At 57.4% G+C, this 57296-nt stretch carries 49 protein-coding genes and 13 pseudogenes (1 of these 62 cut by a window edge); 31 read left to right on the top strand and 31 right to left on the bottom strand.

The window, feature by feature from the left end; translation table 11 throughout:
* Positions 1-960 precede the first annotated feature (960 nt).
* The 3 genes and pseudogenes from AC1DE4_RS14105 to AC1DE4_RS14095 form a co-directional block, all read right to left on the bottom strand.
* Positions 961-3279 carry an autotransporter family protein gene (locus AC1DE4_RS14105; RefSeq protein ID WP_477881790.1) on the bottom strand — a complete coding sequence of 773 codons (2319 nt, stop codon included), beginning with the start codon at positions 3277-3279 and terminating at the stop codon, positions 961-963.
* A 1221-nt stretch (positions 3280-4500) separates the two neighbouring features.
* Positions 4501-4865, bottom strand: a pseudogene (locus tag AC1DE4_RS14100) (type II toxin-antitoxin system RelE/ParE family toxin).
* On the bottom strand, positions 4852-5127 hold the full coding sequence (locus AC1DE4_RS14095) for a ribbon-helix-helix domain-containing protein (RefSeq protein ID WP_477881788.1): 276 nt from the start codon (positions 5125-5127) through the stop codon (positions 4852-4854). The pseudogene AC1DE4_RS14100 and the gene AC1DE4_RS14095 overlap by 14 nt, the downstream one beginning before the upstream one ends.
* Positions 5128-5257: 130 nt before the next feature.
* Here AC1DE4_RS14095 and AC1DE4_RS14090 point away from each other — a divergent pair.
* From AC1DE4_RS14090 to repC, 9 genes and pseudogenes are all read left to right on the top strand, one after another.
* Positions 5258-5595: pseudogene (locus tag AC1DE4_RS14090) on the top strand (type II toxin-antitoxin system Phd/YefM family antitoxin).
* Positions 5576-5650 (top strand): annotated as a pseudogene (locus AC1DE4_RS14085) (type II toxin-antitoxin system VapC family toxin); the annotation flags it as partial. The pseudogenes AC1DE4_RS14090 and AC1DE4_RS14085, both read left to right, overlap by 20 nt.
* A gap of 45 nt (positions 5651-5695) precedes the next feature.
* Complete coding sequence (locus tag AC1DE4_RS14080) at positions 5696-5944, top strand: type II toxin-antitoxin system Phd/YefM family antitoxin (RefSeq protein ID WP_477881786.1); 249 nt, start codon at positions 5696-5698, stop codon at positions 5942-5944.
* Positions 5941-7062 (top strand): annotated as a pseudogene (locus AC1DE4_RS14075) (site-specific integrase). Before AC1DE4_RS14080 ends, AC1DE4_RS14075 begins: the two are co-directional and overlap by 4 nt.
* Positions 7063-7384: 322 nt before the next feature.
* A complete protein-coding gene (locus AC1DE4_RS14070; RefSeq protein WP_018859811.1) occupies positions 7385-7627 on the top strand; it encodes a hypothetical protein in 243 nt (80 codons plus the stop codon).
* Between the two features lie 193 nt (positions 7628-7820).
* Positions 7821-8117, top strand: coding sequence for a hypothetical protein (locus AC1DE4_RS14065; protein ID WP_113557412.1), 297 nt, complete (start codon positions 7821-7823; stop codon positions 8115-8117).
* 464 nt (positions 8118-8581) lie between these two features.
* Complete coding sequence (repA, locus tag AC1DE4_RS14060; protein WP_018116749.1) at positions 8582-9787, top strand: plasmid partitioning protein RepA; 1206 nt, start codon at positions 8582-8584, stop codon at positions 9785-9787.
* 75 nt (positions 9788-9862) lie between these two features.
* The gene (repB, locus tag AC1DE4_RS14055) at positions 9863-10876 is read left to right on the top strand and encodes a plasmid partitioning protein RepB (RefSeq protein ID WP_018859808.1); all 1014 of its coding nucleotides are present in this window, start codon (positions 9863-9865) and stop codon (positions 10874-10876) included.
* A gap of 155 nt (positions 10877-11031) precedes the next feature.
* Entirely contained in the window at positions 11032-12252 is a 1221-nt protein-coding gene (repC, locus tag AC1DE4_RS14050; RefSeq protein WP_477881784.1) for a plasmid replication protein RepC, read from the top strand.
* Between the two features lie 343 nt (positions 12253-12595).
* On the opposite strand, the pseudogene AC1DE4_RS14045 reads toward repC, so the two are convergent.
* The 3 genes and pseudogenes from AC1DE4_RS14045 to AC1DE4_RS14035 form a co-directional block, all read right to left on the bottom strand.
* Positions 12596-13566 (bottom strand): annotated as a pseudogene (locus tag AC1DE4_RS14045) (tyrosine-type recombinase/integrase).
* Positions 13563-13960: pseudogene (locus AC1DE4_RS14040) on the bottom strand (PIN domain-containing protein). The pseudogenes AC1DE4_RS14045 and AC1DE4_RS14040 overlap by 4 nt, the downstream one beginning before the upstream one ends.
* Complete coding sequence (locus tag AC1DE4_RS14035) at positions 13960-14214, bottom strand: type II toxin-antitoxin system Phd/YefM family antitoxin (RefSeq protein WP_477881782.1); 255 nt, start codon at positions 14212-14214, stop codon at positions 13960-13962. The pseudogene AC1DE4_RS14040 and the gene AC1DE4_RS14035 overlap by 1 nt, the downstream one beginning before the upstream one ends.
* 497 nt (positions 14215-14711) lie before the next feature.
* Between AC1DE4_RS14035 and AC1DE4_RS14030 the strand changes: the two genes are divergently transcribed.
* The 4 genes from AC1DE4_RS14030 (at position 14712) to AC1DE4_RS14015 (ending at position 18546) form a co-directional block, all read left to right on the top strand.
* The gene (locus tag AC1DE4_RS14030; protein ID WP_477881801.1) at positions 14712-15512 is read left to right on the top strand and encodes a class I SAM-dependent methyltransferase; all 801 of its coding nucleotides are present in this window, start codon (positions 14712-14714) and stop codon (positions 15510-15512) included.
* Positions 15513-16031: 519 nt separating this feature from the next.
* Positions 16032-16496 (top strand): SDR family NAD(P)-dependent oxidoreductase, encoded by a 465-nt coding sequence (locus tag AC1DE4_RS14025; RefSeq protein WP_477881780.1) that lies wholly within the window; start codon positions 16032-16034, stop codon positions 16494-16496.
* A 57-nt stretch (positions 16497-16553) separates the two neighbouring features.
* Positions 16554-17588, top strand: coding sequence for an AraC family transcriptional regulator (locus tag AC1DE4_RS14020; RefSeq protein ID WP_477881778.1), 1035 nt, complete (start codon positions 16554-16556; stop codon positions 17586-17588).
* A gap of 193 nt (positions 17589-17781) precedes the next feature.
* On the top strand, positions 17782-18546 hold the full coding sequence (locus AC1DE4_RS14015) for an SDR family NAD(P)-dependent oxidoreductase (RefSeq protein ID WP_477881775.1): 765 nt from the start codon (positions 17782-17784) through the stop codon (positions 18544-18546).
* Here the strand turns inward: AC1DE4_RS14015 and AC1DE4_RS14010 are convergent.
* The 8 genes and pseudogenes from AC1DE4_RS14010 to AC1DE4_RS13975 form a co-directional block, all read right to left on the bottom strand.
* Positions 18435-19448, bottom strand: a complete 1014-nt coding sequence (locus AC1DE4_RS14010; RefSeq protein ID WP_477881773.1) for a methyltransferase — start codon at positions 19446-19448, stop codon at positions 18435-18437. The genes AC1DE4_RS14015 and AC1DE4_RS14010 overlap by 112 nt on opposite strands.
* A 158-nt stretch (positions 19449-19606) precedes the next feature.
* Positions 19607-19702: pseudogene (locus AC1DE4_RS14005) on the bottom strand (GNAT family N-acetyltransferase); the annotation flags it as partial.
* Between the two features lie 133 nt (positions 19703-19835).
* Complete coding sequence (locus AC1DE4_RS14000) at positions 19836-20294, bottom strand: ProQ/FINO family protein (RefSeq protein ID WP_169683811.1); 459 nt, start codon at positions 20292-20294, stop codon at positions 19836-19838.
* A 189-nt stretch (positions 20295-20483) separates the two neighbouring features.
* Positions 20484-20936 carry a response regulator gene (locus AC1DE4_RS13995; RefSeq protein WP_477881771.1) on the bottom strand — a complete coding sequence of 151 codons (453 nt, stop codon included), beginning with the start codon at positions 20934-20936 and terminating at the stop codon, positions 20484-20486.
* A 505-nt stretch (positions 20937-21441) separates the two neighbouring features.
* Complete coding sequence (locus AC1DE4_RS13990; RefSeq protein WP_477881769.1) at positions 21442-24087, bottom strand: autotransporter family protein; 2646 nt, start codon at positions 24085-24087, stop codon at positions 21442-21444.
* Between the two features lie 595 nt (positions 24088-24682).
* Positions 24683-25678, bottom strand: a complete 996-nt coding sequence (locus AC1DE4_RS13985) for a transglutaminase family protein (protein WP_477881767.1) — start codon at positions 25676-25678, stop codon at positions 24683-24685.
* 73 nt (positions 25679-25751) lie between these two features.
* The gene (locus AC1DE4_RS13980; protein WP_192305411.1) at positions 25752-26306 is read right to left on the bottom strand and encodes an OmpA family protein; all 555 of its coding nucleotides are present in this window, start codon (positions 26304-26306) and stop codon (positions 25752-25754) included.
* The gene (locus AC1DE4_RS13975; protein ID WP_169683824.1) at positions 26303-26980 is read right to left on the bottom strand and encodes a L,D-transpeptidase; all 678 of its coding nucleotides are present in this window, start codon (positions 26978-26980) and stop codon (positions 26303-26305) included. Before AC1DE4_RS13975 ends, AC1DE4_RS13980 begins: the two co-directional genes overlap by 4 nt.
* Before the next feature lie 382 nt (positions 26981-27362).
* Between AC1DE4_RS13975 and AC1DE4_RS13970 the strand changes: the two genes are divergently transcribed.
* The 3 genes from AC1DE4_RS13970 (at position 27363) to AC1DE4_RS13960 (ending at position 33681) form a co-directional block, all read left to right on the top strand.
* The gene (locus AC1DE4_RS13970; protein WP_477881764.1) at positions 27363-28583 is read left to right on the top strand and encodes a porin; all 1221 of its coding nucleotides are present in this window, start codon (positions 27363-27365) and stop codon (positions 28581-28583) included.
* Positions 28584-29207: 624 nt separating this feature from the next.
* Positions 29208-31805 carry a bifunctional diguanylate cyclase/phosphodiesterase gene (locus AC1DE4_RS13965; protein ID WP_477881762.1) on the top strand — a complete coding sequence of 866 codons (2598 nt, stop codon included), beginning with the start codon at positions 29208-29210 and terminating at the stop codon, positions 31803-31805.
* Positions 31806-32514: 709 nt separating this feature from the next.
* Complete coding sequence (locus AC1DE4_RS13960; RefSeq protein WP_477881760.1) at positions 32515-33681, top strand: amidohydrolase; 1167 nt, start codon at positions 32515-32517, stop codon at positions 33679-33681.
* Positions 33682-33883: 202 nt separating this feature from the next.
* On the opposite strand, the pseudogene AC1DE4_RS13955 reads toward AC1DE4_RS13960, so the two are convergent.
* The 6 genes and pseudogenes from AC1DE4_RS13955 to AC1DE4_RS13930 form a co-directional block, all read right to left on the bottom strand.
* Positions 33884-34095: pseudogene (locus tag AC1DE4_RS13955) on the bottom strand (hypothetical protein).
* Between the two features lie 15 nt (positions 34096-34110).
* Entirely contained in the window at positions 34111-34365 is a 255-nt protein-coding gene (locus AC1DE4_RS13950; RefSeq protein WP_477881758.1) for a hypothetical protein, read from the bottom strand.
* A complete protein-coding gene (locus tag AC1DE4_RS13945) occupies positions 34365-34550 on the bottom strand; it encodes a hypothetical protein (RefSeq protein ID WP_477881756.1) in 186 nt (61 codons plus the stop codon). Before AC1DE4_RS13945 ends, AC1DE4_RS13950 begins: the two co-directional genes overlap by 1 nt.
* 746 nt (positions 34551-35296) lie before the next feature.
* Positions 35297-35731 carry a pyridoxamine 5'-phosphate oxidase family protein gene (locus AC1DE4_RS13940; RefSeq protein ID WP_029792536.1) on the bottom strand — a complete coding sequence of 145 codons (435 nt, stop codon included), beginning with the start codon at positions 35729-35731 and terminating at the stop codon, positions 35297-35299.
* A 378-nt stretch (positions 35732-36109) separates the two neighbouring features.
* Positions 36110-37336 (bottom strand): HlyD family secretion protein, encoded by a 1227-nt coding sequence (locus AC1DE4_RS13935; protein ID WP_029792538.1) that lies wholly within the window; start codon positions 37334-37336, stop codon positions 36110-36112.
* 3 nt (positions 37337-37339) lie between these two features.
* Positions 37340-37771, bottom strand: a complete 432-nt coding sequence (locus AC1DE4_RS13930; protein WP_029792539.1) for a hypothetical protein — start codon at positions 37769-37771, stop codon at positions 37340-37342.
* 217 nt (positions 37772-37988) lie between these two features.
* Between AC1DE4_RS13930 and AC1DE4_RS13925 the strand changes: the two genes are divergently transcribed.
* From AC1DE4_RS13925 to AC1DE4_RS13905, 5 genes are all read left to right on the top strand, one after another.
* Positions 37989-38312: a hypothetical protein gene (locus AC1DE4_RS13925; protein ID WP_477881754.1), complete on the top strand. Its 324-nt coding sequence runs from the start codon at positions 37989-37991 to the stop codon at positions 38310-38312.
* Positions 38313-39161: 849 nt separating this feature from the next.
* Positions 39162-39371 (top strand): cold-shock protein, encoded by a 210-nt coding sequence (locus tag AC1DE4_RS13920; protein ID WP_018116770.1) that lies wholly within the window; start codon positions 39162-39164, stop codon positions 39369-39371.
* A 307-nt stretch (positions 39372-39678) separates the two neighbouring features.
* Positions 39679-39870: a hypothetical protein gene (locus AC1DE4_RS13915; protein WP_192305407.1), complete on the top strand. Its 192-nt coding sequence runs from the start codon at positions 39679-39681 to the stop codon at positions 39868-39870.
* A gap of 220 nt (positions 39871-40090) precedes the next feature.
* Entirely contained in the window at positions 40091-40375 is a 285-nt protein-coding gene (locus AC1DE4_RS13910; protein ID WP_029792542.1) for a hypothetical protein, read from the top strand.
* A 35-nt stretch (positions 40376-40410) separates the two neighbouring features.
* On the top strand, positions 40411-40704 hold the full coding sequence (locus AC1DE4_RS13905) for a YkgJ family cysteine cluster protein (protein WP_477881751.1): 294 nt from the start codon (positions 40411-40413) through the stop codon (positions 40702-40704).
* A gap of 439 nt (positions 40705-41143) precedes the next feature.
* Here the strand turns inward: AC1DE4_RS13905 and AC1DE4_RS13900 are convergent, their stop codons facing one another.
* The gene (locus AC1DE4_RS13900) at positions 41144-42184 is read right to left on the bottom strand and encodes a fatty acid desaturase (RefSeq protein WP_477881749.1); all 1041 of its coding nucleotides are present in this window, start codon (positions 42182-42184) and stop codon (positions 41144-41146) included.
* 750 nt (positions 42185-42934) lie between these two features.
* Here AC1DE4_RS13900 and AC1DE4_RS13895 point away from each other — a divergent pair.
* Positions 42935-43168, top strand: a complete 234-nt coding sequence (locus tag AC1DE4_RS13895; protein ID WP_029792545.1) for a hypothetical protein — start codon at positions 42935-42937, stop codon at positions 43166-43168.
* Positions 43169-43231: 63 nt separating this feature from the next.
* Here the strand turns inward: AC1DE4_RS13895 and AC1DE4_RS13890 are convergent.
* The 4 genes and pseudogenes from AC1DE4_RS13890 to AC1DE4_RS13875 form a co-directional block, all read right to left on the bottom strand.
* Positions 43232-43449, bottom strand: a pseudogene (locus AC1DE4_RS13890) (DUF892 family protein); the annotation flags it as partial.
* A 419-nt stretch (positions 43450-43868) separates the two neighbouring features.
* A complete protein-coding gene (locus tag AC1DE4_RS13885) occupies positions 43869-45119 on the bottom strand; it encodes an aminotransferase class V-fold PLP-dependent enzyme (protein WP_477881747.1) in 1251 nt (416 codons plus the stop codon).
* 40 nt (positions 45120-45159) lie between these two features.
* Positions 45160-46185: an alcohol dehydrogenase AdhP gene (adhP, locus tag AC1DE4_RS13880; protein WP_477881745.1), complete on the bottom strand. Its 1026-nt coding sequence runs from the start codon at positions 46183-46185 to the stop codon at positions 45160-45162.
* 108 nt (positions 46186-46293) lie between these two features.
* A pseudogene (locus AC1DE4_RS13875) lies at positions 46294-46413 on the bottom strand (DNA polymerase IV); the annotation flags it as partial.
* On the opposite strand from AC1DE4_RS13875, the gene AC1DE4_RS13870 reads away from it, so the two are divergent.
* The 4 genes and pseudogenes from AC1DE4_RS13870 to AC1DE4_RS13855 form a co-directional block, all read left to right on the top strand.
* The gene (locus tag AC1DE4_RS13870; protein ID WP_477881743.1) at positions 46410-46679 is read left to right on the top strand and encodes an EAL domain-containing protein; all 270 of its coding nucleotides are present in this window, start codon (positions 46410-46412) and stop codon (positions 46677-46679) included. The pseudogene AC1DE4_RS13875 and the gene AC1DE4_RS13870 overlap by 4 nt on opposite strands.
* Before the next feature lie 470 nt (positions 46680-47149).
* Positions 47150-47392 (top strand): DUF982 domain-containing protein, encoded by a 243-nt coding sequence (locus AC1DE4_RS13865; protein ID WP_477881741.1) that lies wholly within the window; start codon positions 47150-47152, stop codon positions 47390-47392.
* A gap of 995 nt (positions 47393-48387) precedes the next feature.
* Positions 48388-48627 carry a hypothetical protein gene (locus AC1DE4_RS13860; RefSeq protein WP_477881739.1) on the top strand — a complete coding sequence of 80 codons (240 nt, stop codon included), beginning with the start codon at positions 48388-48390 and terminating at the stop codon, positions 48625-48627.
* A gap of 129 nt (positions 48628-48756) precedes the next feature.
* A pseudogene (locus AC1DE4_RS13855) lies at positions 48757-49089 on the top strand (transposase); the annotation flags it as partial.
* Positions 49090-49469: 380 nt separating this feature from the next.
* On the opposite strand, the pseudogene AC1DE4_RS13850 reads toward AC1DE4_RS13855, so the two are convergent.
* Positions 49470-49538: pseudogene (locus AC1DE4_RS13850) on the bottom strand (hypothetical protein); the annotation flags it as partial.
* An 89-nt stretch (positions 49539-49627) separates the two neighbouring features.
* On the bottom strand, positions 49628-50002 hold the full coding sequence (locus AC1DE4_RS13845; protein WP_477881737.1) for a nodulation protein: 375 nt from the start codon (positions 50000-50002) through the stop codon (positions 49628-49630).
* 345 nt (positions 50003-50347) lie between these two features.
* Between AC1DE4_RS13845 and AC1DE4_RS13840 the strand changes: the two genes are divergently transcribed.
* The 3 genes and pseudogenes from AC1DE4_RS13840 (at position 50348) to AC1DE4_RS13830 (ending at position 52910) form a co-directional block, all read left to right on the top strand.
* On the top strand, positions 50348-51223 hold the full coding sequence (locus tag AC1DE4_RS13840; RefSeq protein WP_477881735.1) for a hypothetical protein: 876 nt from the start codon (positions 50348-50350) through the stop codon (positions 51221-51223).
* A gap of 277 nt (positions 51224-51500) precedes the next feature.
* Positions 51501-51796: pseudogene (locus tag AC1DE4_RS13835) on the top strand (histidine kinase dimerization/phospho-acceptor domain-containing protein); the annotation flags it as partial.
* Between the two features lie 28 nt (positions 51797-51824).
* Complete coding sequence (locus AC1DE4_RS13830) at positions 51825-52910, top strand: hypothetical protein (RefSeq protein WP_477881733.1); 1086 nt, start codon at positions 51825-51827, stop codon at positions 52908-52910.
* A 141-nt stretch (positions 52911-53051) separates the two neighbouring features.
* On the opposite strand, the gene AC1DE4_RS13825 is transcribed toward AC1DE4_RS13830, so the two are convergent.
* Positions 53052-53273 carry a hypothetical protein gene (locus AC1DE4_RS13825; RefSeq protein WP_477881731.1) on the bottom strand — a complete coding sequence of 74 codons (222 nt, stop codon included), beginning with the start codon at positions 53271-53273 and terminating at the stop codon, positions 53052-53054.
* Positions 53274-53833: 560 nt separating this feature from the next.
* Here AC1DE4_RS13825 and AC1DE4_RS13820 point away from each other — a divergent pair.
* A complete protein-coding gene (locus tag AC1DE4_RS13820) occupies positions 53834-54115 on the top strand; it encodes a hypothetical protein (protein ID WP_477881729.1) in 282 nt (93 codons plus the stop codon).
* A gap of 135 nt (positions 54116-54250) precedes the next feature.
* Here AC1DE4_RS13820 and AC1DE4_RS13815 read toward each other — a convergent pair whose 3' ends face one another.
* Positions 54251-55516, bottom strand: a complete 1266-nt coding sequence (locus tag AC1DE4_RS13815; RefSeq protein ID WP_477881727.1) for a DUF763 domain-containing protein — start codon at positions 55514-55516, stop codon at positions 54251-54253.
* A gap of 568 nt (positions 55517-56084) precedes the next feature.
* A complete protein-coding gene (locus AC1DE4_RS13810; protein ID WP_477881725.1) occupies positions 56085-56399 on the bottom strand; it encodes a DUF4440 domain-containing protein in 315 nt (104 codons plus the stop codon).
* Positions 56400-56834: 435 nt separating this feature from the next.
* Between AC1DE4_RS13810 and AC1DE4_RS13805 the strand changes: the two genes are divergently transcribed.
* On the top strand, positions 56835-57149 hold the full coding sequence (locus tag AC1DE4_RS13805) for a helix-turn-helix domain-containing protein (protein WP_477881723.1): 315 nt from the start codon (positions 56835-56837) through the stop codon (positions 57147-57149).
* Positions 57150-57167: 18 nt separating this feature from the next.
* Here AC1DE4_RS13805 and AC1DE4_RS13800 read toward each other — a convergent pair whose 3' ends face one another.
* On the bottom strand, positions 57168-57296 hold the 3' end of the coding sequence (locus tag AC1DE4_RS13800; protein ID WP_477881721.1) for a type II toxin-antitoxin system RelE/ParE family toxin. It continues 234 nt past the right edge of the window; only the last 129 of its 363 coding nucleotides appear in the window; the start codon falls outside the window, past its right edge; its stop codon occupies positions 57168-57170.

Raw genomic sequence — 57296 nt, 5'->3', positions numbered from 1 at the left:
AGCAATGGCGTCTCGGGTATATCGGCCAGAAGCTTGTCATGGAGGTCGAGTATTCCCCGCACTATCGCATTTGCATCGACCGAACCGATGGCAAACTGACCAGACGGAGGGGGGCGGCAGCAGATCGCGAGCAAGCGCGTTGCGCATTGGGGTGATCTGCCCACGACGATCAACTGTTGCCTCAATTGCGCTTTAAATGTCGAAGGATGGTGTCGTCGCTGAAGGCATGCCTAAGAACTTAGCTTGGCTCGAACGACTTGTTTGGGGCCGACGGCCCATCGTCCCCTACTAGACACCCAACACGAGAAGCGGACACCAAAGTTGTTGCCGCCAAGGTCTGGGATCGGCCCATTGCGGTCAGCAGCATTTGTCTGTCGCCTTACTATCCCACGGGATTCCAGGGTGGCTATTTGCAACGCCCACAACGAACCACGGTAGCGGCACAGAACATGCACCCGATTTCATGGCCACCGTAGCTCAGGCGTTCTTACACCTTGTCAAGGCTTGCGACGTTCGAAGTATGAAGGGCAGACGGGTCGGCGCTGATCGACAGGTCTCGCGCACGTTTAGCAAGCACTTGGGCCACAGTATCGCTGGCCATTAACCATCGGATGAGTGAAGTTGGGAACGGCGATCGAGGGGATTATCATGAAGAAGTGGTCGAAGCCGCCCCGTCGGGAAATAACCAAAGAAGCGGCCGGTTCCATCAATATCACCTCACGTTGCGTTGAAACGTGCGCTACAAATACGCGCCTTGTTTCTGGCACGCTGGCGAGACGACCGTTGCATCACCGTGCTACTTCGCACCCCAGCGACGGACAATGGTCATGCAGGACCTATCTATGTCAGAAGTTTTGAAAGAATCTTTGATCCGGCAAATGCTGCGCGCCGACAAGTTGAACCTCAGTGCATACGCCCGGCTGCTTGAGGAGGCTGCTCAGGTAATCCCGGCTTTGCGATTCACCACTGAATCTTCAAACCGACCTTGCCCTCCCAGGCATCGGCGCCGCCGTTGAAGCTGACATCATAGTTGACGTTGCCGTAGAGCGACGTGGACTTTCCAATCTGCATGGAAGCGCCGATGCCCAGCGTTGCCCATTCGCTCCCGAGGTCGGCGGTGAATGGAATGAATCCCGAGGCTGACGAGAACTCCGTGGTTGGGTCTCCCAGGAAGTCGTGCCAGAGGTCTGCACGTCCCCAAAGCGCAAATCGGCGCTCCGACGCTTCGCTACCGACCTCCCAATCCCGCGTCACGCGTGCGCCTATCCGTCCGGCCAGCGAATTGGTGTCGGAATAACGAACAGTGGCTGCGCCGTCGTTAAAGTCGTCAACGTTGAGCGCCTGGAATACCAGCTGTGCCTGCGGCTCGAGTTGCCAGCCGTCGCCGAGTTGAAATGGGTATCCACCCTCGAGCGAGGCGGCAAAACCGAAGGCGTTGGTGTCGCCGTCGCGCAGGCCGCGGTGCGCCGTCATGTCCATATTGTACCAGGTAGTCTGGACTACCCCGTCGAGATACCAGCCACTCTCCCCGAACCGTGTCCAGTAGCCGCCGACGCTGACGGCGTCGAACTTGTCCTCGCCGGCTTTGAAGGTGCGCCCCAGGAGATTGTGCTCGACGTCGGCATTGGCGTGGCCGATGGCGAAATAGAGCCCGGCATTGTCTCGCTGGCCGTCCGCATGCTCACTGCGGTAGAGATCGAGGCCGGTCTGGAGCGCGGCAAAGTCATAGTCGTATTCCGGCCCGTTACGGCCGTAAATGCCGACCGGGTCACCGTCGCGGTGGCCCCCGTAACCGATGATCCGCCCCCAGGCACCGTCTGGCATATTTGGCTCGTTCGGACCGAGCAACTGGGCATCGCCGCCCATCCGCTCATGCAACGTGTCGATGAGCTTGCGGCCATAGATTGTGGCCATGACGGGCATCGCCGCATAAAGCGAAACCTCTTGGCGGAAACGCGGCTCCCGGGCTACAGGCGGCTCCGATGCTCCGGGCAACTCCGGCGATCCGGGTGACTCCGGATCCAGGCTGCTGCGCAAGAACCAGTCGTTCTCCGAGCCAGGCGCCGCGCCGCCGCGCACGAGCAGATAGTCGTATGGGCCTGCCGCGCCGAATCCGGCAAAAGCCGTTGGCGCGGTGGTGCCTCCATTCACTGCATCAATGACAAGGATGCCGTCGCGGGTCGTTACGGCGCCACCACCGCCAACATCCGTTGCGATCACCGTCGTCCTGCCAGTGGCCGTGCCGCCATCGATGCGCAACAGATCCGAGGGCGAGCCGTCGCCAGCGAGCACAGAGTTCAGTGCAAGCGTGCTGCCGGCGGTATAGTTTCCGGCTACCGTGAGCACCGTACCCGGCCCAGTATTGGGCGATCCCCCCGTTCGCACAGTCCCGTGGTTGATGAGCTTGGGGATCGTCTGATCGAATCCCGCCAAGTCGAGCGTACCGCCGCTGCCCACTGTTACTGCCGAATTCGGGCTGAAAGCGTTCAGCGCGCCTGCGCGCAAAGTGCCCCCGCTGACATTCGTGGCGCCACCATAAACATTCTGGCCGGTTAGCGTGGTGGTGCCTGCTAGCGCATTGACGGTACCCACACCGCTAATCGCTGGCGCAAATACGTAGGTATTGGAGGTATGGTTGAAATTGAGCACTCCGGTCCCAGCTCCGAAGACGACGCTCGTCGTATCGAGTAGGCCCGGCGCAATCGCTTGACTACCCGCGCCTGAGCCGATGTTCAGCGTTCCGATTGATCCGGCATTAACGGCGACCCGAACGAGGCTTGCGCGGACCTGCCCTCCATCGCTTATCGTTAGTGAGCCAGTGCCCGAATTGCCAACGTTCACCGGCAGAAGGTTGCTCCAAGTAGAGCCAACGCCGGTCACGGTCACCGAACCTTGCGAACCAGCGAATTGCCCGATGTTGGCGGCGTCACCGAGATTGATGAACTTCCCGCCGTTCGCGATGATGAGCTTGCCGGTGCCAAAAGCGCCGATATTGACGCCACAGCACGGCCCGTTGGTCCAGACGGAGTTCGGACCGGCCACCGTTACTGTGCCATTCGATCCGGGATTCAATCCGATCGAGACGCCGTTGCTATGCACCGTACCGCCTTCTTCGACCGTAAAGGTGCTCGTGCCCTGACCGCCAATAAACATGGTTCCGTTGTTCTGCCAGTTGGAGCCCTGCCCGGTGACTTTTACCGTGCCCACCCCGCTCGAAAGATCGCCGACGGTCGCGGCGCCGTAAACGATCAACGTTCCGCCGCCTTTGACTACGAGCATCCCATTCCTGTTTGCTCCAACGGAGAGATTTTGGGCTTGTGCACCCGAACTGGTAATCTCGGTCGAGTTTGGCGTCACGGTGTTGATGGTTGCTTCGGTCGTCTGCCCGGGGACACCGCTATCCCAATTTAGAGGAATGAACCAGTTGGACGAGACCCTCCCGGTCCAATCGCTAGCCTGCTGGCCGTATGCCGAAACCGCAGATGCCCCTAAGAGCGCGACCATCGCCGGCAACAAGAATTTTGGAAAGTGTTGTATCCCCTGTCGAATGGTCATTCCCCAGGCGGGTCCGCGCATAGCACTTTCTCCCTGATCCAGGCAGGATCGAGGACAATGCTGTCGCAAGTCGGCCGAGTCCAAAAGCGCATTGTCCTCCTCCGCGAGTTCGGCGTGCGGAAATTGACCTAAGTGTTACATGAAAGAGACAGCGCGCCATTCTCACCAAAAAAAATGCCGCGGAGGCTGCTTACCGAACAAAATAAGCAGTGGTTCGACGGCTTCGTCTGGGCGGAGCTTCTCGCTAAATTAGGTTCTTGCGTTGTTTTCGCCCAGCCAGCGACATCTGGCCCTCAAGCTGAGACCTAAATCCAAAACACTTGCCTCGCTGCCTACGGTGCGATCCCGAGGGTCTTTGCCATCACGCCGGATGACACTAGCGGTTTTGCCATCACCAGTTTGGCGAGTTCCAGCAGTTTTGACGAAATCCGCTCTATTTTTGGCTGGCGGGCGCTTTGGTAGCGTTAGGAGTAAGCGGGGCAAAATCGGTGGCAGCATTCAGCGCCCGCATATAGAAGGTGTGCATAACCGGGCGCGATGAATCCTGTTGGTCGGCGCAGGGATTCCTACGACGGGGCAAATCATGATTCGCTCCGGGGATGGCAAAGAAGCGGCTCCTCGCCCGAGCATGCCGATACGCTTTCACTGAATGCGTTGCGCAGTCTGGAGACGGGCTTGCTGGAGCGGTCGCAGCAGGCGGAAGCCCGGCTCGCGAAACTTGAGGCCGGCAACATCCAGCTGCGCGAGGAAAACGCCGCGTCACAGGCTCCTAAAGGGTATTCTTCGAGATCACAACACATTGAACTCATGATAAACGCGCCATTAACCAGAAGTGATATCACCAATTGCTTCCGCTGCTGCTGACGGTGACAGGTTGGTATTCTGACCATCGATAAGTAGCGCTTATCGGAAGTGAGCGCTTTTTGGCCGAAATCGCTGCTTTCTCTACCATATGTAAGGCTTGCTCTCAATTCTCGAGAGTCGTCTCATCATGTGTCGGATATGGTCTTGTGCGCCAAAGAAGTTGGCAGCGACGACGATCGTCCGCCGTTGGACCATTGGCAAAAACCAAACTGCAACCTTGTCTCGTCGCAAAAGCGGATGCCCGGATAAATATCGGGGCGCAACGTTCCAATGCTCGGCGTCTCGTCGATCCGCTTGATCGACATACGAAGGTCACGAACTCGGCCGGCAGCACACTCCAAGGCCTCGTCGGGATGGTCACCGAGATCGCAATAAGCGGCGAAGAGATGATCGAAGATCAGTTCAAAATCGCGCTCCGCTTCGACGGAATATTCAAGACTCCACACGAAGAGCTCTCTGCTTACGCGCGATCATATCGTCGACCGCGCCTGCCATTGCCTCTTCAGACATAGACGCTCGGCTTAGCCGCCGGTGAATCAGCTCCGTCATGGCTTCCGTCTCAGCGCACTCAGTCTCCGTCTTCTGTCGAAGAAGCTCCAACCCTTGCTGAATAACCGAACCTAAGCTCGAATACCGTCCCGTGTCGACAAGCGATCGCGCAAAGGCATCCTGTTGCTCGGTAAGCGAAATCGATGATTTTACGCTCATGAGGTCAACTCCTTTGCTTCCAGCATTGCCACCCAGTCGCATATATCAAGAGATTTCTCGATGGCGCTATTTCCAGCTGAGACGGCATTTCCACGCGTATATGGCGATTGTACCCGCGGTGGAGCATGCTATGGTAGCGCAACAGACATACTGGGGGCCAGCAAGGGCGCAGGCCACGTACAAGATCGGCGAAGCGCGCAAGAAATTTGCCGAAGTCCCTAAACGCGCCAACCAGGTGAGGAAATTGTCATCATGCGCGACAACCAGGTCTACGCGCGGATCGGCCCGGCCAGCGGCGGCAAGCGATCGTTCGGACTGTTGCGCCAGCTGCGCCTGCCGGATGACCTGTTCGACGAACGCGATGCCGAACAGGACGCCGTCGACTGCGGCGACTGGAATGACGACCTCGGCGTGGGCAGGGCGACTCCGCCGGTTCCAAGGCCACGGCATGAAGGATCTTCTCGATAGTCACGCGGTCTACTGGTGGACGATCGGCAGCGATCGGCTTTCACTGAAGGCGCGCGTTCGACCCGATTTTGCATGAGCGTGTCTGGTAAAGGTAATAACAATGAAGATTTGCGTTGAAGTTGCCGAGGCAGCGGAACGGCTTGAAGAATTGATAGACCTTGCCTTGCGCGGCGACGAGGTTGTCGTCTGTCATGTGGGGAATCCCGTTGCGGTCATCATGGCTGTACGGAAGGCGGACCAGGGCACGATCGATGACTTTCTGGCACTGGCAGCCAAGGGTCGCCCGACGAGCAATGACCTGATCTCAAACCACGACGACCTCTATGACGAGAACGGACTGCCGACATGAGCAGCGAATCGCCAAGTTTGATCGAAAAACGCGCAAGAGAACTCGATACCATCGCTGCGGTGTTGCCGATCGGGCGCCGCGATGAACTGGCCGAGCTGCTCACCGATCAGGATGTCGAAACCCTTCGCCATCTTGTCAATGCGGGGATGGGCGAGAATACGCTGCGGGCGCTGACGTCCGACCTCGCCTATCTGCAGGCCTGGTCTCTGGCGGCCACAGGCGCTCCCCTCCCCTTTCCGGCGCCGGAAGCCTTGCTGCTGAAATTCGTCGCCCACCATCTGTGGGATCCGCAACAGCGCGAAATTGAACCGGGCCACGGTATGCCGGCGGCCACCGAGCAGCGCCTGCGCGACCAGGGCTTTTGAGATCAGGCGGGCCACATGCCGCCGACACGGTGCGCCGCCGGTTGGCCAGCTGGTCGACGCTGACAAAATGGCGCGGACTGACGGTGGTCTTTGCCTCCCCTGCCCTCAAATCGGCAATCCGGCTGGCGGTGCGCGCCACGCCGCGCCCGAGAATGCGCGAGAGCGCGAAAGCGGTGACAGCCGACGTGCTGGCCAGGCTGTTGGCGACCTGCAGCAGGGATCGGGCCATCCTGATGGTGGCATTCGCCTCTGGCGGCCGCCGTCGCAGCGAAATTACCGGCCTGCGCAAGGAGCAGCTGACGGTCGAGCCCGCAATCGAGGTCGACGACGGCCCTCCCCTGCCCTCGCCCGCCATCCCATCTCGGCCGCACGAAAACATCAGGTGCCGAGCAGGATGAGGTTGTCTATCTCACTGGCCGGCCGGTCGAGGCGTTGAACGCCTGGCTCGACGCCGCCAACATCAACAAGGGATCGATTTTCCGGGCTATCAATCGCTGGGCCAATGTTTCGCGCCGTCCGCTCGATCCGAAGGCAGTCAATGATATCGTCAAGCAAAGGGTGGCGATGGCTGGGTTGGAGCCTCGGGATTTCTCTTCGCACGGATTGCGGGCGGGGTATTTGACCGAAGCCGCCAATCGCGGCGTTCCGCTCCCTGAGGCGATGGAGCAATCGCGCCATCGATCCGTCCAACAGGCGTCGAGATACTACAACAACGCGTCGCGGCGCAGCGGCCGCGCCGCCCGCCTTCTCTAGGACCACCAACACCAAGATGACGTTCGATTGGGCATCGAAGGAACGCTTCTCCCCCAATCCGACGCATGGCCCCCTTGAACCAGCCGGTTCGCCATCTGCAAGCCTGCCTGTCGCTCGACGTGAAGGCAGGCTCGTCCGGAGACGGCTCCGAAGTCTTAGCCGCCTTCCTTGCTTCCCAATTGGCCCCAGCTGCTTCCGTCCTTCACACATCGATATATGGTTCGGTTCGAGGTGCCCACGATCCTGTGGGTTGCTTGCCGCAACCCGTTGTAGCCTCCAACGAAGTCGACGATGCTGGCCCGGAATCAGAGGGGAACTCACAATGCAATCCGGCCTGGCGACGATTACAATTGCTGATGATGGCCATAGCGAACACGTCGCATTCGAGCTTTCAGGCCGCTCGGGACTTCTCTTTGCACACCAAGAACTCTTGATGCGTGCCAAGAATGCAAAGGCCGTGCGACTGGCATTTCTGACGGCAAGGTCCGAGCATCTGATCCGGATCGGAAATGTAGACGCCAGCTGTGCAAATTTCTCCATCCTCCAGGACCTCAACCCGTCCTGACAGCAATTGCGAGGGGCAATCACTGCGAAGGTCGTCTTGAATCAAAGGCGCTGACGGTTCGCGCCGCGGGGCGCCCCAATCGCTGTGATCACGACAGTGCCCCACCTGTTTGTCGATCGGATCTCGGAACAACGGCTTTTCACCTCCGTTTGAAAGTTAGTTGCAATCACGCAGCGGTTTTATGGAGGCAGTCATGCACCTGAAATTAGTCGCCACGTCGCTCCTGGCCATCGGACTCGCCAGTTCGGCCTTTGCACAGTCAAACCCGGCTCCAGCGGGGTCCACCATGGACAAGAACCATGGCGCCGCCACAAGCACGACCAAACCCCTGAAGATGAAGAAGGTTGATAAGTCGACCACCGGCAGCACGACCCAGAACGTCAACAAGGAAAACTGCAAGTCGATCAAAGGAAAGAATTCGTTGCAGACCCAGGGCGGTAACAGCAACACAGAGAATGCCGAAGACACTTGCGCGGACAATAACAACTGATCTGCCGGTTCGGCTTTTGGAAGGATGGCATAGTTTGAGACTTCGCCACCCGGTGTCCTTCAATGCCCTCTTGTCGATCCGAGGCTCTGACGGGCGACAGGTCCAGAGTTAGCGCCGGAGATCCCGGGCAGGCATTGTCGATCGCATGGACGCCACGCCGGGTCGCTGCCGAATTGCTCTCCAAACAATTTTCGGTGGACAACACCGATTTCTTGAACTGTGCGGCCGCGAATCTTTTGACAGCCGTGCAAACACCAAAAATATCTCGCAAAATCAGCAGGTTGATTCGCTTTTAGCGGCTCTGCCGTGCGCACTTCGCCATTGAAAGGCGTTTCTGCCGAAGAACCGGGCATATTAAGCCTTTGTTAACTAAAAACTTCTTGCGCCATTCAGAGAATCGCATCTAAATCACGCTTAAGATGCAAATCGCTTGAGAAAAGCGTTATTCCGGAAAATGGCAAGATATGAACATGGCACCAGTCTTCATCGAAGACCTTGAGTTTGACAAGGAAATCCTTGAACAAGGCGAACTCATCTCCGACAAGCTGAACATGCTTCGGCTGGAACAGTACCCGCCGAACGCTATGAAGGGCCTCAGGCACTTCTCGTTGGCCGAGGTTGCCGAGTACCTCGGCGTCACCCAGAACCATATCAAGAAGCTCCATCTCGAAGGCAAGGGCCCTGCACCTCAGCTGTCGGGCTCAGGCCGTCGCTCGTACACCGCCGAGCAGATGATGGAACTGCGTCGCTATCTCGACAAGCATGGCCGATCGGATTTCAAGAAGTATGTGCCGCATCGCCGCAATGGCGAAGAGCTGCAGGTCATCTCCGTCGTCAACTTCAAGGGCGGTTCGGGCAAGACGACGTCCGCAGCCCACCTCGCGCAATATCTCGCGCTAACCGGCCACCGCGTGCTTGCAGTCGATCTCGATCCTCAGGCATCATTCACGTCGCTCCATGGCATCCAGCCCGAGCTCGACCGCAATCCATCCTTCTACGAGGCTCTCCGCTACGACAGCGAGCGCAAGTCGATCAAGGAGCTGATCCGGCCCACTAACTTCCCGGGTCTCGACATCGTTCCAGCAAATCTCGAACTGCAGGAATACGAGTATGAGACGCCTCTTGCCGCGTCATCCAAGAACCAGCAGGAAGGCAAGCTATTCTTCACCCGCATTTCGCAAGCCCTTAAGGAAGTCGATGCTGACTACGATGTCGTCGTCATCGACTGCCCGCCGCAGCTCGGCTATCTCACGTTGACGGCGCTCAGCGCTTCGACGGCGGTTCTTATCACCGTCCATCCGCAGATGCTCGATGTCATGTCAATGAGCCAGTTCCTGTTGATGCTTGGCGGCATCCTTGAATCGATCAAGGGGGCAGGGGCCTCGGTCAAGCTGAAATGGTTCCGTTACCTGGTAACGCGTTATGAGCCGATGGACCAGCCGCAGGCGCAGATGGTCGGTTTTCTCCAGGCACTGTTTAACAAACGCATGTTGAAGAACCAGATGCTGAAGTCCACCGCAATCTCGGATGCCGGCATCACCAAGCAAACCTTGTACGAAATTGAGAAGTCGCAGTTTACCCGCTCCACCTATGAACGAGCGGTAGAGAGCCTGAATGCGGTCAATGGAGAGATTGTTTCCTTGATCCACGGCGCGTGGGGACGGAAGTGACGTTTTTGACAGCCGTGCAAACGATCAGAAAGTCGATTGCTTTCAGGGAGATGAATACCAAAGGCGGAGATGGAAATGGCTAGAAAGAACCTCTTTGCGAGCGTAACGGCGACGCTGGGCGACGATGTCGACCGCGCCGCCGTCACTGCGTCTGAAGCACGCGCCTCCTATACGCGACGAGGGGCGTCACGCTCGATGATCCAGTCCCTTGACGAGCTTGCCGAGACCTCCATGCGGGTGCTTGACGGCGAGACCGTCATATCGCTCGATCCAGGCGATCTCGATGGTTCTTTCGTTGCCGATCGGATTGGCGACGACGACGAGGCATATACCAGTCTTCGGGAGGCCATTCGGCTCTCAGGCCAATCCACCCCAATCCTCGTGCGGCCGCATCCAACCGATGACGGCCGATACATGATTGTGTTCGGCCATCGTCGTGCGCGTGCTGCACGCGAGCTTGGTTTGAAGGTACGTGCCGTCGTCAAACCGCTTGCCGATATCGAGCACGTTATCGCCCAAGGCCAGGAAAATACGGCCCGCGCCGATCTGACCTTTATCGAAAAGGCGATCTTTGCCAGCAAGCTGCAGCGAAGCGGAATGTCCCGCGACGTCCTTAAGTCAGCGCTTACCGTCGATGACAGCCTTTTGTCGCGCATGCTTTCCGTTGCAGAAGTCGTTCCTGACAGCGTGCTGGACGCTCTGGGGGCTGCCAAGGGCGTCGGCCGAGATCGGTGGGAGGAATTGAAGAAACTCGTTCTCAATCCGTCTGTGGCCCAGCGAGCGTGCCAGACGGTGAAGGAGGACGGCTTTGCCGCCCTCACGAGCGACGACGCGAGATTTCTTTATCTTCTCACGGCTCTGAAGAGCTCAAGCAAGTCAGGTCGTCCGTCCAAGCAGAAGCCCACCGTTTCCGCCTGGGCTCCGGCAGATCAGTCGGTCAGCGTGACGGCAAAGCCCAAGGCCAACGGCCTTGTGATGGAGTTTGGAAATCCGAAGGGCAAATCCTTCGGCCAGTGGCTCTCCAGCAATATGGACAGCCTCTTCGAGCAGTATTCAAGATCAACCGAAAAACAGCAAACGGGAGACTGAACAGCAAAAGAAAAAGGCCCCCTCAACGTTGCCGCCGTGGAAGCCTTCCTCTGAACTAGACACTTAGAGAATCGCATTTCCTCGAATCGCAGTCAAGAGTCTTTGGCACCGTTTTGGTGAGCAATTTTCTTTTGCCTTCTGAAAGGTGAAGGAAAATGCACGGTGAACATGTAACGACGCCCTTTGGGCGGCGGCCGATGACGCTTGCGCTCGTGAAACGCCAAACAATCGTTTCCGAAATCAGGCAAGGCAAATCAGCAAACAAGTGGAAAATCTTCCGCGACGTCTCCGAGGCCAAGGTGATGCTTGACCTCAAGGACCGCAGTCTTGCTGTCCTCGATGCCCTCTTGAGTTTCTACCCGGAAAATGAGCTAAGGCAGGACGCACAGCTTGTCGTCTTCCCTTCGAATGCGCAGCTTTCGCTTCGCGCCCATGGTATCGCCGGAGCAACGCTTCGCAGGCATCTCGCTTTCCTCGTCGAGGCAGGTCTCATCTTGCGCAAGGACAGTGCGAACGGCAAGCGCTACGCCCACCGGGGCAGGGGAGGGGAGATCGAAAGTGCCTTCGGGTTCGATCTGTCACCGCTGCTTGCGCGCGCAGATGAGCTTGCAGCGTTTGCCAATCAGGTTGTCGCAGAACGAACCGCGATCCGCAGAGCCAGGGAGAAGCTTACAATCTGCCGGCGCGATGTTCGCAAGCTCATCGCCATGGCCGCCGAGGAAGGTGTCTGTGGCGATTGGGACAGCATCAGCGAAGCCTGCACCGCCCTGCTGAAACCACTGAACCACTCGGCCAGCCTTGAGACCATCAATCGTGTTCTGAACGATATGGGCCTTCTGTTGTCCGAAGTCATCAATATCCTGAAATTCCACTCAGATTCCGATAATCCAAGCACCAATGATGCTCACAGTGAGCACCACACACAGAGTTCTAATACTGAATCTCATATTGAATCTGAACGTGACCGCAAACCTCTCGCTTGCGAACCAGATGCCCATCACGGACCTGCGCGAAGCCACGCAGAGAACGTGCCACTGAGCATGGTGCTCAGGGCGTGCACAGACATTGGCGCCTACGGACCAGGAGGAACCATTGCCACCTGGCGGGACCTGATGGCCGCATCGGCCGTCGTCAGATCGATGCTCGGCGTCAGCTCCGCCACCTTCGAGGATGCCTGCCATGTGATGGGACCGGAAAACACTGCCATCACTCTCGCCTGTATCCTTGAGCGCGCTCGCCACATCAACTCGGCCGGCGGTTATCTGAGGGATTTGACCCGACGCGCTCGCCAGAAAGCATTTTCGCCCACGCCGATGCTGATGGCCCTGTTGCGCGCGAATTCAGGCGCAGAGGGCCGCGCTCGCACAATCACGTAGAAACCTGCCTATTGCATCGAGACAAAGCATCATCACGAACCACGAATGACGTCCAATAGGCAGCGCTTTTGCCCTTTCGCCGAAGTCATCAACGTATACCTGGAGTTTGGCCACCAACCAGCAACGGAAAAGAACACTTGGTTTACTTCCGCAATCAGCGCGACTTCTTGGAATGTCAAGGATGTTAGACCCGACCAGAAAATGCTCACGACCACGTCACGCCAGTCCAGAACCGCCCACCAAGTGTGGCTTTTACTTCCCGATTTCAATTGGAGCGCTAAGCTGAAAATCAGACGTTTGAATTTTACCTAACGATGTCGCAACACCAATAGGGGTGGGGCCTTCAAAGCCCCGACGCCCTGGTGAGATTGATCCGGAAGCGATCGCGGCGGCGCTGATATTTGCGGGTCATTTCCGCACTGGCATGGCCGAGTTGCTTCTGGACGTAACGCTCGTCTACTTCGGCCGAGGACGCAAGGCCGGCACGCAGCGAATGGCCCGAGAATATCTCGGCCGGATCACCCTCGCTCAGATCTCCGCGAACACCGGCGGCAAGTGTCGCCTTCTTGACGAGACGTGCCACCTCCCGGTCATTCAATCGTTCCGGCCCAACGTCCTTGCCCTAGCCCCGGACCCGGCGGAAGAGCGGACCTCTGGCGATCCGGGCGAACTTGATCCAGGTCTCGACGGCAACGACCGGGCAGGTCGTGTCGGACGAGCCGTGGCCGATCTCGACCTCTCGCCAGCCGGTCTTCCCGCGCAGGGTGACGAGCAGGCCCTTGTCGAGGATCTCGATCCAGCCGCGGCCGTCTTCCGTCTGGTCGCGACCAAGGTCCAGTCCGACGATCTCCGAGCGGCGCAGGCCGGCGGCAAAGGCGATGGCGCGGTCGTTGCGATCGAGTTTCTCGCCGCCACGCTGGGCGTAGTTCCAGGACAGCGAAGAGAGACGGCGTTCGATTGTTGTGACCGAGTTGAGCTTGCGGTCGGCCGTTGTGGCGCCTGACGCGCAGGCGGTTACATAGCGGCCGACGACCTGGGGATCCGGGGGAGGGGAGTAAGGTTCTGCCGGCGGCACTAGGCGGTAAAATGCTTCCAGTCCGAGGCGTAGGCCTTGCGGGTGTTGGCGGAGCTGGAGGCCTCGACATAACCGCGGGCCCGATCGGCGAGGCGCTCGAGGCGAGCCGGCAGGGCGGCGCTCGTTTCTGGAACAAGGGAGGGGAGAGCCGTGCCACCAGGATTCGCGTCGACCGTTACACCACCCGGGTGGGAGAGATCGACTTTTTGCGGTTCCGAGCCCGTCGCTGAGCCGCTCACGCCGGTGTCTCCCAGGGATTGATCACAGATGCGTCCGTGACTTCAAAATCCTTGACGTTGCGCGTGACGAGGATCAGGTCGTGGATGATGGCGGTCGCGGCGATCAACCCTTCAATATCGCCACGCGGCCGGATCGCGGCGATGCGGCCCCATTCGACGGCGATCTGGTCGGTCACCGGCAGGATGCGGTCGCCATGGTCGTGGCGCAGCTTGCGCAGCCATTCGGCGAGGTGAGCGGCGGCCTTCGGATCCGACTTCTGTTTCAGCGCAATGCCGCGCATGATTTCGCCGAGGGTCAGCGCGCTCAGATGGATGCTAAGCGGGTCTACCGAGCGCATCCAAGCAACCGCCTGCGGCGTGCCTCCGAAACGATGTTGGTGTCAACCAGATACATCAGAAGGCCACGTCGCGGCTTGGCGTCTTGGCGCGCGCCTCGACCGCATCGGCGAGCTCATCGTCCCAAGCGGGACCGCCAAGCAGATCGTCGACCAGCGTCGGTCGGCCGGTGCGCAGAGCGTCATAGTCGTGGGCGGACAGCACTACGGCAGTGCGCTCTCCACGAAGCGTGACGATCTGCGGCCCCTCGTGTCGTGCCTTCTGCACCACTTTTGAGAAATGGTTCTTTGCGTCCTGCAGTTGCCATTCCATTGCTTTGCTCCAAACTAGCTAGACTGTCTAGCCATACATACCTGTTTTCCGGCGGGTGAAAGCGCAAATTTCCACCGATCGAGGGCGATTTCGGCCTGATTCGGTGGCCTCTCTAAAGAAGAAAGAAACGTCCGATAAGGTTTAGGTTTCGGGTGGCGTCAGGCATACGAAAGCCTCCCATGCAGGAACCCGCGGTCGGCATTCTCTGGCTATGGGGTTTTGTGTATCGGCTCTGCCGGTGGGCCGCTGATGGCAGCGGCGCTTGTCGGTCCCAGCAAGCCGAGAGTGGTGTTTGCAGGTGTGATTGCCGAGATTTTCGTGGTGATTGAGAGCACGCCTGACACGCTGATAGCCGTCGCCATTGGGACTGGCGCAGGCCCTCCCGTTGGCCCGCTCTGTTTTTGAGCAGACCATATGAATGGATCTGCCATGCCGCGTCATGACGCACTCTCCCGGTTGGTTGTTGCCTTATCTGGCGGTCCACGCGGTTGACGAAAGTGCTCGATGAAGTTGGTTGGCAGAATCTGCCACTCGATTGGCATACCCTGTCACTGCAAACCCTGCAGCCAATCAATACCTTTTCCGCGCCCTCGGTGATGATCGATCCGTTTTGGATCGGTGACATCGAGGCTTTGTCGAACAGCTTTGGAAGCGGCAGCAGGTTGGTAGCGGCACACTCATTCGAACCGCATTCCGTTTCCGCCACATTCGCAGGAGGCGAGATGCAGAGCGATAGCTTGGTTTTCTTTCGGGCTTGGGTCGCGCGACCGTTTCAGATAGCCGCCATCGTACCGTCAGGACGGGCGCTTGCCGAGATCATTACGCGGGAGATCACACCACAAACGGGGCATGTCATCGAACTCGGGCCGGGTACCGGCGTGTTTACGACCAAGATGATCGAACGCGGCGTCAGGCCCCAACACCTCACTTTGGTCGAGTACAGTCAAGAGTTTGTTGAACGCCTCAAGGGCCGCTTTCCAGGTGCCCGGGTACTGTCGATGGACGCTGCACGTCTGCAAGATCTTAAATTTCCACCAGAGACGTCGGTGGGCGCCGTCGTTAGCGGCCTTCCGCTACTGACCATGCCGGCAGGCAAGGTGATGGAGATCCTCGAAGGAGCTTTCCGGCATCTGCGGCCCGGCGGCGCATTCTACCAGTTCACTTATATGAGCAAGTGTCCTGTCCCCCAGTCAGTTCTTGATCATCTTGATCTGAACGCAACGCAGGTGGACCGAACCTTTCGGAACCTCCCACCGGCCGCGGTCTATCGGATTACCACCCGCCGGCCTAGTAAATAGCTCATTGGCGGACTGCGCAACCGGATTGACGTGCTCGGTCACTGCTGAGTGCCCGGCAGGCCATTAGTCTTCCTCGCGTCCGACTACAACAAACAACATCGGACTGCCCCAGGCCGATGCAAATCGGCCGGTACTGTGGTCGCGACAGAGATGGCAGCCGGAACGAAGGTCCTCGTCTTTCCTGCGCGGATGCATCAACATCGATTTATTGAAAAGGTTTCACCTTATGAACATGTCAAAGGTCTCAAGGCGATCTGCCATATTCCTGGCAGTGGCAACAATCGGACTGGCCGCGGTGCCGGCGGCCCATGCGCAGCAGGCTTCTCCGGCCGACGCTATCGTCGGAACATGGCAGGCCGACGACGGCAGCGTAAAACTGGATATGTTTAAGGAAGGAACGGAGCTCCGGGCGCGCCTGCTTTATGGCAATCAATTGATGGAAGCAGACAACGTTACTTTCAAGAAGGACGCCAAAAACCCTGATCCGGCCTTGCGCTCCCGTTCCATGAAGAATGTGCGATGCGCCAAAGGGGGGCGGGCACCATTGTCAACATCACCTCGATGGGCGGCAAGATCTATACGTTGCTCGGCGCCTGGTATCATGCCACCAAGCATGCCCTCGAAGGCTGGTCGGACAGTCTGCGGCTGGAACTGGCACCCTTCGGCATCAATGTGGTGATCGTGGAGCCGGGTCTGATCGAGACCGGCTTCGGCGATGTGGTTGCCGACGGCCTGGTCAAGCGCTCGGGCGCCGGCGCCTATGCCAAGGTCTCGCAGGCCGTCGCCAAGACTACCAAGGCGACTTATGGTCATGGTCGCGGCACGGATCCGAAGGTGATCGCTGATGTCGTCTCCACGGCCGTCAGCGAAAGAAGGCCACGTACGCGCTATGTTGCCGGCAAATACGCGAAACCGATGATCGCTATCCGCAAATGGCTTGGTGACCGTATGTTCGATCGTATCATCATGAGCCAGATGCGATAGAATTTCGGGCAATCGAACCCGGCATCCTTTATGAGTACTGCGAAAAGGCCAACCCGGATGACGGCAATACCGGCGGATAAATGCAAGGTTCCCCTGGCGTTCTGGCGTGCGGTCGAAAGGATCGGCCTGCCGCCATCCGCGGTTCTGCGTCAGGCCCGGCTTCCCGCCACGCTGCACCTTAGCGAAAATGGCATGGTGACGACGGCGCAGTATTTCGCGATTTTCCGGGCGCTCGAGGAACTGGCGCCGGAGCCTGCCCTTGGGCTTCGGCTGGTCCGCGAAGCCGATACAACCGTCCATCCACCGTCCACCCTGGCGGCCTTTCATGCCAGGGATTATCGCGATGGTCTCTACCGTGTCGCGCGCTTTAAACGGCTCTGCACCCCCGAGCAGTTAAGTTTTAACGAAGAGAAAGGCGAAGTCTCGATCACCAGCGACTGGATATACGCCAGCGAGCCGGAACCGGGTATCGCCACCGACGTCGCCTTTGCTTTCTTGGTTGAGCTCGGCCGTCGCGGGACCGGGCAGCCGCTAGCGCCTCTTCGCGTCGAGTTCATGAGTGCGGGGCCGAAGAGCGATCTCCATCAAGCCTTCTTCGGATGTCCGATCAAGTACGGTGCTACCCGAAACAAACTTGTTCTGAAATCCTCCGATCTCGACCGGCCGTTTCCGGGGCACAACCCCGAACTCCTGGATATTCTGACGCCTGCGCTTGCCGCTGCTATGGGTGAACTGCAGACCCGCAGTTCCATCGGCGACCAGGTCAAGGTCGTGCTGAAACGAAGCCTGGCAAGTGGACGGCCCGAGCTGTCGCAGGTCGCCCAGGACCTCAACATGAGCGAAAGAACACTCCAGCGCCGCATCACCGACGAGGGCAAGACATTCCGTGAGCTGCTGTCGGAAGCGCGCCAGGACCTCGGACGCCAGCTCCTGTCCAATCCGGCCACCGACATTGACGAGGTTGCATGTCTGCTGGGCTATCAGGACCGCAGCTCCTTCTATCGTGCGTTTCGCGACTGGGAAGGGCTGACACCGCTGCAATGGCGCGAATTGAACGGGCGGGACGCGCCAGCGATCCTTTCATTGCATTGATACAGACGGAAGTGGACACGCTCCACTCGCTCGCAGCGAACGGCGAAACCATCCTCCAGTATTGAACAGTAAAAACCCTTTGGCGCCTCCCGCAATCCGATTGGCGCCGTCGGTGACTGCGCCGGCACGCCCTCGCTGGTACTAAAAAATGCCGGAGGCATCTGAAGCAAGCAATCAATTCAAGGAGATCAGAATGTCTAGCAAAGTGTGGTTCATCACCGGCGCCTCCCGCGGTTTCGGTCGCATCTGGGCGGAAGCTGCCCTCTACCGCGGCGACAAAGTCGCTGCCACGGCACGCTCGCTCGAAAGTATCGCCGATCTCGCCATTCGGTATGGCGACGCGGCTCTGCCGCTCGCCCTAGATGTAACCGACTCCGATCAGGTTCGCAGCGCGATCGACCGCGCGGATGGCCATTTCGGCAGATTGGGCATCGTCTTGAACAATGCCGGCTATGCGCTTGTGGGTGCAGTCGAGGAAACGGCGGAAGCCGACATCAAGGCGGAATTTGAAACCAGCTTCTTCGGCACGCTACGCGTGATCCAGGCAGCTCTGCCATTGCTGCGCAAGCAGGGGAGCGGCCATATCATCGGCGTTTCCAGTGTGGCAGGCCTCGTCGCAAGCCCGATCATCGGATTCTATCACGCCTCTAGATGGGCGTTCGAGGCGATGCATTTGCCCCTGCAGGAGAATCCCCGGGCTATCGATCTAGACTCAAAGCGCCGGGTTATGCACACTTCTATGCTCGCTCACCGAAACTGCTGCCACCGATTTTGCCCCCCGGCACGCCAGGCGATCGACATCTTTGGTCGATCTTGCGGGCCACCGGCCGCGGTCGCGGTTTGCGCTCAGTCAGGCTTGAAGCCTATCACCATCGAGTCCGGCCCCAGCAACGGCTCGACGCGCGTCGCCACGAAACCGGCGTCGTGCATCCATGCCTGGCAGTCGCCGCCGGTGTAGTCGAACCCGCCGGGGGTCTCGATCAGCATGTTCAGGCTCATCAGAAGGCCGAAAGCGTTCAAGCGGCGCTCGTCATCGATGACGGCATCGTAGACGATCACGGCCCCGCCGTTCGGCAGCGCGGCAAAGGCCTTTTCCAAGAGCATCTTCTTCTCGGCAAGATCCCAGTCGTGCAGGATGTGCCCCATCAAAATCACATCCGCATTCGGCATCGGGCCGTCAAAGAAGTTGCCGCTTTGGAAGCGGATACGGTCAGCGAGACCCTGTCGGGCGACGAACTCGTCGAATATCGGCTGTACGGCGGGCAGGTCGAAGCCGATGGCCTGAAGATGCGGATGCGCTTGCGCGATCACCACCGGCACCATGCCCTGCGCCGCGCCCACATCGACGAAGGTCGTGTATTTCGACCAGTCGAACCGGGCGGCGATCGCCTGCGCCGCACCGGCGCTGATCCCGCTCATCGCTTCGAGGAAACCGCGCAGCCGCGCCGGCTCCGCATAGATCGCGGCGAAGAAGTCTTCGCTGTGCTTGGCTTCATTCTGCGGCTCTCCGGTGCGCAGGGCTTCGGTCAGCGAGCCCCAGAAACCGTAGAGCCGGGTATTGGCCATTTCGAGGATGCCGCCAATATAGGAGGGCTTGCCTTTGTCGAGGAAGAGGTCTGTATCAGGGGCATTGCGATAGCGGCCATCCTCGCGTTCGAGCAGCTTCAGGGCCACCAGGGTGTCGAAGAAGTCGCGGGCCGCGCGGGGATGCAGTTGCAGCCTGGCCTGCAGGTCGCTGAGGTTGGCCGGGCCGGCCGCGAGCGCGGTGAAGACGCCGAGCTCGACCGCGCTGAGCATGGCCTTGGAGGCCCAGAACCCCATGCCGAGCTGCATGATGTTGTCCGGCGTCGTTTCGCCCATCGTACCTCTCCTCCTGATCGTATCGTCGAACAGCATCTGGGATTGGTGCGGAAACCGAAGCGGTCCGGCCTGGCATGCCCAGTCCCGTCTCGTCGAGGCACCCTGCAAGGGAAAATAGAGCGTTTTGCGATGTCCCGCAATTAATCAAGAAGCACTAGGTGAGCAGGCGAATGCTCATGCATCCGACGCGCCGCGCCTCGACGACTTGCTGCCGTGTCTGTCATGTAGCCGCAGTTGCAAACATGTTTCCCTCCGATTAGTTCGGAGGCAGTACATCCCTACAATCACCGTCGTCTTCAACGACAAACGTGCTGCCACCGATTTTGCCCMCCTTACTCATCAAGGTCGGTTCGATGCTGCAAGAGCGGAGCTTCACCGATACAGTGGCTAAGTTGGCCGCCTGGCGAGCAAACCGGCACGGATACGGTCTACCTTCGAGGGGAGAGAGGGAGCGATGTCTGCGTCAGGGTCGAGCTGCAAATCGCATCGTTTGATACGCTGATAGCGTGCCTGAGCGGACAGACGATCTGCAGTGGAGACAGGTTCGATCGGCTTGCCCTGGAGATCAAAACGCATTGAGTCCGGTTGCGCAGTCGCAAAGAAATATCGCTTCGAGTGGATGTAGGCTCCGGTCGCTTTCCTAAGCGTCGTTACGGAGATATCCGGCTTCAACAGTAGACGGACTTCGTTCCAGAGACCAACTGCAAACGGTTTAATCGGATCGCCGATCGTCGCGGGCAAAACATCAATGGGCTGGCGCAGCAGCGCGTTGATTTCTCCTGCCTTGGTAAGATCGGACTCGTTGGCCGCAATCGGTCCACGACTGTAAGTCCACGGCTTGGTCATCAAATGTCACCTCTGGCTTCGTCCTAGTGGGCGATCGTGAAGCGAGTTTGACAAACGAGAGGTCCGCTTCACGGCTTCAGTCGGGAATGGATCAAGGCTGCAGTCAAGATCGATGCGGTGGGACCAAGGCAAGGCATTTCAGTAGGCAGCCCAAACACGGCGTCGGCCCCGCCAATGGGCCATTGGAAGTCAATTCGTTCCTACGCCAATGATGTCAGCATGACGCGACTGAAGCCCAAAGTCTGGGATCTCTCTGTCCAGTTCCAACAGCAGCCTGAAGCAGACGATGGCATCATCCAGGCGGTAGGGTTTCTTCAGGAAACGACAGCGGCGAGGAAGGCTCGATTGCCTGAGGCTGACGATCCCTGATGTGATGACGATCGCAATGTCCGGCCGGTGACGGTGAATTTGAACTGCCAAGGCGACACCGTCCACATTGCCAGGAATGTTGATCGCGGTGAACACCAGTGCGATATCACCGTGGTGATCGAGACATCGCAAGGCGCCGTCGCCAGTTTCAGCTTCAATCGCGCGAAAGCCCGCGGCCCCGATAGCTGCAACCATCGCCGTGCGCAGGATTGCGTCTGCCTCTACCACGAGAATCCTGTGCGAATCTTCTTTCCCGGTTGCTGACTGGTTCAAGGCCACCTCCTTGTCCGGAGCTGGATTTAAACACGATTGATGCATTGCAACAATATGCTGCCGCATCGCACTTTGCAAAGTCAGCCGGCCGTTGGAGCGCGATCGGCTTGCGGAGCTTTCGTCCCGCCACCGAACGCGTTTTCGAGATGATAGCCTGGTCTTCAGGCCGACGCAGCGCATCGGGCAGGATAAGGATCGGGTCCTTTCCTAATGCCTCGACACATATGTATCACAGGCGTCTGTCGGGTACTCGGGCAGGCTATCCCCGCTAGGTTGATCGGCGACGCATCTGCGATCTGATCGAGATACACCTGACGCCGCAGCGTGGCGGGACATGAGCCAAGTTTGTCCGTTCCTTCCCTCTCGACGGGTCAACGCAAGGTGTCCGGTCTGGCCGGAAGCGAAATTGTTGCCGCTCGCCCGTTTACTGGCGCACAGTGGCATCCACGGCAGCTTGCGCGGCAACCCGGGAAATTTCATCCAGTCGTGTCATGCTGATCAGCCGCTACCAGACGATCCGCAACCCGACGCGCCCGGAAACTGCGCTGAAGTCTTCGCCCCCAAGGTTGAAATAATAGGATGCATTGGCATAGACCCGCACGTTCTCGGAGAGATCCGCCGTCGCACCCCCGCCCAGTTCCAGCATTGTCGCCTTGCGAGTGGCATCGACCGGGATTGTGTTGAACGTCACGACATCGGTCGTTTCGAACTCGTGCCAGAGGTTGGCGAGCAAGAAAGGCGAGACCGGCTTGCCATCGTAGTCGTAACTGCCCTGCAGGCGCACGCCGAGCCGACCGGTAAAGGCGTCGTTGTCGTCATAGTTGATTGTGCCGCCCGGATCGTGGGCCTGGTCGAAATTCAGGTACTGCCAGATGATTTGCGCTTGCGGCTCGATATCCCAGTGATCGGTGGCTTTGAACCTGGTCCCCGTTTCCAGTGACGCTGTCACTGCATCGCCGTTGAAGCTGCTGTCATACGCGCCTATCGAGTGGGTGTCGGTATCCAGCCATGAATTCATCAGGACGCCGTCGATGTAGCTACCATTGTCCCAGGTTCGGGTCCAATAAGCGGCAATGCTATAGCTGTCGATCGAAAGATCGCCGACGTGGATGCTGTTGAGATTGAGCGCGTCCGCCGTGATGTCGCCCCACGCACGAGAATAGCCGGCAAAGACGCCGAACGTATCCAGCACGCCCTTGCCCTCGCGCTCGTAGAACGGCGCCCCAATTTCGAAGCCAAAGGCCTGCCCATCGTACGTTTCGTCGAGTAGGCGGGTTAGATCCTGATCGTAGCTCTCGCCGAAAACGCGCGTCCAGACTGCGTTGCCAGCCTGCTCACGGGCCATCCAATCCTGCTCTCCGTGGCGCTCGTGGAAGGTGCCGAGCGTCGTCCTCAGTAGGCCGCGTGACACTGCTGGAACGACCGTCATGATCGGAACTTCGGGTCGGATCGTCGGACCGGGATCGAAGGTTCCCGGATCGCCGCCATCTCCGTCAAGTTCGTCGCCACCGTCGCCACCGTCGCCACCGTTCCCACCGTTGTCGCCACCGCCGTTGTCGCCACCACCGCCGTTGCCACCGTTGTCACCCGACTCGCTGCGCAGATACCAGTTGTTTTCCGTGCCCGGCACGGACGAGCCCTTGTACAGCAGATATTCGTAGATCCCCGCGCTGACGCGGCGACTTAGAAAGAATGATCCGTTCGCGGTCGTGGCCCCATTGATCGCCTCGACAACCAAGATCCCTCGATCTGTCTCGTCACCGGCGCCGCCGACATTCGTTGCGACAATTCCCGTCAATCCAGACGCCGTTCCTGAATCGATCACGAGCTTGTCTGCCGGCGAGCTGTCGTTGCCGAGAATGCTCTGAAGCCACAACTGACCAGAATTGCCGACGTAGTTGCCGACAATCTTCAGCGAGTCCGAGGTGGAGTTCGAACCGGTTGTGAGGTCGATCACACCGGCGTTGGTTACAGTCACAAGTCCGCCTGCGGTTGCTGGCGAAATCGTAGACTGGAAGCCGCTGCCGTTCAGCACGCTGGTCGAGTCGATCCTCAGTGCGCCGCTGCCGGTACCGCTATCGCCGAGGACAAGATTGTTGTTCATCTTGAGAGTTGAGCCCTGCTCGAGCGAGATCAGTTCCCAGTTGATCAATCGATTCGGGTTGCTGCCCTGAGTACCCTGCCAGGTCAGCGTATCGTTACCCTGGCCGCCATTGATCTGGATCGTCTTCAACTGGGTATCGGTGAGCCCCTGGAACACCGCCACATCGTTCGCGTCGCCCATGTCGATGCCGCCAATCAGGCCGCCGGTCCATAGCATCGAATCGTTGTTGGCTCCGGCATTGAGAAAGCCCGTGACTACGCCGCCCGACAACTCGAAGCGGTCTGTGCCTGCGGATTGGTTAACCGATGTGTTCACCCGGCCGCCCAGCATTTGAAAGAGATCATTGCCGGCGCCCTGATCGACCGTGCCATTGAGTACCCCCGGATTGTAATTGACGATGGTGTCGTTACCGGTGCCGAGCAGCGTATTGCTCTGGATGGTGCCGTAGTTGTCGATGCGGGTCTGGCTTGCTCCGTTGATGAAGACTCCATTGTTGATGTAGGCGCCTGCACTGTTCAGGATCGTCGTCGTGCCGTCGCCGTTGACCGTGATGCCCTGGTTCAGTGTGCCGTTGTTGGTGATCGTGTTGTTGCTGTTGCCCGTGAACGAAAAGGCTTCGTTGATGAATGCGTTGGCGTTGTTGGTCACCGAGTAGGTGCCATTGCCGGTGATCACCAGACCGTTATTGATGATCCGCGAATTTACGAAGGTGATGAAACCGTTGTTGTTGAGCGTGACGCTCTGCAGGTTTCCCGCGTTGGTCACGCCAAGAGTGCCGATATTGGAAAGGGTGAGCGGACCGTTGAAGTTGGTATTGTTGAGGATATCGACCGTGAGCGTGCCGAGGCTGGCGGTGCTGCTGTAGCCGGACGGATTGCCCGTGCAGGTCACCGTCTGACCGGAAGTGGGGATTGCCGGATCGCAATCCGCGAACGCCGGCAGAGTGATGAAGAAACTAAGGATGCCGACTAGGGGGGGAAGAGATTGTTTGCGGGGAGAAGGAAAAGATATGCGACGGTACTTCGATGATGCATTCCATTTCGTCATACTGCGCTTCTCCGGCATACGCGTTAAGGGATCCCCAGCAGTGGCTTCATCATTGTACAGGTCGACCTGATTGTGAAGCTTGGAAATAACCCTTTGGAGCGAAAGCGTTTTGCGCCGTGTATGACTGTGACCTTTCGACCTCAGTACGCGCGGCTCAGGCGGCAGGGTAACGTCGAACGTGGAATGACGGTTGAGGCCTGCCCTAGGAAATCTTACGCACGCCAACGATTGCCGCGCCCCCCGGTCGTATGGCAACGAACTTTGCCCGTTCTGCTCGGCGTCGCTCTGACGATCTCGTCCTGATCACACCAACAGCGGCAGTCGCAGGCGAGTTGTTACGGCAAATCAGAGATGCGCCGATAAAACGAAATTTTCACGAGCTGTGGCTGCTCGATGGTGTCATGTTGTTTGATTAGGGCCGAACAGGGTATTCTTCTGCGAAGTTAGACAATCGCACCTGTGACGGTCTTCTGCTGCGCCATGGCGCAGATCCAAGGAACGTGTATTGCCAAGCTGACCGCTTTTCCGTCGAGCGACACGTGGTTGCCGTCGCAGGCTACCCCGAATTACAACGGGACAATGCGCATGGATCGAACTAGTCCCTGACTTCCGACAAATCCGGGATCTCACCAATCTTATTGACGGCGACGTCGACCGTCATGCCCAGATAGTCTTTGGCTTCCCCAAACCATGATCCTTCCAACGGTATTGCCTGAGCTGGATGTCGGGCGACTGCCACCGGGATCAGATTGAAACCCGCGGTGATCTGGTTCGTCGGGTCGTAATCTAGCCATCCTGCACCGGGGAGAAATACCTGCAGCCAGGCATGTGTAGCGCCGGCGCCCGTTGTTCCGACCGCGCCGCCGTCCAACGCCGCGTCGTACAAGTAACCTGATACAAAGCGGGAGGCGATCGCGAGCCGGCGCAATGCCTCTATCATCAACCAGGCATAGTCACGGCATGATCCTGATTTGGTGCGAAGGGTTTCGCCAGGTGACTGGGTTCCTTCTGTTTCTCTCGCACAGTAGGTAAAGTCATCCTGGAAAGTGTTCAGCATCCGACGCAACACATCGATGGTTTGGTCCTGGTCGCGCGCGACGAAGCGCTTGGTCCAGGCGGCTACGCTTCCATCAGGATCTTCAGTATGCGGACGCAAATAACCAGCGAGATCGGTCCATTCGTCGGGGGTATATTGCACCGGGATTTCGTCGGCGCGCGGTTCCAAAGGGAACGCCTCTACTCCCTTTACTCCGAAAAAGACACCTTGAACCTCAAACGTAAACGTCAGTTCGGCTCCGGCCTCGCTGAACTCCATCACGGTCACAGTGTTGGAACGGGGATCGCTGATCCAATGAATCTTTGAGGGAATGCTCGTTCTCGCCGACCAACCGAGCAGACGCGCCCAGGCGCCACGTCGCGGCAAAAATATTGCTCGGTGCGTGCCGAAGGTAACAGGCTTGGCATACCTGTAGGTCGTAACATGTGTGATCTTACCAAGAATCGCCATGTCTACCAGCTCTGCCGCAGATAAATAGGATCCCTTGCCGAAACGGGCGATGGTGAAGTTGCATAGGTTCAGCCATTTATCCATGACCAGCCCATAGCGGCGTGTCAACGGCCTTCACGCGTGCCGCGGCCAATGCGAACTGGGCGCGATACTGCGGTCAGACCGAGTCGCGCTGAGTACGAAGATTGGATACAACGCGCCGGTTTTGCACCTTGCACGAGCGGCTCGTGCAGTCGCGGACTTCGCGATCGTTGCCGTAGCCCTTGGCCCATACGCGGTTGGCGTCCACGCCCTTCGAAACCAGATAGGCCATCACTGCATCGGCGCGTCGCTGTGAAAGTGTCGTCATTGCTGAACCAGATCCGGAATCGTCGGCAAATCCCTGCAGCTTGACCAGCCATTGCGGGTTGCTGTTGAGCCAGGTTGCCTGCTTATCCAACGTTGCCTTGGCGACGGTATCAAGCGTGGCCGAGTCCTGCGTAAAATAGGTCCGTCGGCCGACATTCAAAATGAAGTCCTGTTCGCTTCCGGCCGCGACGTTCTCGAAGCCGGGCGCCGGGTCGTTGGTCTGTCCGGTCATCGGCGCCACGGCAGGCTCCTCCACCTCGGCGATATCGGTGGTGCTGCAGGCGACAAGCGTCAAGAGCATGGCCGCAGCGACGAGAGGCCTAGAACATCCGGTTAAAACAGACATCAGGGTGATATTCCTCATTCGACCGGAACCGCTTGGTTCGTCTGCGCGGCATTTTGAGCTTGATCGGCAATGTGGGGCAGGACTTGTACCGCGGTGCCGATGGGGCACCGCTGATAAAGATCGATTGCATCTTCGTTGAACATGCGAATGCAGCCGCTGGAGGCATCCTTGCCGATACTGCCTGGCTCCAGAGTACCGTGGAAACGATAGCCGGTATCGACGCCGTCGCGAAGCAAATACATCGCGCGCGGCCCAAGTGGGTTCTTCGGTGAACCTCCATCTACCGACTCGGGCAGCTCGGGGTGGCGTTGACGCATCTCCGGCGGCGGGGTCCAGCGCGGCCAAAGCGCCTTCTGGTCGATCGTGGCTCGGCCGTACCATTTGAAGCCCTCGCGGCCGACACCGACGCCATAACGAATGGCCGTCTTGTTCTCCATGATCAGGTAGAGAAAATGATGCGTCGTATCGACAACAACCGTACCAATCGGCTCGCTGCTAAAATATTTGACAACCTGGCGGTGCCACTTCCTGTCGATCTTGGCAAAGTTCGTGCTTCGGAACGTCACACCGTTGTCGATACTGGTTCCGGAAAAATATGAAGCGGCCGCAGCTAAAGTCGGCTTCTCGACCGCCGCTAAGGTTCCGACCGAAGCCAAACCGCCAAGCAGAATATCCCTGCGCGTCCACCTCATCGGCATCCCCCGAAAGCCAAGCAGCGAGGCGCTCATGTAAAACAGATTTTTCGTGGCCGACAAGAATAAAAATGCATTGCTCTGCATCCTCGGTGGATGCGGCGCTGCCGCCTGTCCCAGTCGCATGCCTGAAATCGCTGGCGGGATATCCTTCCCGCCGTCGCGCCGGTCACAGGATTCGCATAGCGCGGACCCACAACTGATAGAGGCATCGTAGTTTACGGTATCATACCGGAAATGGCTTGTGTCTTCCTGCGTTCTTCGCTCAGGTGGATCGAAATGGGAAAGTCGAGCCCGACAGCTACGGCGTGATTGCGATGTGGAAGACGAATCAGTAGATTGGCATTTGGCGTCCCTCGCGTGCAACGTTGACACTTATCCCATGCTGAAGGAACGCCCCGGGGGACACGTGATGCGACGAGTTAAATACAGTGCCGTGCATGCGCCAATCTACTCTCTCCTCGCATTGTGTCTGCCGGCCGGGATCGCGGTAGGGCAGGAGGTCGCGAAACCGGCTCAGAAACCCTCTGAGACTAGCAAGGCGGATGAGCGTTGGATTCCGAAACTGCGGCTCGGGGATGACACCGCCTACCTGGAATTTTACGGCCAGATCAACAAAGGCTTGCTGGTTTACGACGACGGCGGTTCGACTGACAATTACTTCCCCGTCGACAACGGCAACTCTTCGACACGCGCCGGCTTTCGCTTTTACTCCAAGATGGAGAACAACTGGTCGGTGGGCGGAAATCTCGAATGGGAATGGACGCCCTATTCGACAACGAACGTCAATCAGCTCAACAAGGGCGACTACGATTGGGAGGCACAGCTTCTGCGAAAAGCAGAAGTCTATATGGAGTCGAAGGAATACGGGAAGTTCTGGTTCGGCCAGGGTAGCATGGCGTCTGATGGCAGCGCCGAAGTCGATTTGTCCGGCACCTCGGTCGTCGGCTATTCGCTTATCTCGGACATGGCCGGCGGACCGTTCCTCAGGTTTGATGATGGAACGCTCTCTTCAATACGCGTCAAAGACGCCTTCACAAACTACGATGGTCTCGGTCGAAAATTGCGATTCCGCTACGACACCCCATCCTACGGCGGATTCAGCGTGTCGTCGTCCTTTGGGACGCAAGCCGTACCTGAGCCGTCTGACGTCGCCGTGTGGGACATTGCGTTGCGCTACGACCAAACGATCGAGGACGTCAAAATCAGCGGCGCATTGGCGTTTTCGAGGCCGGGCGATGGCAATTCGATCTACGACGCCTCGGTTTCACTGTTACATCAACCAACGGGCCTGAGCCTTACCCTTGCAGCCGGCTACTCGGACAAGGAGTCCATCGATGGACACTACGGCTATGCCAAGGTTGGTTACCAGACGGATATATTTGAAGTCGGCAAGACAGCCTTCTCCGTCGACGCCTATTTTGGTCGGGACATCAAGGGCAAGGGAACGGATAGCGATTCCTACGGTGTGCAAGTCGTACAGAATCTCGATTATTGGCAGACCGAACTTTTTGTCGGTGCACGCACTTATTCGTACGACGACGAAGTCGCAAGTGTCCAAGACAGTTATGCTGTGCTCGCAGGCGCCAGACTGAAATTTTAGCGATATCGCACGCTCGCCGTTCGAGCGCGCAGCCTCTTCAACGAGGGCCTGGCTTGTAGCGGCTAAGAACTGCGCGGTTGGATCCAGCGGTCTCGAAAAGCTCATTGACGCTGTTCGAAACGCTATGATGTTAAGCAAGGATCCGGTGCCTGAACGTCATCAAGCGCAACATGCACAGACGAGTTGCGCTCGATGTCCGGTTGCCGCGATCGATAGGCGCGACTTACGGATCCCACGTCAGCAAAAACGCGTCAAATCCGAGGGTTGACCCGGAACGTGACAGCCGAACTTGGCCGGCGATCGTCGCTGGTTACAAGGTCGCCCGTGCGAATAGGTTGGTTCAACGCGGACGTTACTGTCGCAACCCAACTATCCCCTATCGGCCCGGTCTTGTCCCACAAGCTCCAGTGGGCCGGTCCGCGCGTGCAGCACTTTGCAACTAAGTTCGCTGTAGCTTGAATGCTGTACTTGGTTTCAAGCGTTCGGATACGCGGGCACTCCCTTCTACATTTAGCATCGTTCAGACATATAGCGGGCAACTGCGGTACTGAAAAAGCATAACTATTTTTAACCCGTCATTTGTACTTGTGCCGTAGCGTGTCGCTCAACCTGAGCGAGGATAACATGCATGGTCTGGGCAATGATGTGGCTAATTTTTCCGGTCGAGATTTCATTCGACGGATCGTCTATCCCATGGCAGCAGTCATGGTTGTCGCAATCTTGGTCGTAACCGTCGTCCTTGTCTTGTCGGCACGCCAACAAAACAAGCTGGAAGTCGAAGCGTCCACGAGACTTGCGACAACCGCACTCCAAGTAAAGGCCCGAGAGGTCGGACGGGATCTGCGCAACTATACCATTCGTCAGGATGTCTACGAAAACGTCAGCAGGAGCGGCAACATTGCCTGGGCCGCGACGGACGGGAATATCGGTCCGAACATTTACAAGGACCTCGGCTACGAACTGGTATTCGCCGTCGCTCCAGGCAACCGCACGATCTATGGGCTGATCGATGGAGAGCCGAAGGACGTCGACGCGCTGAAAGTGATGCCACGCGGACTTCGGGATCTTCTGAATGTCGCCTCCATTCAGGCCGACCCAACGACAAGCTTGATCAAGTCCGGGAGCGATATCTATGTGGTGGCGGCAAATGGAATACTTCCGCCCTCCATTGACCGTTCGAACGTAAAGCCAAGAGACCTCACCATGTTGGTTTTCGCCGAACGACTGGACCAGAAGTTTCTCGATCGGATGGGGCGCGACTACTTGCTGTCCGATTTGAAAATCTCGCTTGATCGAGTGGACGATGCCGAGGCCTCGATCCCACTCCTGACTCAGGATCGCGTTTTCCTCGGAACGATCTCCTGGTCTCCGCCGAAACCTGGCGAGCAGCTCCTTCGCTTCATCTTGCCACCGCTCGGCATCGCCCTTGTCGTGCTCGCGGCATTTGCCGTTCTGGTGGTCAGAAATGCTCGCCGTTCGACCTCGGCTCTGGAGGCCTCCGCGAAAACTGTCGAAGCATATGCACAGACGCTCAAAGAGAGTGAAACCAGGTTCAAGGATGTTGCTGAAGCTTCCTCCGACTGGATTTGGGAGAGCGATAATGATCTCCGACTGGTCTACTTCTCGACGCGCTTCAGCGACGTCACGGGACTTTCGCCACAAGCCATTCTCGGCAAGACGTTCGAACAATTCTTCTCGCGTGATACGGATGCAGATGGCTGGAGGCAACTGATGGCAGGTAGCAGCGATCAGCGCGCCTTCCGGGATCTGCGTTGTGCTTATCGGGACGCCAACGGCAATGGGCGCATTTGCCGGCTGGCGGGGCGCCCGATCGTTGCTTCGTCAGGGGAGTTCCTGGGTTTTAGAGGAACGGCGACTGATATCACCGAGGAGGTGGAAGCACAGGAGCGAGCCAGCCATCTTGCCCATCATGACGCACTCACGGGTCTACCCAACCGAGCGCTCTTTCGCGAACGGCTGAACATCGCACTGGCCGCGACCGCGGAACAGAGCGCACGCGTGGCAATCATCTGTCTCGACCTCGATCACTTCAAGGAAGTGAATGATACGCTCGGACATGGGGCAGGGGACCTGCTTCTCCAGCAGTTGTCGAACCGTCTGCTCGGATGCGTGCGCAAGCACGATACCGTCACCCGTCTCGGTGGCGACGAGTTTGCAATCATTCAAATGGGCGTTGCTCAACCCCTTGAAGCAGAGGAGCTTAGCCGAAAGCTGATCGACGTGGTGCGCGCACCCTTTACGATCGAAGGGCAGGATCTGCACGTTGGTGTCAGCATCGGCATCGCCATTGCAGACGCCACAGAGACCGATCCCGAGCGCCTGTTGAAGAATGCCGACATTGCTCTTTACAGAGCCAAGCAGAGCGGGCGTGCAACCTACCGGATATTCGAAGCGCAAATGGACGCCGAACTCCAGCAGCGCAAGGCACTAGAATACGACCTCAGACAGGCGGTTCTAAAGGACGAGCTGGAAGTGCACTATCAGCCGCTGATCGATCTCGGGAAGCGTCAAGTCGCTGCCGTGGAGGCGCTCGTAAGGTGGCGTCATCCAGCACGCGGCTTGGTATCGCCTGCCGATTTCATACCATTGGCCGAAGAGACTGGCCTCATCGTTTCGATCGGCGAGTGGGTGCTCGAGACGGCCTGCCGCCAGGTGCTCGATTGGCAAAACCTTCGAGTTGCGGTCAATCTCTCCCCGGTCCAGTTCCGAAACAGGGAGTTGGTTGAAACCGTCCGCCAGGTTCTAGTGCGGACCGGTTTGGCGCCTGAACGGCTCGAACTTGAAATCACAGAAAGCGTGCTGATCAATGATGCGTCGGCTGCACTCGAGATCCTGAACGGTCTGAAGAACCTTGGCGTGAAGATCGCCATGGACGATTTTGGAACCGGTTATTCGTCACTGGGCTATCTGAATTCGTTTCCGTTCGACAAGATCAAGATAGACAAATCCTTCATCGGCGACATGGACAGCAAGGACAAGTCCGGGGCCATTGTGAAATCCGTGATCGGCCTGGGGCAGAGCTTGAACATGGTTACAACAGCCGAAGGCGTCGAGACACCGGAGCAAGCGGAATTCCTGAGGCAAGAGGGTTGCGACCAGGTCCAAGGTTACTATTTCAGCAAACCCGTGACAGCGCCCGAACTGTCCACGTTCATCGAGCGATGGGATGGCGCCAGAGCCTGGGGCGACGTCGCTGCCTGACCGAGTGTATCGGCGGCAAAAGACAGGCGGCAGGAGTTTCCCGGCACGTTCCAATAGTCAATCTGGAGGCGCGCATAGCAGCTATTCGGCTTTTGCGTTTGCCTCACATTCCTGTTTGCTTATTTTGCATCTCCCGTCAGGTCTGCGTTCCCTGGCTTTGGTCCGAGGTAGAGATAATCGGAGGCATGATGCAAAACATGATTGTCGCGGACAATCACATGGCGTCCGTTGAAAACGGCACCAAGACGATTGCGGTTCGCGTTGGATACTGCACGGTTAAGCCGGGGCCTCTCGAGATCAGATCTGCGAGTGGATGTTGGCCAACGACCCCGGTGCACGTCGTTTCCGTCCAGAGAAAATCGATCTCGGCACTGAGTTCGGACGAGCTCAGCCAAAGTGGCTTTTCCAACGTCAATACACTGGTCAAGCAACTCCAACCCGCTCATCCCTGTCTTTCGACAGATTCCGATGTCACCGTGATCAATTGGAAGGTGGCTAGTTAGCGGTCAATTTGCGGGGTTTCCCCGAGACGTTCCGATCAGTGCGTCCGGCGTCGAGGCTTCAGTCGCATGGGCGTGGAGGAGGCACCCTCTCTCGACGCAATGGCTCGCCCTTGCCAGCTAAGCAATACAGAGAGCCGCGGCTTGTCGCTTGAAATGCGAGCGACTCCTGTGACAGAACGCCGGGGAAATCACGAAGGAAGCCGAACGTGAAACTGGACATCGAAGCTGTCGCCGAAGAGGCAAAGACTTGGCGCCGACATATACATCAAAACCCGGAACTGCTTTTCGATCTGCCTGAGACGGCGGCCTTCGTTGCAGAGAAACTACATGAGTTCGGTTGCGATGAGGTTGTCACGGGGATCGCGAAGTCGGGTGTCGTGGCCGTCATCAACGGCTCAAGAGGTCCCGGTAAAATGCTTGGCTTTCGCTGCGACATGGATGCTCTTCCCATGTCGGAGCAAACCAATCTGCCTTACGCATCAAAAGTGCCGAACCGCATGCATGCGTGCGGTCATGACGGCCACACTGCAATGCTGCTTGCTGCGGCGAAGTGCCTGGCCGCAAGCCGCGATTTTCCAGGTGCGATCGTGTTGATCTTCCAGCCCGCCGAGGAAGGCGGTGGCGGTGCCCGCGTCATGATTGAGGAAGGTCTCCTGGAGCGCTTCGGGATCGAAGAAGTCTACGGTATGCATAATGAGCCAGGCGTCGATGTTGGTTCATTCGCCATACGCAGCGGTCCTTTCATGGCAGGCGCCGACCGGTTCCTGGTGACGATCAATGGCAAGGGTGGGCATGCGGCATCCCCGAACCTCACCCGGGACCCGGTATTGGTAAGTGCGCATATGATCACCGCGCTGCAGTCGATTGCGTCCCGGTTTACCGATCCCTTCGATCCGGTTGTCGTGTCGGTCACCTTCATGAACGGAGGCAACGACCAGGCTCTTAACGTGATTCCTGCATCGGTTAAGATAGGCGGTACAATTCGAACAATGCAGCCTGAAACGCGCAAGGCAGTCGAGCAACGCTTCCGCGATATCGTGGGGATGGCAGCCAAGCTCTTCGAAACGGAGGCAGAGATCACCTGGATTCCAGGATATCCGGTTACCGTCAACGACGAGGAGAAGACCTGTGTGGCCGTGTCGGCTGCCGCCAACGTCGTGGGAGCGGGTCGTGTCGAGACGGCCTATGCGCCATCGATGGGGGCTGAAGACTTCGCATACATGCTTGAGCAACGCCCGGGCGCCATCATTCTGGTCGGGAATGGAGACAGTGCCTACCTTCATCACCCTGCATACAATTTCGACGATAGAGCAATCATTTACGGCGTCAAATACTGGTTGTCATTGGCAAATCAGGAGCTCGGGCGCCTTTAGCGTCCATAAGGCCGTGTCAGGCGTGCAAACAAAAGGCCGGCACCTCCCTCGGCGCCGACCTCTCGTAATCTGTCTCAACAACAACTGCCAGTACATCCGTGGTCAGCCGTCAGAGACATGATGGGTTGAATGTAAACCTTTGCGGAGAAGCGTCAAGTACAGCTTCCGGAGCATGCTGCCGCCGCACGACGCGTTCAAGCCGTCACCAGTACCCAGCAAAAGCCGGAATGAACGCCCCAATCGCAATCAGTGCCAATGCTGGCCAGTTTTTTGGAGATACTGGCCTCGGGGTTCGAGCGTGCGGCCACCCTGCAACGTTCGATGCGGATCACTCAGCCGTCTATCAAGCGTTGGCCGGAAAAGGACGAGTGTTCCGTCGACGACAAGAGCTGCGCCAAGCAAGATTGCCCACATCACCGCCTCCGCTATCTAGGGGACCGTGTATGGCTGGATCTGATCCAGGCTTGATTGTTCCGTATCTGTATCGGGGAGGATGATCGAAGCCTCTGCCAGTTTTTCCCGCGCAACGCGTTCCAGCGCGGCTCGTTCGTGCTCGCCTTGCTTCCAAAGTGCCAACAGCAATGTGGCGATCTGAAGTACTGCTTTCCTGTCTCTGGCAATTCCTTTCTCGCGACAGATCGTCTTGAGGACAGCATTCACGACGGAGAAATCGACACGGTCCATTAGCCACCCGCGCCGGGAGGAACGTCGTTCGTCAGAAGTTCCTTACGCTGACCAGTATCTTCGGCAGCCGCGTCGATCAACGCGTCAGCAGACTGCGTAAGCCCCACCCCCGCTCCGCGAGATCCGGAATAGGCTCCATCGAGGACGGCCAAACCAGCCGGAATAGTTGTCGCGGCGTTCTCCATGATTTTCTCCACGGCGCCTGCGCTAGCCGTCTTTCGACTGAACTGCGCGCCGAGACCTTCGCAACAGTGCCAGGCCCACTTGGCCGATGCCGAGTAACGGTATGGTGGTAAAGTAGCGAGATCGAAGTGGTTCAAGGTTGCAAATGTCGCTTACGCGCCCTCTGTGAGAAAATTGAAAAAGCAAAGCCCGACGGACGGGGTCGTCGGGCTTTTTTGCATGGACCTACAGACGGTGTGGACCTGACAGCAGAACACTGCGTCTCGATAACTAGCGTTATGGCCGAAAGTTTCAAGCGCGTCCAGATGCCCATATGAGCAGGATCTCGATCGTTTCAGGCGCTCGGTCTGCATGTTGTGGAAGTAGGAGGGAGGTTCACGAGAGGGCGAGAACCTCCCCTTGCACTTCTGAAGAGAACTCCTCTGCGGCGGGGATCCGCATGATTGGAGTTAGGCCTTTACCTTTGTCTTTTCCATGTTTCGACAATCCTAATATACGCTTACCCGCAGATGCGGTCCATTTGCTCAAAAGCATTAAGTCCCCGGTGGAAACGTGCCCGGAAATTTCGAACAGGTGGAATTAGGCACTGGCGTCGATGCCACTGAAGAGCGGAAGTGTCGAACAGGTCAGTTCTGTCATCCATTCTTCTTCCCTTGTGCCGAGTAGAAAGAGTGTGGATGCAATAGCCCGCTCTTCCAGATGGGAACCGCTAACGAAGGGCGAAGCCTCTGTCGGAGCTAAGTCTCAGTCACGCCTCGATGACACCGTTGTCTTCGCCATCCCAATATTTCAGCCGGTCCGCTTGGACCTTGATCAGAAGAAGTCCCGGGGTCTCAACGCCTTGTGGAAACCAGCGTTCCAGATCTTTCACCCAGTGGTCATCGAACATGCTGCGATCGCGGACAAGTGACGCTTTGCCCTCAATCGAGATGAACATGCCGGGCCTGCCGAGCATGCTGGGCGCTTCGCAAAAGGCGAGCGTCACGCAAGGATCGCGATCGATGTCAGTGATTTTTGAGGTGTTGTCATACGAAAAGAAATAGCTATCGCCATCATACTCGGTGTCTCCATTGTTGCTCATGGGGCGATTTGCGATTACTCCGCTCGATGTCTTCGTCGACATCATGCAAAAGTCGATCTTGCGCATCTTTTCGGATAAATCGGCGAGTGACTTGCCTGCCATTTCAAAACTCCCATACAGAGCTGCGGATCGGCGGATCCTTGTCCGTGAGATGGAAACGGTCTTTGTTAAAAAAGGTTCGCCGCCACTGAGGAAAGGAGTGCCGAGAGCCTTCGCTCGCCCGCTCCTGCCGCGGCCACACAGTTTGATTGTGCGCACTACCGGCGCCGCCTTGTCGGCGCATCGTTTAACGGTTTGTTCCTGCGGTTGATAATTCGGCTACGCTCTTGCCCGGTTCTTTAAATGCTCTCCAAGCCCGCCGGAGTTGGCCCATCCCAAGCTACAGGTCGAACGGATTCCTCGTCTGGCATCCTTCGCCGGGCGGCAGGCGGTCAGCAGCACCGCCGATTTTCTGCCGCTCCGGCATGGGATCGATGAGACTTAATGGCCCTGCAGGACAAGGGTCTGTACAGGCAGCAACAGGGCTTGCAGCCGTAATATCATCGCGTGGACGAGCCCGACAGTGTCCACGACATGCAGGAAGATCCAGCGCAAGGTGCCGATGTTCTTGTCGGCAAGCGCGTCGTGGTTATTCGTGTAGGCGTTGGCGATGCAACTGCTTCCCGGGGGAACGCCGTTGAGGCCGCCGGTAAAGAGTGGCTCCATGAAGACGGTCAGGGTCCCAGGCTGCGATACCTGCCGGACGTCGAGCAGTTGGTCCGTCGGCCGATATTGACCTGCGGCGATGACGTCCTGAACCTCGGTTACAACCATCGGAATGATGGTGAACGGCCGGCCGATGCAAGTCGCCTCGGCGATCATTCCCGTCTTCAACACCTGCGCCTCGATCTGCCCGAAGCCGGCGATCAGCACGTTTTTGCCCGCACTTTCTGGGACCAGGATGCCGGCGGGACGCAGCAGCGGGTTGACCACGTCGCCGCGACGCAGCGTGAATTGCTGCACGGTCCCGGTGACGCCGGCCCTGACGACGGTCTTGTCGAGATCGACCTGCGCCTGTTTTTCGGCCGCCTCAGCGCTGGCCTTTTGAGCCGGCAGAAGTTCTTCGATCTGCGTTTGCAAGGTCTGCTTTTTGGCGATGTCTGAATCGAGCGCACCCTTTCGACTATCGATGTTGGTTTCAAGCCGCTCAACCTCGCGCCTGGCCACGGCGTCGTTCTTCAAGAGCTGCTTCTTCATCTCGTATTCGTCGACGGCCGTTTGGTAGTCTCCCTGGGCTTGCTTGATTTCGCCGTCGGCGCTTGCGAGCTCGCTCTGAGCCACTTTCATTGCGGCGTCGACTTCGGCAATCTTGCGCCTGGACGCATCAAGCGCGGCCTTCTGGGCGTCACTGTTGAGCCTGAACAGCGGATCACCGGCCTGGACCTTCTGGTTGATCCCGACATATACCTCTTCCACGCGCCCGCCTGTTTCCGGCAGAATTGTTACGGTGCGGAATATGGCGGTGACATTCGACGTCGATGGATGGAAGTAGAAGATCATGGTGATCAGCGAAATCGTCAGCAGGAGACAAGCAGAAATGCCCCAGCGCAGCTCGTACCACACGCTATAGAGTGTGATTTCGCGGCCGATCCGCTTTCCTTGGCCATAGCGTCGGTAGAGATAGTCTGGAACGATCGTCAGCAGGGAACACAGGATCAGTTCGAACATGGCTCAGTTGCCCTCTCCGTGGGAGTCCACCTTCGATTCTGACACGATCGGCTCTTCTCGAACCAGCGCTGGGTCTCCTGTCGACTGGACGTCACGACCGGACAGTTTCCCGAGCGACCGGGCAATGGAGTAGAGCGGTGTCGAGAAGTCCGGAAATTCGATGAAAGCCAGCAAGAGACCGGCAATCCAGAAAAGATGGTTGTGCGTGAACAACGAGATCAAACCCAGCACCGCCACGATTTCCAGCTGGATCTTGCTCGTCTTATGCGCCATTCGCTCTGGAAGCGCATGTAGCTGAAAATAGAGATTGCCAATAACGAGGACCATGACCAGGAGAAAGATAGCGACCGCCACGAAAAGATAGTCGGTCTGCCCAGGTGCGGTGATGAAGACTGGCAGGTGCTCAATCGCGGCAGGATGGATTTCTTGGTCCATGTCGGAAGTCCCATCGAAGGATCGTTGTTCCTGTCGTACCTGTAGAGACATAGCAAATTCCAGCGAGCTGAACAGGGAATTTTTCGATTACGACCGGCGGTGTTTCCCGGAACTTTCTGGCTGGTCTGTTCCTCGCGTTCGCAGACCACTCCAAGCGCCATAGTGGCTCAGAAGCCGGCGGAGGTCTAAGATGTAGCGGGGCGCAGGGGACGGAGCCATGAAATACTTTATAATGGTCGATTACGTGATCGAAGGCGTCTTTGACACCATGAGAGAGGCTCTTGCCGACGTCGAATGTCGCAAAGCCCTGGGCTACACGGCCCGTATCAAATTGATACCGGAGGACACGCGGGAAGTCCGCGAGGAACTGGCTAAGGAGCAGAGGCGGCGCTACGACGAGGCGGAGCAATTGGTGAATGGGCAGATCAAGACAGCGCAACGCCGAATCATGCAGCGTAGGGCACAAGCCAAGGCCAACAAGATCGGGCTCGGGTTTGGGATGTTTACCGGTGTCACCGTCCTGGTTTTCATTTTGCTTTAGACTGATACTAACTTTTCGATGATCGGCCGACTGAGCGCCGTCTTCCTCCACGCGGAGGTGCGCGGTTCGGCAGAAAAGCCGGTCGTGAGCAAAATTAGGGCTCTGTTGCAAGAATTCCGTTGATACCCGAACGAGCGCGGTCAATTTTCAGCGAGACTTTTGATGATGATTTGTTGTTTGCGGGTGCCGTCCTCTCACTCATCGCGGCGCTCGCAACCTTCCACGTCGAGATGCTTACGGCGGGTCAAAGTATGCTGCGCCAGATCGCCAGGGGCCAGCGTCGTAGACGATAACCGAGCGAAACGCGTCCGACCGTCAACTGTACTTCCCTCGAAATCGAGGTGACGGCCTAGGGCCGGCTGGCGGATGAATAGCGTGCGGCGCACTTGGAATGATCGCCGATAGCGGCCAGAGCGAAAAAGCAAACCCCGGTATCGCCCGTCACACTCTCGACGCCGGATTTGGCCTGCGCCCCAACCAGGGGAGGTACAAGGGCACCCGAATTACGTCTTGGCCGAATTGCGCCGCATAGGCTTTGGCAGGAGCTGGATTGCGCTCCTTCAAGGAAATTCAGTGATCTCGTCGCAGCGTGGGATCAAAAAGCACGTCTACGTTTTCCTTTGAAGCCGCCGAAGGCTTTCGAACATCACAGAGAAATTGGGGGCGGGGTCTCTCGTCTTGATTACGACGTATTGCTCATTATATATAGGGCATCGACTTTTGCTTTTTGAGCTTTGCTTTGCGTTATATGACGCAGCTGGCGAACCTTTTCTTACAGACATCGATCATTGACTGCCGACGGCTTTCGTCGGGCAGCAACTACTCGTGCGATTGAAAAGGATAATCGTCATGAACACAGGTATCGTTAAGTTTTTCAACACTACTAAAGGCTTCGGCTTTATCCAGCCTACGGACGGCAGCAAGGACATCTTCGTTCACATTTCCGCCGTCGAGCGTTCAGGGATGAGTTTCCTGTCTGAAGGCCAGAAGCTCAGCTTCGACGTTGTCGAGGATACCCGTTCGGGCAAGAGCGCCGCTGAAAACCTCCAAGCCGCCTAAAGAAACCATCGGTCTTTTGCCAGGGATGTCCTGGCATCGACCGAACATTTCAAAAGTCGGGACCCCTTCCTTTCCTCGTTTTCAGAGATAGTGATCGAATGAAAAAGACAAATGCCGACCAGCAAATCCAGCGGGCCCTCCGCCAGGTGAAGAACACCAGTGGCGGCGGTCACCTTGGCGGAACGAATTTCGGCCAAACGTACGATGCGAAGACATCATCTGCCAAAGGCAAGTCCGACGGTAGCCGTAGAAATTCCCGCAAAGCCTGATCGCCTGGTGGAGAGGTAGCCTTAATGGGAGTGAGATCATGACCATCACGAAAGACGCGTTTTTCAACCCTGCCAAACTTTCTGCCGACGCGAAAGCGACGCAGATGAATGCGACAGTTCGCAATATTCTCGAAGCCGAAGTGGCGGAACGCGACAAGAAAACGCAAAAGCTCAGGGCGCTCAGACTGGCGCAGCCTGTCGTAGAGCAGTCCAGGAAAAGTAAGACTTAGAACGCGGGTAGCCTAACCTTTCGCCTCCCTGACCACGGATGTACTGGCATGGAGATGAGATGGAAGCACAGCGGAGCCGGATTTATGTCCGGTTCCATGCTGCGGTTTAGGCACGCTAAAGCTAAGGGCGAAATTACCAGGATCTGGGAGCCAAGGAAATTAAAGGAGACCGTTTCTGATTACAAAAGAGAAATTCAGCGCAAATTCCCAAGCCATTTCGGTGGAGTTGACGCCGTCTCACGTTAAAGCCTTGAAGCTTGCGAAGGATGGCGACTTGCATTCCCAAGATGGCAAGTCCTGGACACATCTTAACGCTACCATCACTTTCGCGAAGTCAGACCGGTTCAAAGAGCGTCCAATCAAGGTGAAGTCGGTCACAACGGCGACGGTGGAGCGGCTTACGGAACTTGACCTCCTTCGCACTCTCGATCGATCCGATGGTGCGGCGCATTCGCCTCACGGAATTACCATGGCGGGCAAGCTTTGGCTTCTGAAGCACAAGTGAAGCACAGAAATCTCCCTCGCGCGACGAGGGCGAGCGTGGCGTTTGTCGACGAAGTCGGTTGCCAAAGCTGCGGAGCGTGCTGCTCATACTCATCCGAGTGGCCCAGGTTCACCACGGAAGCCGATGACGATCTGGATTTGGTCCCCGGCTACTATGTGGCAGCTGACCAAGGCGGGATGCGCTGCGAAGGCTCGCGATGTTCCGCGCTGGCGGGTGAAGTAGGCATAAGCACGGCATGCCTTGTCTATGAAGTTCGGCCGGATGTTTGCCGAGCTTGTGTTCCTGGTGATGATGCTTGTCAGACCGCGCGGGCTAAATTTGGTTTCTAGCTGGCAGGTCTAAGGTTCTTTTCGCGATTAGCCTTAGACGTGCACCGGGCAATGGGCGACGGGGGCGCACTAACGGCGCGATACATTAAATTTTTGAGATGTATCGAGGGGCAGCGCAGGTCAGGCGACGGAACCGGAGGCTAGTAGCCCTGCTATCGGGTGGAACGGGTCCTTCGCCATTCGGCGACATCCTCCTTTTGAACCCAGATTGTTTCTTCATCCCCAGCGCGACCATGCCCCAGCTTAAAGGTGACAACCTCGCCGAACGTTCGTCGGCCATAGGAGGGGTCATCATCGGCCCCGATCCTGACCCCGCCCCATTTCAATTTTCTGTCTGTAGATCAAAGGCTTACGCTCGTATAGCGAGGGGTCAGCCTTCGGTGCCACAATCTGACGGCTGAACTGCTCCGAACGCCAGATTGCTGTTTGACGAACGAGACTACTGTGGCTGACGCAGCTGCGCGGCGTCTCGAAATGAGATCAGGCGTCGCCCGTGCTCATCCCACAAAACCAGTTTTACACAGCGCAGGCTCTGCATCATGGTGATGCGGCCAATACCGGCCAATGCCGGGTGGTCTCTCAACACCTCCGGAAGCCTGTAATAGGGGACCCTACTCGACAGGTGGTGAACGTGATGGATACCGATGTTGCCCGTGATCCAGCGAAGAGCCAACGGAAGGTCGTAGTGCGATGCACCATGAAGGGCCGCATGTGGAAATTGCCATTCCGGTTCTCTCGACCAATGGGTTTCTTCAAACTGATGTTGCACGTAGAAGAGCCAGATGCCCGCGGTTGCGGCCAATAGGGCGACGGGCAGATGCACCAGCAGGAAGGGCAGGATTCCGATTGCCCATATCAATATCGTGGAGATGAGCGCGATCGCCAGATTTGTCGCCATGGTGGATATCCAAGGCAAGGAACCGGATCGCATCATGCCGAAGGGAAGCCGCTGCTTGAACAGGAACAGCCATGCGGGGCCGATGCCAAACATGATTGCCGGATGCCTATACAGGCGATAGCTGAGCCGACCGATCCAGGAACGGCGGTCATACTCCAACACCGTCAGCGTTGTTATATCGCCAACGCTGCGCCCCTCGAGATTTCCCGCCAAGGCATGATGTTCCGCATGCGCCCGGCGCCAGTAATCATAGGGCGTAAGCGTCAGGACGCCGATCACGCGGCCCGTCCAGTCGTCGATACGGCGACGCGCAAAGAAGGAGCCGTGGCCGCAATCGTGCTGGATCATAAACAAGCGAAGCAGAAAGGCGGCTGCGGGAACAATCAGAACGAGCCCGGCCCAGTAGCCGTAGTGAACCGCCGCCAAGGCACCAGCCCAGCAGAACGCAAATGGAATGGCCGTTACTACAAGTTCGAAAACGCTGCGTCTGAGATGCGGCTGGCGATACATGGCGAGGATTTTGAGCCAAGCCTTTTCATCGGACAGGGGTGGGCTTTGATCGCGGTGGAGGGGCCTGGTCAAAGAATAGTTCCACCAATCGCAATGAATGAAGAGAAGGCAAGTGCTATCACAACGGCGGATTTGATGAGGAAAAGCGGGTAGTCGAAGCGGTAGATTGGATGAAAAGAGTTCATCGCTGCTGGATCTCCTGAGGTTCGGAACGTTGTCGTAGGGACGCTCGCTTGATAATTGCTGCGCGGCCGCTTGGCGCGCTTCCTTTTGGCTTCATCTCTTGTGCTTGCCGCCCTGCAGGCTGCTTTTCGTGGCGTCCTCTATCTGATTGGCGAAGGTCGCCTCAACCCTCACCGGCGCGTTTTCCTGCTTAGGCTTCCGCGTCTCGCGGTTGCTTCGCAATTTGTCCTTTGGCCATTGGTTCGATCCTCTCAATTGAAATCGAGCTTTCCGCTTTTGTCATGAGGCGTGATCAGTGACATCACCGCCTTTCCTGATATTTTTCCTATGCGGTATCGCAAATCCCGGCCTCGTATCGGGTTATCATCTTCGGCGCGTCGGAGGACGACGCGGTCGCGAAGCGGCGGTATGTCAAGGGATCTTTCTGCGGGCGCAGCGCTTGATGCGGCCTGAATAGCACCAATTGCCATTGTTTGATAGAAGCGGCACGAAATATTATCGCGAGATAAAACTCACAGAAAATGATAATTGCGGTCCAACAACAGTAAGGAAATGTGACATAATTCGTGGGCCAAGGCGGACAGCCGGCGAAGTTGACACCGTTGCGCAGAAGCTTACTTTCTGCGCAAGGAGATGTTCATGGAAAAGCACGAAACTGGCTTCCGATTGATGTCGGAAGCTGTCCAGGCTTGGTACCGTTTCTACGCAGAGTCACCTGAAAATCATGCCTCCCAGGTCCTCTGCAACGCGGCGATCGACCTTTATCACGACGGATACCTGACGGTTGACGCCATCGCGGCCTCCCTCATCGGAACATACGTTGGGATCTGTTCGACGAAGGTGAACGCGCCGACGTCCGCATCGATTCACTAACGTCGTCGGTTCAAGCCCGACCAAATAGCGTTGGAACCAGCCATTCCATTCAAGCGCAAAGGCCGCCCGAGGACGGCCTTTGCGTCCTGCTTGCCGACTTTGAGCAAGCTGCATGAGCTTCTTGTCGGTGGCCTCTTCTTCGGCAAGAGGTGATTGCAGAAATGGCACGGCATCTTCAGACCCAGCTGGTCCGCCCATGCGATCAGAGTACTATAGCGAGCGATTTCGCAATGCTCGACGGCCTGCGCCGAAGAATTCGGGTCGGCGTCGAGAGCCGCGCTGGCCGCCATTCCAACAGATTCGTTTCACTTGTCTATCGGTGGCGGCAGTCAATCTGACCTTGCCCACGGGCACCGCCGTCTGGGGAAGGTGATGACGCTGGGCCGGCTTTTGGCGAGTTCCACAATAGAGCCTACGCCAGAAAGATGATTCCAGGTGTTCCCGTCGGTTGACTTGAGTGACGCCGGTTCGATTCCCTTCAAGACCGAGTACTAAGGTAGTGCGGAGCGAGCGCGATCGGCTAGCTGGAGCTAACCGACCCGCTGCCACCCGTTTTGCAGCACAGCGATTCTCATTAGGTCGCTTGCCAAACCTCGTTTAAAATGCGCGCTGCCAACGCCGCCTTGTCCTGTGGCAAAAACCGCCGCAGTGCTGCTGGATCATGTCCGGTGTACTGAGGGTAAGTAGATGCCGCTATCCGTCAGGTTTTTACAAGGTCACGCATCGAGGCTACTCCGTCGAGAGCACGTTGGATGTGGGCCTGTGTATTGTAAATGTGGGGGCAAAGTCGTAACCCGCCGCTGGAAGAGGCTGCTATCCCGAATTTTGAATAAAGGGTGTCGACCACCGTTTTTTGGTTTTCCTTCGGAACCTCTATCACAACAACCCCGCCGCTCATCGCCGGATTTTCCGGAGTGACAAGGGTAGCCCCGAGATCCTTTAATCCCTGCTTTAGTTGGCTCGCGAGTTCCGCTATGCGGGCTTCTACACGCTGCGGGCCGATCTGAGTGTGAATATCCGCAGTGTCCGCGATCGCTGCGATGGCCGCATCATCGCGTTGTCCGAGCGTTTCAAACTTCTTTGCGTTGTCGAGGTCGAGTTCGACCTTAATCTCTCCAGTGTAGCCGATCGTGTTTGGCCATATTCCGCCGGCGCGTCCTTTGCGAACATAGAGGATACCGACCTCCTTCGGACCCATGAACCACTTGTGTGCGCTGGCCGAGAAGGTGTCGCATCCCATGTCGTGCAGGTTGAGCGCTGACGCGCCCCAGCTCTGAACCCCGTCGACATGACAATGGATGCCCTTCTCGCGAGCCATCGCCGCGATTTTCTTGGCCGGGAGCTTCAGTCCGCTCACGTTGGAGCATTCGGTGAAGCTGACGGCCTTCGTTCGGTCGGTGCAGGCCTTGGAGAACAGCTCGACGATTTGTTCGTCACTCTCGGGTAGTCGCGGCAATGCCACGCGCACGACCTTCAGGCCAAACCGCCTGGCGCGGATATCCCACGCCTCGTTGTTCGTGACGTGGTTCTGATCCCAAATGACTATCTCGTCTCCCGACTTGAAGTCGAGACCGTTGGTGATGACGCTGTTAGCCTCGGAGGTGTTTCGAACCAGGGCGATTTCATCCGGATCGGCTCCAATCTGGGCCGCGACCTTCATTCGGGAACTGGAGAGCCGGTCGTTGAACTGCGCCCGGTTATTCAACGAAACGTCGTAGTCCACGACCCGGGTCAATTCTGCCACCTTTGATGCCACAGACTCGAAGGACGGGCAAAGGTTCGCGCTGTTCATCGGAATTGCTGTTTCCGGGAAGATGAACTGGTGGCGGACGAGTTCCCAGTACATGTCCCCGCTGATCGTGTCTGCACGTGCCGCGGACATGAGCAGGTTTGATGTCGTCGCGACTGTGGCGGCTGCGCCTGCGAACCGCATAAGCGTGCGTCTGGTCATGGAGCCCTGCATTGCACTTCTCCTTGTGTTCGCTAACGGGCTACTGGAGGTCGATGACGACCCGGCCGTCGATCTTGCCTTCCTCCATGCGCGCGAAAATGTCGTTGATGTTCTCAAGCTTGTCCCAACTGAAGTGGGACGCCACCTTCCCGTCGGCGGCAAAGCCGATGGATTCCTCAAGGTCCTGGCGTGTGCCGACGATCGAGCCTCTCACCGTGATGCGCTTGAGAACCGTGTCGAAGACGGGAAGGCTGATCATGGACGGCGGCAGTCCGACGAGCGACATCGTCCCTTTGGAACGCAGCATGTGGAAAGCCTGCTCCATAGCCTTCGGAGACACAGCAGTCACCAACGCGCCATGCACCCCGCCGACTTCCTTTTGGACCCTGGCAACTGCATCGGGCTCCCGTGCATCGACCGTCACATCTGCCCCAAGTTGGCTCGCAAGAGTGAGCTTGCTTTCGGAAACGTCGACGGCAACGACGTGCATTCCCATCGCTTTTGCATATTGGACGGCCATGTGTCCAAGGCCACCGATGCCGGAGATCATTACCCACTCGCCAGGGCTCACTTCGGTTTCCTTGAGGCCCTTGTACACGGTAACGCCAGCACACAGGACCGGCGCTGCCGGGCCGAAATCGAGTTTGTCAGGGAGGATGCCGACAAAGTCGGGGTCCGCGAGGCCGTACTCGGCAAAAGAGCCATTGACAGAATAGCCCGTGTTCTGCTGGCTTCCGCACAACGTTTCCCAACCCGTCCGGCAATGAGAGCAGTATCCGCAAGCAGTATGGAGCCACGGAACGCCGACCCGGTCGCCCTCCTTCAACCGCTTCACCGAACGACCGGCCTTGGCGACATATCCAACGCCTTCGTGGCCTGGGATGAACGGTGGACTTGGTTTGACGGGCCAATCCCCACGGGCGGCGTGAAGATCGGTATGGCAGACGCCTGTCGCAGCGAAACGCACCAGTATCTGATCATCCGCAGGGTCTGGTATCGGCATTTGCTCAATAACCAGTGGCTTATTGAAATCGCGGACAACCGCTGCTTTCATCATGTTCGGCATGGTCTTCTCCCAACGATAGGACAGCGGCCGAAGGAGAGCACCACAAGACCTCTTATACAAGTAGCATCGTGTTTGTTACACGTATCGCAGGGTTGCCCAGGTTCGTTCGGACGGCATGGCGGAGTGGCCGTCGGATTTCCCGGCCTCGTAACTTGCCACTGCAACTACGCCGCGTGCCCCTGAGCCATCGACCGTGACTGGGGGCCGGCGACCGATAATCTCCGGTGACCAGCCGCCGAACGTCGGTGCTCAAGATCGACAAGTCCTTCGTAGATGCTATCGGCCGGAATGCCGCGACAAGCCTGATGACACCTTATATCATCGAGATGACCCATAGCCTGAAACTGAAGATGGTCGCGGAAGGGATCGAGACAGCGGAGCAGGTAACGACCCTGCGTCATTCCGGCATTCAGTTCGGGCAAGGTTGGCTATACTCAAAGGCCCTCCCGTTCGAAGAATTCATGGCATTTTATGAAAAGCGCAATGCCGGATAAAGGACGGTGAGGAGATAAGTCACACGCGGCCGGCGCGCCTCGGCAGTCGCCGTCCTCCTCGCCGAACAGGGCGGCGGGCGTGGCTCCAGAAGATCCGCAGTCCCTTGCAGCCCGCTTGCACCGACACGACCAATGCCCTCTACCCGTCCGACCTCATTGGGCATCAATTTCGGTCCTCGTGCACCAAATACCAAAAAGGCGGATCGACGTCCGCTGCGGACGCCCTTGCCCGGCAACAACTCCCTACCGGAAAAGAACCGATCCTGAAAGCATCCAGGCGCAAGCCGCCGCAAATGTCGCCATAGAGCTTATGTCGTCGAATTCGACGCTCGCGCACCGAGAGTTGCTGGAATTGCTCCTGCTTCGTCTTCCCGCGGAATAATGGGAACAACGTGTCACGGGCGGGGTTTATAGAGAGTGACCGCGCTATCCATCAGTGCGTATCCCTGTAAAGCGGAATCGGAGACCTTGTGTCGACACCGGGTTGGCTGGTCTTAGTCGTTGAACGCAACCGCATGCTGCATACTGTTGCATCGGCAGAAGAAGCCCTTGATATGCTCTTTACAAATTGGCCGGTGACAAACGGCCGCGCCTTCTTCTCGGCAATGCAGGCCTGCGCTGGTACCGTGGCAGGCACTGCAACCCAGGGAGAAGCCCAGTCCGCATTCCTTGCGGCGGCGCTTGATGCAAGCGTAGTATTCCGGCTCGCCTAGGGCTGTAGCCTCGCAGCGTGTCCCGATCGCCTGCACCCGCCGGGGCTCTTTGTTGACGAATGCGGCTTCTTTGCTAGCGCAGCTCTTGCGCCTGCTCTGGTGCGTCCTCTTAATTCCACCTCAAAGGCCCCGCCAATTCGCGGGGTTTCGTTCTGCCTTTGAGGAATGCCGGGCTATGCGAAGGGCCGAGAAGTACTATGATCGCCTACTTGAATATAATGGAATCAAGACGTAGGCCGTGGGGCGCTCGTCGCTTTGTTGAAAGCTGCGCGGGGAAATTGGGCGGGGCAGATGGGGAAGTGGAAAGACCGAATTATAGTTACGGCTATCGTCGCAGGCGCAGCTTATCTGGCATATTACGAATACCGCGCGGGGTACTTCACAAGACCACCGATGCCCGAGGGTGCATTTTCACTTTCCTACCCAAGCGGATTCCGTGCGATCATGGTTGATGTACCCAACGAGAGAGAAACTCGACGCTATTTGGGGCTGCCATCGGAGGTTCCATTCTATCTCAGCGACGCATGGTCGTTTTGCTATCCCCCTAGCAAGGAAGAACAAAAGCAAGTCGCCGTCACCTTGAAAGAGCGAAACCGGCCAGGTGAGAGAGCAGAGGCAGTTTGCAAGATAAAAGTGGATGGCAACCCTATCGTGCGGGGAGTGGTAACGTCGGTCCCTAGACCGTGACTTTGCGCCGCTACACTCAATTGGCCGAAGGATAGCGCCTTCCACTAGTCAGACCAAAGTCCAAACGAGATTCAGGCTTCAGTCTGATTTCTTCGGCGAATAATATCAGGCAATCTCTGGTTGATCCGAGTCGCACAGCCCGAGACCCGCGCGGCGAAAGATCAAGGGCTTTCCCGGTCCCGCCGACCAGGAAAGTCCTTTTGCGTACGAGCACAGTGTGGGCCGAGAAAACTATTAGTAGGTCTAATCGTGAGGGCGATGTCCATAGAACTATCGCGATGCTGGAGCTCTCGGGAGGCAAGTAACCGATGGGCATAGACCTGCAAATGGTTCCTGATTCCGCCACCATCAAACTCGCGCTGAAGACGTTGTGCCGCGAGAACGGTGTCGAGCGAGACCGCAGAGCAGTCGCTGAAATCGCGATTCTACTAACATCGCTGTGGCAACAAGGCACACACGACGGACAAGAACTCCTGCGCCTTGCTCGTGAAAAGCTCGCAGAGGCTGCAGCAATACCCAATGGCGGCTCATACGATGCCCGTCAGTAGGCGCACGAGAGCTTGTTTGAAGCTGGCGTCTCTGAACACCAACCCATGACTGTCGAGCCCTGATCGCAACGCTGGGCCAGGTCGCGCGAATCGCAAGGTTGCCTTTGTGCTGGCCGAGAGAGCGGCTTTTCCGCCACTTGGCAAAGATGCCGGCGGGTTCACTTCATGTGCAATGCGCTGGCTCATGCCGGCTAGAGTGGCCGACGCGTGGTCTCCGCTTTCATTGCAACAGCTTTTGCCCAGGACACGCCCGAGGCCGCCAGCCAACAATGGCGCAACGTCGCCGATCAGATCAGGCCGAAAGTGCCGAACCTTGCTGGCCTCATGGATAGTGTGGAGGAAGATGTGCTCGCCTACATGACCTTTCCCAAGCAACACTGGACCAAGCTTCACAGCACGAACCCGATTGAGCGCCTCAATGGAGAGATCAAACGGAGGACCGAGGTGGTCGGTTCGGGACCCGTCCTTCGGCAACAAGATCGGCCGCGATATCGGTTTTTTTGACTGGGCTTTGGACAGGGCTTCGCGGAGAATCTCGTTCTCCCATGGTTGCTCTATGCTCTTGGCCGTTATGGGTTGCATGGTGAAAACCCGACGCTCTGACGCGCTTCAGGGTTATAGACCGGGACAATTTCCATAATTTCGACAGTCCGAAATCGATAGGTTACTCCGTAGGAAACTATGAACACAAATTCATCTTCAAAAGTTAGTCCGGTACAAGCGAAGTTACGCTCACCTTCACCTTCGCATATGGATACGACTAGCATGCAATTCCTCGTGAAAAACCGCGTGATGTGAGTCAATCAGCTTGGCGTTTGCGGCGGCTAGCGACAACGGAACTGTTATGCCTCGGCGTCGCAAAGAGCCTTTTGGTTAGAGTAAGTTTTCACGTCTTTCCCACAGATATTCGGGAACTGTGCACTAAATGGTTACGCGGGCGTATTTTACCTTATCCACACTGCGCAATGCCGTGCCCGCAGAGCAATCATCACATTCAAGGCTAAGCAGCGTTGCGGCGCTTTAGCGGCCACACCTTTGGAATTGTTGGGAGGCCTTTTTCTGTGACCCCAGCCAACAACATGTGCGTTCGGCAGTGGTTAGGCCAAATGATAACCCGCTCGAGGTCTCGGATGACATCAGCTTCCAATTCAGCGACCATCGTCTCGTATTCCTCGATATAAAAGCGGTCAGCACCGTCACGCCGGAAGGCTTCCAGTGCGACGCAACCCTCATCGTAGGCTTCAATAAGATTGCAAAAGAACCGCCATGAGCTGGACGCGGGCAGTTTCTGGAGCAGTTGGCGTTGCGCAGGCAGCTTGAGCATCAACCGACGCAATCCAGATTGCGCGGTCGCACGGCAGCTGTCCTTCTCCATCCAATCGTTCTCCAATGGCGATCGTCTACCCGATAACAATGTAGCAACCGCGGGCCGCCACGGAAGTAAATTACGGTATGTTCTGTTTCCGTGCCCGTTCTAACCCCACCCGTGAATTAGCGGGGCTTTTTTTGGGTCATCTCAATAAAGTTAATTGCCATGTAACTACATGTCGATAAGCTGTCATTTATATATTCTTCTAGTTGTGCACTTGTCGAAAGGAGCCCGATGAGAAGTCAATCCGCAAGCGTACACTCGCACCCCTCTCCCGCCGAGGTCCGAGAACAGTTGGACCGCATACTGTCGAGCCCAGACTTCATTCTCCCCGATCGCGGGCGCAGATTTTTGCAGTTCATCGTGAACGAGACCCTCGAAGGACGAGCCGCCTATCTGAAGGCATTCACTATTGCAACCAGCGTTTTCGGACGTGATGCGTCATTCGATGCGATGAATGATCCTTGCGTGCGAATGGCAGCACGCCAGCTTCGTAGTGCTCTTGAGCGGTACTATCTGACGAGCGGCTCAGCGGATGAAGTACTGATTGCCGTTCCGGCTGGCGGTTACGTTCCAGCTTTCGCGAAACAGGCGATTGAGGGTGGCACCAGGACTGAAGATGAAGCGCAAACGGTCTCTGCCGCAGGCACGTCATTGACCGAGAAGCCGCCAACCGAGCCGCCAAAGCGCAAAAGCAGATTGCCTCGTTGGATCATGATCACCGCTGGAATGATTGTACTTGCCGCCGTGGTGATGGCGTCGTTCACCGAAAGAAATAACACTCCATCGAAGCAGCCAGTCATGAGCGGCGGCAGGGCAACGATTTTGGTCAAACGCTTTACGACCAATGAAGAAACAGGGGTTTCCGATGAGGTCTTGAGCGGGCTGAAAAATGAAATCGTCGTCAATCTCGTGAAGTCCAAAGAACTGGTCGTGATCGCCGAGGACGGAAAACCCAATACCAATGAGGCCGACACGACATACACGCTGCAAGGTAGCATACGCCTGGAGGGTGATAATATGCGATCAATCGCACGACTGGTCCGGCGGGCAGACGGCGCAGTCGTGTGGTCGAGCGACTATGACGTCAAGATTAAGGGTCGAAGTATTCTCGACGTCCAGATGGCGATTGCGCAATCAATCTCGGCGGCGGTTGCAGCCCCATTCGTTGCGGGGGCGGAGGGACCAGTAATGCCGAAGGTTGGCACCGGCAGCGTTCGGGATTGAGCCTCTTTTTCTCCAGAGCGCATGAGCCTCCGTCAGGCGTGGCAAGGTTTCGGTTCCGACCACACGGGCGAACGTCAATCCATCATCGCTATTATTAGCGTGATGGCAGCGGCAGTAAGACCAGCGAATATAAGTGAGTAGGTGAGGTTACGCCCGAGAGTTTTCAAAATAACTCCATTGCCCTCCGAACGGTTACTGCCCTTTTCTTGGGAAAGCTTCGCTATCGTTCACGTTCTCCATTGGATGGTACCTATCTATCGGCTAAATTAGCTAGATTGTTTTGGCCGAGGCCGCGCAGCGACAAAAGGCGGAAGAGCAACTTCGCCAGATTCAAAAGCTTGAAGCGATCGGGCAATTGACAGGGGGCGTTGCTCACGACTTCAACAATCTATTGATGGTGGTACTCGGAATTCTCGAACTGATCCGCAAGGCGGTAACTAGTGAGGCGCGCCTGGTCAAGCTGGTCGATGGAGCGCTTCAAGCCGCGAGGAGAGGGGCATCTTTGACCCAGCGCTTGCTGGCATCGCACGGCGCCAGGACCTGCAGGTAAAGGCGGTTGACCTGCGCAAGCTGGCGTTCCGCACTGCGAGAACGCGAAACCTTGAATTATCCGTCTTTTGAAAGCTACAACGGTTGGAGGACGCGCGGCAAAGGTGGGATTGAGATGTGGAGAATGAAAATTAGCCAAACCCTCGCCAGCCTGGCAATCTGCATCAGCGCGGCGGGCAGCAGTGCATTGGCAGACGAGACGCCCCCGCCCAAGTGCCTGCAGATTGCATCGGAAGCATTTGAGAATTTCGTGATATCCCCGCTCCATGTTTCCCCCTCAGGTGACGGGGCGATTTACGCCGGCCAATCTCAGACTGATACGCAGCCAGCAATTGCTGATGTCCCGGAAAAGGCACGAAGGTTGCTATTGGAAACGATTGAGTCCGGTAAAGGATGGGCGGCTTACGGCACCAGGACAAATACAGAGAACAAGTTGGAGACGCAGGTTCTTTACGTCTTCGAGGATGGCGATTCTTGTGCGACCTTTCCGAAGGCTCCCGAACGCATCAGCACTATTTACCTGCCCGCGGGAGTGTCTCGATCTCTCCTGTTGTTTTTCCGCCAACCGACAAACGGGGACGACGCGGAACTGCGTTCGCGACTTCAGGCATTCCTGACCAAGACAAACCGAGACCGCCCCGTCACCACCGCGCCACATGCGGTCAAGGGTGCAAGGCCACAGAAGATCGATTCCAGTCAATTCGTCAGTAAATGGAGCAACATCTTTCCGCCAGCAATGCTCGCCAGTCTGGCGCGGTGGCAGGATGCTTGTAACGCACGTAGCGACGGCTCTAAAACGGATCTCTCCGACAGGTTTATCGACAGGATGGACGTCGACGGGGATGGTGACGAGGACTGGGTTGCGAACGGATACGGCCTTTACTGTATCGGCCCCGATGGGAACCGGAGACAAATGGCCGGTGACGACAACGGCGCGACGGTCTGGGTATTGCTGTCGGATGGGGAAAAGCTTGGGTTGGCAGCTGAACTGCGCTTTGCCCGCGGGGATACAATCCGGCAATACGCTGGATATTCGGTCATCGTTTCAAAGCTTGGTATCTTTCCGCTGCGTGGCGGTCCGATTGCCGAACCGGTCCAGGTCGTGCCCAAGGGCGGGCGTGTGGCATACAAGCTTTGAAACTCTCTTGTTTCGATCTGCACCGCCGCAAACCGGGACACCCTGCCTTAAGCAATTGCCTCAGGTCATGCCTCCGCGCTGAAGGTGAGTCCAAGAGTGTTTCTGCGCGAACAGAATGCTGCCGTAACCACAGTGGATGCACTATCTGCTGTTGATGACGATGTCGTCACGGATCAGGTCTGACAATTCAGCTTCATCGGTTACCCCAAGTTCGATCCACTGGAGCAGGCTTTTTGCCTTTCGGCCCGCTTCAACACTTCCCCTTGGATAACCGTTCTCTTCGCACCAGCATTGCAGGATGCGATCAATCATGTCGGTCACTTTCGATATTAACACCGGTTTCGCCAGCTCAATCCGCCGCATCTGCCCCCCCTACCCAAACGAGGTCAAGCCTAGAAGGGCCTGCGGGAGGAAGGCAATGCGCGATATATGAGATTTCTCTTATGTGACGGCGGTTGAAGCTGGCGTGTTGTAAAACGGCCATAGTGGTCAATTGTTTAGACCATTGGGACGATGCCGAACACAAACCAATCCTGGCCCCCTCCGGGCACGCAGTCCGCATTTTGAAAGCGTGAGTTGGTTTCTTTTAACGCCTGGGCTAATCCGCCCTCACGCGTAATTGGGAGTGCGGCCCGAAGTGAGAGTGGATTGAGTCACGAGTTCATACGCAGCCTGATCCTGCGCCCCGGTCCAAAACATTTATGGTCACCATCGGGTGTTGCTCCAGCACCGACCGCGCCGTCTGGATCATGCGGAAACTCTTCGAGACTTCCGGATCCGCATCGCTGGCCAGACCCGTGCGATCAGCGCTTGTCAGCTATGATTTGCATTCCTGAAGCGGGGCCCCCACGTTTCTAGCGATCAGATAACTTCACCGTGAAAAAGCGCCGCGAACTTAAAGCTGTTCGCGCGAGGAGGCTGTCATGAATACGATTTCCAAGAGACTGGACGAGATGACCCTCGTTGAAAGAACCAACTTGCTGGAGACGGTCGCCGACGCTTTGGAAGCGAGCGCAGACGAAGCTGAAACCTTGGGCGATGCCCGATTTGTGACCAATTCCACATGCCTGGCCTCAACAATCCGCGGGCTGTGCGGCGATCTCGCGCAACGGGATTTCCCAGCTGCCGAACTCCTATTGGAGCAGGGCATGCTGCTGGTGTACCAGTTTTCCAACAGGAAGGGCGCCCGCCCATACCTTAACTGACCTTCCGACAAATCGGCAATTGAGCAAGACGGACAGTGAGCTGCTGGGTCCAAGGAAGGTTGAGGCGATATCGGTTCAGGGTTGCGTGAGGCCCGTTTTTCGTCGCTTCTCGAAACAGGGGCGATACCCCAAGCATCAAGGCTTGCGGCCCAAGCGCTCTGTCTCTTCCTTTGCCGGTTGCTCCCATCCGAATACACTACGACCGCCCCGCTCGTGCGACCGCAAGAATTCGCCGGCGACGATCTCCTTCAGATCTGGGCCTGTAACATAGCGTTCCAGTTGCCGCGACTGATCGTCGAGACGCCTCAAAGCCTGTAGTTCCTCTTCGCGACCAAGTCTTGCTCGGCCGACGGCCGACCTCATTACCTTGATTGTTTCGTCATAGACTTTGACCGGCACAGGGAAAGGATGGCGATCTTTTCCGCCATGGGCGAGCGAGAAGCGGGCGGGGTCCGAGAAACGACATGGCGCGCCGTGAACAACCTCGGCCACCATTGCTAGGGCATTCACCGTCCGTGCACCGATCCCCGGAATTAGAAGAAGATTTTCAAAATCCTTTGGGCCGCGGTCGGCCGCTGCCGCCAGTGTCCCATGCAGGCGTTTCATGTCGACGTCCTTCTCACGCACGTCGTGATGGGATGGCATGATCAGGTGGGGCAGCAGTGGTTGGGCGGCATTTCTCATTTCCCGCGCCGGTTCAAGCGCGATGACCTCCCGCAGGATTTTGTCCGGCCCCAACACGCCCAGCAAATCAAGCTGACTTCTCCTCGAGCTTTCCGCTCGATGGTCAGCGAGATTGACAATATTCCCCTGTCCGCGTCCTTCGATTGCTGAATGGGGAGAATCCACAAAGCTTCGGAGACCCTCCGAATGCCAGTGATACCGTCGTGCCTGCCTTTTGCCGCCGTTCATGCCTTGCTGGACCACAACCCATTTACCGTCATCAGTGACAATGAAGCCATGCAGGTAAAGATCGAAACCATCCTGGACGGCGGCGCTATCAACTTTGGCGACCAGCCTGCTGGTGCGCGCAAGAGCGGCGCCATCAATTCCCACGCGATTGCCGATGGCCATCAGCTCGTCAGGCGTCTGCCTTGAATGTCTGCCGCGGCCGCCGCAGACATGAATGCCGAGTTCGCCGGCCATCGGATTAAGGCCCCGCTTCAACGCTCCGATGACACTTGTCGTGATGCCGGACGAATGCCAATCCATGCCCATGACTGCACCGAAAGACTGGAACCAGAACGGGTGTGCCATGCGACTGAGCAACTCGTCGCGACCGTAGTGAATGACGATTGCCTCGGTGATGACCGCACCGAGCCGTGTCATGCGCTCGCCCAACCATCGTGGGACACGGCCACCATGAAGAGGAAGATCGGCGCTGCCGGCTCGTTGGACCATGCAAAGCTTATAAAGCGGTTTGAGACGCCGAGACAACGAGAAAGTTCTTGAAGAGCCGCCCTGCGCAGGCCAGCCGTGATGAAGACGCTCGCCGTCTCGCCGCCGGTGAAATCAGCCCAGCGTTTTTTGGATCGCTCGACAAGTCTAAATTCCGGATGGTAGCCATTGGTAAGCCTGTCGCTCGGTCGGACATGGGTCGCTCAGCGATCACGCCCGCTATATCGCGGACAACCTACAGCTCGCCGCATCCTCCCGCGATCCCGGTGTTGTGGCCCGCGCTCTTGAGGAATTGGCTGCTGCAGCAGCTCGAACCGACAAGCCCGCTGGTGGGCGCTCGAATGGCTGGAAATCCTCGATCTCCCGGTTTCGATGTCGCGCCGACCGACGCTGGTTCTTAGATATGCGGCCTGTATTCCTCAACGCCAGGCGGCCGCTTTCTGCTCACATGCGCAAAAGGGAGATTATTGAGGCCGATAGAGAACGCAAGCGTGGCACGCGAACTTCCCACAGAGCCGTTCACTTCCCAAAGGTTCCATCGAAGGACAGAGGAAGTGGCCAACGCCTATTCTTATCGACCTTGGTTTACGATTTGATTGTGCCCTGATGGAAGAACATTTTGCCACCTGTGCCCGTCATGCTTCCAGACGGAGCTTCGCAGCACACACCGATTTGAACCATCCTGATAAGAGCGCTCTGTCTCGTAGGTCAGAAGAACGGCGTCGTTCGAGATGGGCATCAGGGCGTAGTTCGACGTTCGGAGGTCGCCCTCACCGGAACCGCTCTCCTGCGCGAGCAGGTCGATGATGGTGGTTCGGTCGTAGACGATCTCAGACGCTCCAAACTCCTGAAATCCCTCTTGGTGAAAGTCTGCGGTCTGCGGCAAGCTCTCAGAGCGGTTCGGAACCCGACATGCTGCGTCGCCACGAACGCGCCGATAGAGGCAAACGTTTTAGAGAACGTGCCGATGAGAACATCGACTTTTCCGACCATATTCTGCATTGCGAGCATGCCCCAGACCGTCTGGGCCGATGCATCCGAGGAAATGTGCGCAATCGACCAGCAGCATGGCGCTATGCTCTCGGCACAGCTCCTGCAAAGCTGCCAACTCAGGCGTGCCTAGCAGGCCAAGATGACAAGGACTCAAGGTTGGCGCATCACCCATTTTGGGCATCTGTTTGCGGGCAAGCCAAGTCCGCCAGGGCGGACATTGCGCCCGAGCATGTTGGCCTAGGTCGAACGCAAAAAAAACAATTTGGAGCTAACTTGACGCCCCAATCATTCTTGATTATATACTGAAACCTGTATAAAGGGAAAGCAAATGGAACGGCTTGTGTACGACAACGTCTTCGAGTCACTCGTTGACGACAAGGATGAAGCTGCCGATTTGAGCTTCCGGGCTGCCCTGATCTCCGCTCTCGTCGATCTAATCCGGGATCGCGGGTGGAAACAAGCAGATGCGGCAGAAGCACTAGGCATCCCACAGCCAAGAGTTAGCGAGCTGATGCGGGGGAAGGTTCACCTGTTCTCCGCTGATAGGCTCATTGGCTATCTGGCCCGCCTCGGCGTTCGCTTCAAACCATCCTTTGAACATCACAGAATAGTCTGCGATGTAGAAATGACAGAGGCCGCTTAAGGCGGCCTCAGTTGTCTCTTACTTCTTCTTTTGCTTCTTCCGAGCGTTAACCTCTTTCATCATCGCCTTGAAGCGCTCGTCCACCGTCTTCATCGCTGCCCTATCGACCCCGTTTGTGGTTTTGGTGAAAGCGTGCAGCACGAAGAC

Source organism: Rhizobium sp. 10N414, from assembly GCF_056394785.1.
The sequence above is the reverse complement of the archived record's forward strand: the minus strand, read 5'-3'. Positions and strand labels throughout refer to the sequence as shown.

What these genes read in the sequence shown, in the direction of transcription:
- AC1DE4_RS14000 (WP_169683811.1), bottom strand. Translation starts at nt 20,294, where the DNA reads ATGACCAAGCCGTGGACTTACAGTCGTGGACCGATTGCGGCCAACGAG.
- repA (WP_018116749.1), top strand. Translation starts at nt 8,582, where the DNA reads ATGAACATGGCACCAGTCTTCATCGAAGACCTTGAGTTTGACAAGGAA.
- adhP (WP_477881745.1), bottom strand. Translation starts at nt 46,185, where the DNA reads ATGCCGAACATGATGAAAGCAGCGGTTGTCCGCGATTTCAATAAGCCA.
- AC1DE4_RS13895 (WP_029792545.1), top strand. Translation starts at nt 42,935, where the DNA reads ATGGAAAAGCACGAAACTGGCTTCCGATTGATGTCGGAAGCTGTCCAG.
- AC1DE4_RS14010 (WP_477881773.1), bottom strand. Translation starts at nt 19,448, where the DNA reads ATGGGCGAAACGACGCCGGACAACATCATGCAGCTCGGCATGGGGTTC.
- AC1DE4_RS13815 (WP_477881727.1), bottom strand. Translation starts at nt 55,516, where the DNA reads ATGGTCCAACGAGCCGGCAGCGCCGATCTTCCTCTTCATGGTGGCCGT.
- AC1DE4_RS13985 (WP_477881767.1), bottom strand. Translation starts at nt 25,678, where the DNA reads ATGGATAAATGGCTGAACCTATGCAACTTCACCATCGCCCGTTTCGGC.
- AC1DE4_RS13805 (WP_477881723.1), top strand. Translation starts at nt 56,835, where the DNA reads ATGGAACGGCTTGTGTACGACAACGTCTTCGAGTCACTCGTTGACGAC.
- repC (WP_477881784.1), top strand. Translation starts at nt 11,032, where the DNA reads ATGCACGGTGAACATGTAACGACGCCCTTTGGGCGGCGGCCGATGACG.
- AC1DE4_RS14065 (WP_113557412.1), top strand. Translation starts at nt 7,821, where the DNA reads ATGCACCTGAAATTAGTCGCCACGTCGCTCCTGGCCATCGGACTCGCC.
- AC1DE4_RS13925 (WP_477881754.1), top strand. Translation starts at nt 37,989, where the DNA reads ATGAAATACTTTATAATGGTCGATTACGTGATCGAAGGCGTCTTTGAC.
- AC1DE4_RS14025 (WP_477881780.1), top strand. Translation starts at nt 16,032, where the DNA reads ATGCGCCAAAGGGGGGCGGGCACCATTGTCAACATCACCTCGATGGGC.
- AC1DE4_RS13975 (WP_169683824.1), bottom strand. Translation starts at nt 26,980, where the DNA reads ATGAGGTGGACGCGCAGGGATATTCTGCTTGGCGGTTTGGCTTCGGTC.
- AC1DE4_RS13820 (WP_477881729.1), top strand. Translation starts at nt 53,834, where the DNA reads ATGAATACGATTTCCAAGAGACTGGACGAGATGACCCTCGTTGAAAGA.
- AC1DE4_RS13885 (WP_477881747.1), bottom strand. Translation starts at nt 45,119, where the DNA reads ATGACCAGACGCACGCTTATGCGGTTCGCAGGCGCAGCCGCCACAGTC.
- AC1DE4_RS14080 (WP_477881786.1), top strand. Translation starts at nt 5,696, where the DNA reads ATGAAGATTTGCGTTGAAGTTGCCGAGGCAGCGGAACGGCTTGAAGAA.
- AC1DE4_RS13930 (WP_029792539.1), bottom strand. Translation starts at nt 37,771, where the DNA reads ATGGACCAAGAAATCCATCCTGCCGCGATTGAGCACCTGCCAGTCTTC.
- AC1DE4_RS13940 (WP_029792536.1), bottom strand. Translation starts at nt 35,731, where the DNA reads ATGGCAGGCAAGTCACTCGCCGATTTATCCGAAAAGATGCGCAAGATC.
- AC1DE4_RS14035 (WP_477881782.1), bottom strand. Translation starts at nt 14,214, where the DNA reads ATGGAATGGCAACTGCAGGACGCAAAGAACCATTTCTCAAAAGTGGTG.
- AC1DE4_RS13970 (WP_477881764.1), top strand. Translation starts at nt 27,363, where the DNA reads ATGCTGAAGGAACGCCCCGGGGGACACGTGATGCGACGAGTTAAATAC.
- AC1DE4_RS14070 (WP_018859811.1), top strand. Translation starts at nt 7,385, where the DNA reads ATGCAATCCGGCCTGGCGACGATTACAATTGCTGATGATGGCCATAGC.
- AC1DE4_RS13825 (WP_477881731.1), bottom strand. Translation starts at nt 53,273, where the DNA reads ATGCGGCGGATTGAGCTGGCGAAACCGGTGTTAATATCGAAAGTGACC.
- AC1DE4_RS13845 (WP_477881737.1), bottom strand. Translation starts at nt 50,002, where the DNA reads ATGGAGAAGGACAGCTGCCGTGCGACCGCGCAATCTGGATTGCGTCGG.
- AC1DE4_RS13860 (WP_477881739.1), top strand. Translation starts at nt 48,388, where the DNA reads ATGGGCATAGACCTGCAAATGGTTCCTGATTCCGCCACCATCAAACTC.
- AC1DE4_RS13950 (WP_477881758.1), bottom strand. Translation starts at nt 34,365, where the DNA reads ATGGACCGTGTCGATTTCTCCGTCGTGAATGCTGTCCTCAAGACGATC.
- AC1DE4_RS13915 (WP_192305407.1), top strand. Translation starts at nt 39,679, where the DNA reads ATGACCATCACGAAAGACGCGTTTTTCAACCCTGCCAAACTTTCTGCC.
- AC1DE4_RS13920 (WP_018116770.1), top strand. Translation starts at nt 39,162, where the DNA reads ATGAACACAGGTATCGTTAAGTTTTTCAACACTACTAAAGGCTTCGGC.
- AC1DE4_RS13990 (WP_477881769.1), bottom strand. Translation starts at nt 24,087, where the DNA reads ATGACGAAATGGAATGCATCATCGAAGTACCGTCGCATATCTTTTCCT.
- AC1DE4_RS14105 (WP_477881790.1), bottom strand. Translation starts at nt 3,279, where the DNA reads ATGCTCGTAGTCAAAGGCGGCGGAACGTTGATCGTTTACGGCGCCGCG.
- AC1DE4_RS13980 (WP_192305411.1), bottom strand. Translation starts at nt 26,306, where the DNA reads ATGAGGAATATCACCCTGATGTCTGTTTTAACCGGATGTTCTAGGCCT.
- AC1DE4_RS13945 (WP_477881756.1), bottom strand. Translation starts at nt 34,550, where the DNA reads ATGGAGAACGCCGCGACAACTATTCCGGCTGGTTTGGCCGTCCTCGAT.
- AC1DE4_RS13965 (WP_477881762.1), top strand. Translation starts at nt 29,208, where the DNA reads ATGCATGGTCTGGGCAATGATGTGGCTAATTTTTCCGGTCGAGATTTC.
- AC1DE4_RS14015 (WP_477881775.1), top strand. Translation starts at nt 17,782, where the DNA reads ATGTCTAGCAAAGTGTGGTTCATCACCGGCGCCTCCCGCGGTTTCGGT.
- repB (WP_018859808.1), top strand. Translation starts at nt 9,863, where the DNA reads ATGGCTAGAAAGAACCTCTTTGCGAGCGTAACGGCGACGCTGGGCGAC.
- AC1DE4_RS14095 (WP_477881788.1), bottom strand. Translation starts at nt 5,127, where the DNA reads ATGAGCGTAAAATCATCGATTTCGCTTACCGAGCAACAGGATGCCTTT.
- AC1DE4_RS14020 (WP_477881778.1), top strand. Translation starts at nt 16,554, where the DNA reads ATGACGGCAATACCGGCGGATAAATGCAAGGTTCCCCTGGCGTTCTGG.
- AC1DE4_RS13935 (WP_029792538.1), bottom strand. Translation starts at nt 37,336, where the DNA reads ATGTTCGAACTGATCCTGTGTTCCCTGCTGACGATCGTTCCAGACTAT.